The following is a 57671-nucleotide window of genomic DNA, read 5'->3' on the forward strand; positions in this document are numbered from 1 at the left end:
CACCCCAAAAAATGTCAAACACATATTGCAACGTTTTTATGAAAATCGTGCAAGTGGTTGAAATTTCAAGAAATAATGTGATCCAGACGGTTCTGCAAGTATGACCAAAAGGTTAACAAAACTGTCCAAGATTGCAAGCGCTTTCTTCCACAACCCGATGAAAGCTGATAGGTAGACGTCCAGAGCGCAGATTGTGCCAAATCACCCAGAGAAAACAATGTTTCGAAGCTTTACCCTTGCAGGGTTTGAATGTGGGCTTGTGCATGGCGGTTGCCATGATCTGTTGCGCAGCACTGGTCATACGCCCGAACGCCGCATGCGTGAGCACTACAGACATGCGCGCGACCACGGGCTTCTTTCGGGTCGCGATGGACTGGTGCCCGGCCACGATGTTGTCGGGCGGCTTCGCATTGCGCGAGAGGAAGGTGTCGAGATGGTATGGGATTTGTCTCACTACCATCGCATAGACGATCCATCCGCTTATGCGACCAGCGTGGCTCAAGCGGCGTACGCGGTCCATGGAGATGCTCCCCTCTGGCTGTGTCCAGTCAACGAGCCGTCGCTCTATCCGTTTATTGCGCGTATCCCGCGTCACGAGGCTATCGACACGGCCATTGCCATGGCGCGAGCCGCCTATGACAACCATCCATCGGTACGGATCCTAACCAATGATCCGATTGTTGGTATCGGTGAACGGCAGTTTGAAGCAACCGACCACATCGTGAACGCGGTGCATGTGGATGTGGTGGGGGTGAACTATTACCCACATACAGCACGAACCACCCTTTCAAAGGTGCTGCTTAAAACCTGGCGACGCTACGGGAAGCCGGTGATGGTTTCTGAAACGAGCTGGCATGATGGGCATAGGGTTCATCATGCGCGCTATCCGGGCTTCGATAAAGGACGCTGGATGCGCCATGTGCTTGATGAAGTGCGCATTGCGCAGGATAAGGGCGTGGTTGTGGCCGGTGTTTGTTGGTATCCAATCGTGGATTGTCCGCCCTGGCACGCGCCAAGGTCACGCAACCGTTGGAGCCACGGGTTGATCCGGGCCGATATGAGCGTCGACCCTGCCCTCTCGATGGAGTTGCGGGCGCAACTGCTGGATGACGCCGCTTGAGCGATCATTAGACGCCGCTTTCGGGCGGAACCATTCTAACGGTTCACGCATTCTGGGAGTTAATCAGGAGAGACGGATTTGGCACCGCGCGCGAACTGGAAAGGCTATCTTAAAGTTGGCGAACTGACCTGCGCGGTTGCGCTCTATACTGCTGCCTCAACATCCGATCGAATTGCCTTCCACACACTGAACCGGGAAACCGGCAACCGGGTGCGCCGCGAGTTCGTGGATAGCGAAACCTTCAAGCCCGTGGAACGCGACGATCAGGTTAAAGGGTATGAGGTTACCGATGGTGACTATATCATGCTCGAAGCCGATGAAGTCGCGGCGGCTGTACCGGAAAGCGACAAGACGCTGGATGTAGAGGCCTTCGTTGCGAATGCCGACATTGATGATGTTTACTTCGACAAGCCTTACTATCTTGCCCCAACTGACAAGGCGGCGCATGAGGTATTCTGCCTGATCCGCGAAGCACTCCGTGCAAAAAAATCCGCAGCAATAGCAAACACAGTGCTGTTTCGCCGGGTGCGGACAGTTCTAATCAGACCCCATGGCGATGGTTTGATCGCGTCGACGCTAAACTTTGATTATGAGGTCCGCTCCGCTGACGAGGCTTTCGAGGATATGCCCGAGCTCGAGCTGAAAGGCGAGATGCTGGATCTTGCGACGCATATAATTGGCACGAAGAAGGGTAAATTCGATCCATCAAAATTTGATGACCGCTATGAGGATGCCTTGGCGGAACTTGTGAAGGCCAAGCTCGAAGGGCGCAAGATCGAACGCAAGCCGGAGCCAGCGAAGGATAAGGTTGTCGACCTGATGGACGCGCTTAGGCAAAGTGCGGGAGCACTGGGCAAACCGCCTGCGAAAAGCAAGGCGAAGGCAAAGCCGACCAAGAAGCCAGCTGAAGCGAAAGCCAAGCCTGCTAGAGCCAAGAAGGCCAGTTAACACCATACGGTTCGTGCTACTTTGATGACTTGCCTTCAAGGCTCTTCTTCAACGCATCCATAATGCTGATGACGTTGGTGGCCTTGGGCTCTGAATCGTCCTTTGCCTTGGCTTTTGGCTTCTTTTTGGCCTTGCCCTTTTTCTTCTCGGCGATGATTTCGAGCAGCCTGTCTTGCACTGGATCATCGACGATCGAAGGATCCCAAGGCTTCGAGCGCTCGTCGATAAACGATTTCATCAGCGCGAGCTGTCTGGATTCCGGTTTGTCGCTCCCAATGGTCTTAAAATAGTCTTCGGCAGCGCGCACCTCGTCGCCATAGCGCAAGGTCCAAAGGATAATACCCTTTCCGCGCGGCTCAAGCATAACAGCACGTTCGCGCCGATACATCACCACCCGCGAGATGCCAACAACACCATTCTGGGCCATGGCTTCGCGTATGACGGCAAACGCTTCCTCACCAACCTTGTCATTTGTCGTTAGATAGTGCGGGGTATCGTACCAGATCCATTCAATGGATTCCTGCGGCACAAACATGTCGATATCGATGGTGCGGGTGCTTTCCAGCCCCACCGCGTCGATCTCGTCGTCCTCCAGCATGACGTAATCATTTTCACCGCGCTCGTACCCCTTAACCTCGTCATCCTCTTCCACAGGCTCGCCTGTTTCGGAATCAATGTAACGGCTCACGACACGATTGCCGGTCGCGCGGTTCAAGGTGTGAAAACGGACTTTTTGGGCATCGGTCGTGGCAGGCATCATCGATACCGGGCACGTCACCAGCGACAATTTCAGATAACCTTTCCAAAAGGACCGGGGTGCCATGGTGAACTCCTACTGCATCATGGTGCGAAACACCGCGCCAACCGGTTTTGTTCCTTTAGGACGCGCTCACGCATTGCTGGCCAGACGTTCGATGATCCGCCGCACATCCTGCGGTCCCGTCAGACGGCCCACCGCATGCGTCTCCGGCGATTGTGTGCCCACTCGCACCGAGTATCCGCCGTTGGTATTGGCTGCGAGAAACATCGACTCGTCTGTCAGGTCATCGCCCAGCGTCATGGGCAGGCGACCCTCGAATGGTGGCTCCAGCATAAAGCGCTGGATAGCCTCGCCCTTGCTCGCCTTCGAGGGACGAATTTCGTAGACCATTTTACCGAGTTGCAAGGTCCAATCGGGGCCTGCCCGCTCTGCATAGACCTGCATGCGCGTACTTAATATGTGCTCGAACTCAGGCGCCAGCCGATAGTGGGCAGCGACGGCAGCACCCTTGTCCTCAATCAACACGCCCGGCCACTGGCTGGCCTCTTCCGTCAGCGCCTGTTTTAAAGCTTCGAATGCCGGCGGGGCCTGCGCCAGCAAAGCAAGGCCGTTGGCCAAGCGCATTTCGGCGCCGTGCAAGCCGGCCACGGGAAAGCGAAACGGAGCAAAGAGACTATCTGCAAAGGGCAGCGCCCTCCCCGTAACCAACGCCAGCGCACCGCCGAGCTTCTGCGACACTGCGTTGAGCGCCGGCGGCAAATCCGGTGGCACGAAAATGCCCTCCGGGGTCAGCGCCAGATCGAGAAGCGTACCATCAATATCCAGAAACAAAGCCCAGCGATCCGGCTCTCCCCGCAAAACCCTCAGGATTGACTGGATGGTTTCTTCGTCCTGCATGGCATGTGCCTCAAGGTTTTACATGTTTTAATCTCGGTGATCTAAGCTAGGCCTCTGATTTTATTCGACAAGGTTTAGGATTTGGCGAGGGCTTTTGGAACCTCTGCCCGCGTTTTGCGTTTGTGGGCGTCAGCACTCAATACGCAGGGAAACGAATGGCCAAGGGGAAAGTGGACGCGCAGCAAAATCCGGCGATGCCTATCCATCATGGAGCCGTGGAACTGCCATCGGTGACGGTGGATAGCTACAATCTGGAGCTTCGTGACAAGGATGGCTTTATCGGCGATAAGGCGAACAAATCCGCTTTCATTGATTTTCTGGACGACTGGCGCAAGCTGGTCGGTAAGTCGGGCCATGACCCCTTCGGCGAAACCAAAACCACCGATCTGTCCAAAAAAGATATCGACAAGGCTCTGACAGGGCCAGACCGTGACGCGGCTGCGCTTATCCTCAGTGCTATAGATGACTTCGCACGCCAGTTGGCAAAGATTTTGAAGGCCTATATGCGCCAGAAGGCGTGGAAGGATACGCAACGTGTGATGGTTGGCGGCGGCTTTAAAGAGAGTGCCGCCGGGGAACTTGCCATTGCGCGGGCCTCCCTGCTGCTGCAGGCCGATGGTCTGGATGTGACGCTGCAGCCAATCCATCACCATCCCGACGACGCCGGGCTGATTGGCGCCGCACACCTCATGCCATCATGGATGTTGAAGGGTCACCAGGCCATGATTGCGGTCGATATCGGCGGCACCAATGTGCGCGCAGGCATTGTGAAACTCAACAGCAATCTCAGCAAGGACCTGTCCAAGGCGGAAGTCTGGAAATCGGAAATCTGGCGTCATGCGGACGACGATCCTTCGCGCAGCGGAATGATTGAACAGTTGGTCGATATGATCCGCAACCTGATTGCGGCCGCCGATAAAGAAAAATTCGAGCCAGCGCCGGTGATTGGCGTTGCCTGCCCGGGAATTATAGAAGCCGATGGCTCCATCAAACGCGGTGGACAAAACCTGCCAGGGGGAAACTGGGAAAGCGAAACATTCAATTTGGCCGTCGCGCTGAAGGACGCTATACCCGAAATTGACGATCACGAGACCTTTGTTATCATTCACAATGATGCCGTGGTGCAGGGATTGTCACAAATCCCGTTTATGCAGGATGTGGACGAGTGGGGCGTCGTGACAATTGGTACCGGTCTGGGCAATGCACGCTTCACCAACAAACGGTAAGAGCCCTCTATAACAATCACCATATTTGGATCAGCCGTAGTTTTAGGCAAAATCTGCCGTGCAATATACGACTTTTAAACACAAACGCTTCAGGATGCAGCTCCGGACCTTCATTCCGACTTCGAAATGAGCAAAACTGGCGCAGCGTCTCGCTGGCGTTCCATTGCACTTCGAAGTGTCCCTGCACCTTTGCCCGCTTGTTGACAGCAAGCATGATGCTGGCAAATCCCGAATCTCTACGGATAGTCAGTGATCATGACGATACGATTCAAGCTTTTCGCATGCTTGGGCGCACTTGCCCTTCTTCTCTTCAGCACGTCCATTCTAGCCTTCCTGTCCCTTCAATCGGCGTCCGAACGCACCCGCAGCATCGTTGAAGACCGGGTCCAGCCACTCGCATTGCTCAAGACCATCGGCGACAGTTACGCCGTCGACATTGTCGATACAGCACACAAACTGGACAGCGGCACGCTGTCCTGGGAGCAAGGGCAGGAAAACCTGACCAAATCCGCAACTGCCATCGAAACCGCGTGGACGGCTTATGACGCGACCCACATGACGGATGAAGAACGCGTCATCGTCGAAGAGTTTGAACGCATGCGCCAAGCCTCGCGCCAGCCTCTTGAGGAGTTGAGCGCCATCGTCGCTGCCAGAGATCAGCGGCGCTTGCATGGTTTCGTGGTGCAACGCCTTTTTCCCATCATCGACCCTCTTGCAAAACCGGTTGCCGATCTTGTGGCACTGCAGTTGCGCGTCGCCAAGCAGGAATATGCACGGGCTGAGGTATCACGGTCACGCAGCAATATGCTGATTTTCGGTTTGGCTGCCATTTCTGCGCTCATTGTGGCCGCCTGTCTCTGGATCGTGTCGCGAGGAGTGACCACGCCCCTGACGAACATCAACCATACCATGCGCAAGCTGGCAAACGGTGATCTGAGCGTCCAGATCGAAGGAGCTGACCGCCGCGACGAAATCGGGCAGATGGTTGCATCCGTTGAAGTGTTTCGCCAGGCGGCGATTCATAACAGGCAGTTGGAGCTTGAAGCGGAGGAGGCCCGCCGTGCGCAGGAAGCGGAGCGCATTCGTGTAACCGCAGATGCAGAAGCCGCTGCACAGGCCCGTCTGGAACAGGCCACGGCAGGGCTGGCCGGTGGTCTGCGCCGTCTGGCAGCGGGCGAGCTGAACTTTGAACTGACGGAGCCTTTCTCGCCGGACTTTGAGGCCTTACGCCACGACCTGAATGCAGCGGTCAATCAGCTTGGCAAAACGCTTCTCGCCGTATCGCAGTCCACCCTGCATCTGGATGATGGCACACGGGAAATCAGCCAAAGCGCGGATGACCTGTCACGCAGGACGGAGCAGCAGGCCGCATCGCTGGAAGAAACGGCCGCAGCATTGGATCAGATTACCGTCAATGTCAGCACATCGTCCAAGCGCGTGGATGAGGCGCGGGAAATCGCCGAGCAGGCCAATGCCAGTGCCGAGCAGTCGGGCATCGTTGTAGCGGACGCAGTCAACGCCATGGGCCGGATTGAGCAATCCTCAAACCAGATTTCCAGCATCATCGGTGTTATAGACGAGATTGCATTCCAAACGAACCTCTTGGCTTTGAACGCAGGCGTTGAAGCAGCCCGGGCGGGAGATGCCGGCCGAGGTTTTGCGGTTGTTGCACAGGAAGTGCGGGAACTGGCACAACGTTCAGCCAGTGCTGCCAAGGAAATCAAGGAGCTTATCCGCCACTCCGGCTCGCAGGTGCAGATGGGCGTGAAACTGGTCAGCGAAACCGGGGCTTCGCTCAAAACCATCGAGGGTTTCATCATTTCCATCAACGGCCATATGTCTGCCATAGCCACCGCTGCACGGGAGCAGTCAGTCGGCCTCTCGGAAGTCAACACAGCCGTCAACCAGATGGATCAGGTCACCCAGCAAAACGCGGCCATGGTGGAAGAAACAAACGCCGCCAGCGTAACCCTGGCCACCGAGGCCAAACGTCTGCGTGAACTGGTTGGACAGTTTCAACTGGCCGAAACCGGTGCGCCGACACATACGCTCGCGGCACGCACCGCACCCCTGCCCCGCTTCAGGACAAGCGGCAATGCGGCTTTGAAACCGGAATGGAGCGAGTTTTAACGGCTAACCTATCAAAAACGGTTCCTGTTTTACCGGGGACCGTTCGAATAAATCTTGTCGACAAATAAAATACAGAGGTTAATATGGCTACAAACGGATGGCTGCTTGAGCGCTTTGCGAAGGCTCCATCGTGAAACCGACCAAAGGATGTGCCATGACAGCCAATATTTTCTCCGGCGTTATACCCGCCTTGATGACGCCCTGCACTGCGGACCGCATGCCCGATTATGACGCACTCGTGCGCAAGGCGCAGGAGTTGATTGCACATGGCATGTCGTCCGTGGTCTATTGCGGCTCGATGGGCGATTGGCCGCTCTTGACCGACGCACAGCGCATGGAAGGCGTTGAGCGTTTGGTGAAAGCTGGCGTGCGGGTGATCGTTGGGACCGGGGCTGTCAACACCGCCTTGGCCGTGGCCCATGCGGCCCACGCCCAGAAAGTTGGTGCACACGGCCTCATGGTTATCCCTCGGGTGTTGTCGCGGGGCCCGTCTCTGGCCGCTCAGAAGGATCATTTCAAGGCTGTTTTGAGCGCAGCACCCGATCTGCCAGCGGTGATCTACAATAGCCCGTACTACGGTTTTGCAACCCGCGCAGACCTGTTCTTCGCGCTCCGGGCCGAGCACGACAACCTCGTTGGCTTCAAGGAGTTCGGCGGCCCTGCCGACATGCGCTATGCCGCTGAGAACATCACCAGCCGCGATGATAACGTCTCGCTGATGGTGGGTGTCGACACGGCAGTGGTGCACGGTTTTGTCAATTGCGGCGCATCCGGCGCCATCACCGGTATCGGCAATGTCCTGCCAAAGGAAGTCATTCACCTCTGCAATCTGGCGCAAGCCGCTGCCAAGGGCGATGCGGATGCGCGCCAGCGCGCCCTTGAACTGGAACAGGCCATCGCGGTACTCTCATCGTTCGATGAAGGCCCGGATCTCGTTCTCTATTTCAAGCACATGATGGTGCTGAACGGCGACAGCGAGTACACATTGCACTTCAATGAGAGCGATGCGCTTTCGGAAAGCCAGCGCGGTTACGTGGAAGCGCAACTGACGCTGTTCAAAACATGGTACGCACAATGGAGCCAGCACCCCGGAGCTGTACAGACCTGCAAGCCCTGACCAAAAAAAGGCCCTCTCACCAGAGGGCCTTCTGCTATCAGCCGATGGCGTCAAGCCCCTCTGCCAGCAGGCGGTCCAAATAGACAATTTCCGCCTCGCTCAACACGATTCCCTGTACATCCGATTTTGCTCGTGCCGCAAAGCGACGCTGGGAAGGCAGCCGTGCACCCTGCCCCACAATCGCGTCAAACAGAACCTCCGCCCGTGCAAACGGATCACCCGCGCGCCCCGCTGCGAATGCCTCCGGCGAGAACGCGATAATCAGTTCGCCATGCTTGGGTGACAGTGCGGTGGACCCCAAAAAATCCAGCACTTCCGGGCTGGTAAGGTCCCCGATCATGATGCCGGCCAGAAGCTCGATCATGGTGCCGATCGCAGAACCCTTATGACCGCCAAAAGGCAGCATGGCCCCGCCAAGGGCTGCTTCCGGCTCCGTGGTTGCATTGCCGCCAGCGTCCAGCGCCCAGCCCTCCGGCAGGGGTTTGCCTGCGCGGCGATGCAGCTCGATTTCGCCTCGGGCCGCAACCGATGTCGCAAAGTCAAACACATAGGGCGGCTGGTCCTGACGCGGCCAACCGAAGGCAAAGGGGTTGGTGCCCAGCAGCGGCTTATTGCCACCGGTGGGCGCAACCGTTGCGTAGCTTGGGCACATGACCATGGCTGCAAGCCCATGGGCGGTAACGGCCTCCACCTCCGGCCAGAGCGCAGAAAAGTGCGTACAGTCATTGATGACCAACGCCGCCAGTCCATGGGTGCGCGCGCGCTCAGCCAACACCGGCAAGCCCAACGCAAAGGCAGCATTGGCAAACCCGCCTTTGGCATTAACCCGAACAATGGCCGACGCCTCCTGCTGAACCAGTTCCGGCACCGCCTGCGGCTGAACTTTGCCCGCCTTTACCGTGCGCAATGCGCCTTCGATACGGAAAATGCCATGCGATTTACAAGCATCGCGTTCGCCGGCCACAATGACCTCCGTTACCGCCTCCGCCTGTTGTGGATTGAGGCTCGCCTTTTGAAAAACTGCGGTGACGCGGTCCGTTAGTTGCGCAACTGTCAGGGTCGTTTCTGTCATGATATGCCTTTCATCGACTGCGGCGAATGCTGCCCGGTTGTGCCTAGCTTAAGCAAAAATCTGCGCAAGCCAATGCACCTTCCCAATCTTGTATATTTTTTGTATTTTCAGTTGATTTCAAGGAGACGAAGCAGGATAGATAGCGACCATATTTACAATGGAAAATCAGTCATGACGTCAATGCAATGTGCCTCCATGCGTTCGGCAAACAATGTCTAAGCAAGATGTAATCGTCATCGGTGCCGGTGTCGTTGGACTGTCCGTCGCGATTGCGGCGCAAAGACGGGGCCTGACCGTGACTGTCATTGACAAAGAAGGTCCCGCAGCCGGCGCGTCGGCTGGCAACGCCGGTGCCTTTGCGTTCACCGATATCTTGCCGCTCGCCTCTCCCGGCATTTTGAAAAAAGCGCCAAAGTGGTTGCTGGACCCGCTGGGCCCTCTGTCCTTACCTCCGGCCTACGCGCTTCGCATAGCGCCATGGATGGTGCGGTTCTGGCGTGCCTGCTCACCCGCGCGTGTCGAGCAGGCAATTGCGGCCCAAACCGCTATGATGGACCTGTCCAAGGCGGAACTTGAGCCGTTTTTGCAGCAAACCGGCACGGCAGACATGCTGCGCAAGGATGGCAATCTTCAGGTGTACGAGAGCGAGGCAGAATTTCAGGACTCACTGCCCGGCTGGCAGGCGCGCGCGGCCCATGGTATCGCGTTCGAGCATTTGAACGCCAACGAGATGACACACATACAGCCGGGCCTGAGCCCCCGTTTCGTGCGCGGCACGTTTACACCCGGCTGGTTTTCCATTGCCGATCCCAAGCTTTATACTCTGGCGCTTGCCGAGCATTTTGTCGCCACTGGTGGCCGGTTGGAAACAGCGCAGGCGCAGACGCTGAAACCTGACGCCGATGGCGTGACGATCACCACGACCGGTCCAGACTATCGGTGCGCAAAGGTAGTGGTGTGCGCAGGCGCATTTTCGCACCGGCTGGCCCGCACCATTGGTGAGCGCATTCCATTGGAAACGGAACGCGGGTACAATACCACCCTGCCGGACAATGCTTTCGATCTGCGCACACAGATTACGTTCGGCGGGCATGGTTTCGTGGTGACAAAGCTGACATCCGGTCTGCGTGTCGGCGGCGCGGTGGAACTGGGTGGGCTGGAGCTGCCGCCCAACTATCGACGGTCTGAGGCCATGCTGAAAAAGGCGCAAGAGTTTCTGCCCGGGCTGGATGCGTCCGGTGGCAAACAGTGGATGGGCTTTCGCCCGTCGCTGCCCGATAGCCTCCCCGCCATCGGCGCGGCTAAGGCCAGCGCAAACGTGCTATACGCCTTCGGGCACGGGCATCTCGGCTTGACACAATCAGCAGGTACGGCCCGGCTGGTGGCGGATCTTTTGACCGGCAAGCCCAGCGCACTGGATCTGACACCCTTCTCGCCGCAACGTTTTTGATCAAGGATTAGACCATGGCAAACCACACTTTTTCGTGCATCGACGGCCACACCTGCGGCAATCCGGTGCGTCTGGTGTCCGGCGGTGGCCCGCGCCTTGAAGGTGCCACCATGCTGGAAAAGCGCGCTCATTTTCTGCGCGAGTTTGACTGGATTCGCACAGGCCTGATGTATGAGCCCCGCGGCCATGACATGATGTCGGGCTCCATTCTGTATCCGCCGACACGGCCCGATTGCGATGTGGCCGTGCTGTTCATCGAAACATCCGGTTGCCTGCCCATGTGCGGCCACGGCACCATCGGCACCATCACCATGGCCATTGAAAACGGGCTGATTACCCCGCGTCAGCCAGGCAAACTGTCCATCGATGCGCCAGCGGGCAAGGTGGATATCACCTACCGGCAGGAAGGCCGCTTTGTGGAAGAAGTGCGCCTGACCAACGTTCCCGGCTTCCTGCATGCTGAAGGGCTGACGGCGGAGGTGGAGGGTCTCGGCGAAATCATCGTCGATGTTGCCTATGGCGGTAATTTCTACGCCATCGTCGAGCCGCAGAAGAACTTCCGCGACATTGCCGACCATACGGCCGGCGAACTCATCGGCTGGAGCCCGAAACTGCGGGCGGCGCTGAATGCGAAGTACGAATTTATCCATCCTGAACACCCGGAAATTCAGGGGTTGAGCCATATCCAGTGGACCGGCCAGCCGACTCAACCACAAGCCCATGCCCGCAATGCGGTGTTTTACGGCGAAAAGGCCATCGACCGCTCCCCCTGCGGCACAGGCACGTCCGCCCGCATGGCGCAGCTTGCAGCCAAGGGCAAGCTGAAGGTCGGGGACGAGTTTGTGCATGAATCCATCATAGGCTCGCTCTTTAAAGGACGGGTGGAAGCGGCTACGACCGTTGCCGGTCGCGATGCCATCATCCCCTCCGTGGCCGGTTGGGCCCGGATGACCGGCTACAACACCATTTTCATCGACGATCGCGACCCCTTCGCGCATGGCTTCGTGGTCAAATGAGCGACACCGTCCCGGCCCGCATCATTCTGGCCGGCACAGCGCATGGGCCGGTAATCGCCTCGCGTGAACCCTTGAGCTTTTGGGGCGGGGTTGATCCGGCGACCGGTACGGTCATCGACATCCACCACCCGCTGCATGATCACTGTCTGACTGGCAAAATTCTTGCTCTGCCCTCCAGCCGTGGGTCGTGCTCCGGCTCCGGTGTGCTGCTTGATATGGCACTATCGGGCCGAGCCCCGGCTGCGCTGATCTTCAGCGAGGCAGAGGATGTGCTAACCCTGGGGGCGCTGATCGCCGCCGAAATGTTCGGCCACTCCCTTCCGGTGGTACGGGTATCGCCTGATGTGATGGACAAGATCGAGCGGGCAGACACGACCACCATCATAGACACATCGCTGCAATTCGATGGCGTCACCATTGCGCTCACTCCGCCTGCGACCTCCGCGTTACGCCTGAGCGATGCCGACCGCGCCATGCTGGACGGCGGTCAGGGACTTGCCGTTCGACAGGCCATGCGTATCATCTGCGCGATGGCGGCCCAGCAGGATGCGCACTGTCTGACCGATGTGACCCAAGGCCATATCGATGGCTGCATTTATGCCAGCCCCGCCAATCTCACATTTGCGCAAACCATGGCCGATATGGGTGCGCAAGTGTGTATTCCAACCACCATGAATGCCATATCCGTCGATCACGCGAACTGGGCCGAACAAGGCGTGCTGCCAAGCTTCGGCGCACCGGCAGCACGGCTGGCAGATGCCTATGTGCGCATGGGCTGCCGCCCGACCTTCACCTGTTCCCCCTACCTGCTGGACGGTGCGCCTGTTGCGGGAGAATCCATTGCATGGGCGGAATCCAATGCGGTCATCTACGCCAACACCGTGCTTGGCGCGCGCACGGCCAAGCATCCGGATTTTCTAGATTTGTGCATCGCGCTTACAGGCCGCGCACCGCTTTCCGGCGTCTACCTCACAGCCAACCGTAAAGCGACCCGCATCATAGACGTGCACCTTCCTGCGCACATTGATGATGCCTTCTGGGACGACGCCTTCTGGCCGCTGATCGGTTACATTGCAGGAAGCAAGGCGCCTGATTGTATTGCGCTGCTGCGCGGGCTGGCCTCCGCAGCCCCTTCGCGTGATCATTTGAAAGCGCTATGCGCTGCCTTCGGCACCACATCCGCCGCCCCCATGCTGCATATCGAAGGTGTTACGCCGGAAGCGGCGGAAGCAATCGCTGGCCCGGTCGATCATCGAACCATTACGCAAGCCGACCTGCAGCACGCATGGGCGGCGCTCAATTGCGGGCCGGAAACGGTGGAACTGGTCGCCATCGGCAGTCCACACGCGTCGCTTAGCGAATGTCAGGCGCTGGCGGATGCCTTCGCAGGTCGGCGGACGCGAGATGGGGTGGCGGTGATTGTAACCGCCGGGCATCAAGTTATCGCCCAGGCGCTTGGGGACGGAACGCTGGCGAGGCTGGAAGAAAGTGGTGTGCAGGTTCTGCCTGACCTGTGCTGGTGCTCCATCTCCGAGCCTGTCTTTCCCGTCGGCACCCGTGCTGTGATGACCAATTCCGGCAAATACGCCCATTACGGGCCGGGCTTGAGTGGTCGCGCGGTGCGCTTCGGCAGTCTGGCTGCCTGTGTCACGGCCGCACTGACGGGGCGCGTACCACCTGACCTGCCGGTCTGGCTTTCATAAGGGGACAACCATGCGCAGCACGAAAACCATTCACGTCATCTCCGCCCATGCCGAGGGTGAGGTGGGCGATGTGATTGTGGGCGGCGTCACGCCGCCTCCGGGAGACACGGTCTGGGAGCAGAGCCGCTGGATTGCCAAAGACCAGACGCTGCGCAATTTTGTGCTGAACGAGCCGCGCGGTGGCGTGTTTCGCCACGTCAATCTGCTGGTGCCGCCCAAAAACCCGTTGGCAGACGCGACTTTCATCATCATGGAGCCGGAGGACACGCCGCCCATGTCAGGCTCAAACTCCATCTGCGTCGCCACCGTCCTGCTGGATAGCGGCATTATTCCCATGCAAGAGCCTGTTACCCATTTGACGCTGGAAGCGCCCGGCGGGCTGGTCAAGGTGCGGGCTGAGTGCCGAAACGGCAAGGCCGAGCGTATTTTCGTCCAGAACCTGCCCAGCTTTGCCGAAACGCTGGATACAGCACTGGAAGTAGAAGGACTAGGAACACTGACGGTCGATACCGCCTATGGTGGCGACAGTTTCGTGATTGTCGATGCCGCCACTATCGGCTTCGCGCTGGTGCCGGATGAGGCGCATGATATTGCCCGTCTCGGCGTGCGCATCACCAATGCTGCCAATGCGGCGTTGGCCTTCCATCATCCTGACAATCCCGACTGGCGGCATTTTTCTTTCTGCCTGTTTGCCGGTCCCGTCACGCGCACGGAACACGGTCTGCGTGCCGGCGCTGCCGTTGCCATACAGCCCGGCAAGGTGGATCGCTCACCCACCGGCACGGCCTTGTCGGCCCGCATGGCCGTCCTGCATCAGCGCGGGCTGATGCGTGAAGGCGAAACATTGGAAGCGGTATCGCTGATTGGCTCAACGTTCACCGGCAGGATTTTGGGAACGACCATGGTCGGCCACCTCCCTGCCGTTCTGCCGGAGATTTCCGGACGGGGTTGGATTACCGGAACACACCAGCACATGCTGGACCCCTCGGACCCCTGGCCGGAGGGATATCGCCTGTCCGATACCTGGGGCGCTCGGTAAACCCTCCGGACAACTAACTGCTTTCACGCACAACTAGCTCAAATCCGAGATCGACGCGCTCCGTATCCAGTGTTTCTCCATCGAGCAATTTCAGCAGGTTGATGGCAGCCTGCCGTCCTATGCTGGCGCGTGGCGTCTGCACCGTCGTCAAGCGAGGCACCATCTGGCTTGCGCCGGGCAAATCGTTGAATCCCACGACTGACAGGCGCTGCGGTATGCTGATACCTTTACGCAGCGCCTCGAAACACGCACCGAACGCCAGATCATCATTGCAGAAAAACACGCCGTCCGTCTGGGGACATTCCGCCAGCAGACGCTTGAACAACGTTACGCCAAGGTCCACAGAGGATGGTTCCGGCGTCAGGATATCGACCGCCTGTGAGAAACCAGCGTCCGCAATTGCCTGCTGAAAACCGGCTCTGCGCTGCATGACGCGATCATCCAGTTGCGCCCCGACAAATGCCAGTTTCCGACGGCCGCGCGACAGCAAATGGTCCGCCACCGCACGCCCGGCTGAACCTTGCGAGAACCCGACACACACGGACGCCGTGTCGCCACCAAGATCCATCATCTGCACGCGTGGCACGCCGGACGTTGCCAAAAGGTCTGCCGCAACCGCACTTCGCTTGAAGCCGGTGAGCAGAATACCGCAGGGTTGGTGTGAGAGGTAATTGCGGATCAACTCCTCCTCCTCGTAACTGTCGTAATGATAATTACCAATCAGCATCTCGAACCCGCGTGGACGAAAAACCGCCTGTATGGCCTCCAACGTCTCAATAAACAGGTGGTTGGACAAGGCTGGCACCAACACCAGTATCGACTGGCTTCGCGCCGAAGCCAGCGTGCGTGCCGCCGGATTGGGCACATAGGACAATGCCTTTGCCGCCGCCCGCACCCGCTCCACCAGTTCCGGAGCAACAGTCGGTACGGAACGCAGCGCCCGCGACGTGGTAATCTGTGAAACGCCCGCCAAAGCTGCCACATGGGCAAGCGTTGGCCGCCCGGTTGCACGAGATCGTGTGTCTTTCATTCAGCCATCCTCCTCTTGCAAAGTTTTAGCGTGAGATTTAGGATAGCGCTATCTCAAAGTCGTTTCGGGCGTCTTTGCGGGAGGAAACTCGGCACACACGGCATTGGCAGCGTTCCCCCGGAGGTTATTGGTAGATAGCCAGACAGCGCTATCTTGGAGGAGGTTATTATGGAAACTTTACCCGCCCTCGTGGTGATGGGCGTCGCTGGCTGTGGCAAAAGCAGCGTCGGCGAGGCCATTTCCCGTGCCATTCAAGGTACGATGATTGAAGGCGATTCCTATCATCCGCCGGAAAACATCAAGAAAATGACCGAGGGTCATCCGTTGAACGACGACGACCGCGCCGGCTGGCTTGCGCGGCTTGCAACCGTGCTCGCCGACGCGGTGGCAAGTGGGCAACTGCCGGTTCTCGCCTGCTCGGCGCTGAAGAAAAGCTACCGCGAGGTTTTGCGCAGCGAGACGCCCAATCTTGGTTTTGTTTTTCTCAAGCTATCGCGCGAGGTTGCCGGTGATCGGGTCAGCCACAGGCCCGGCCATTTCATGCCCGCCACCCTGATCGACAGTCAGTTCGCTACGCTGGAATCCCCGGAGGGTGAAACAAACGTGTTCACCATCGATGCGACATTACCCATTGCGGAAATCGCCAGGCAGGCAGTTGCATGGTGGCGCGAGACCTCGGCAACAGGCGGTACCCTGCCCTTATCGGCAGCCAAGGCATAACATTAAACTTCCAAAGAAGACGCCAATGCGCGGCCAAATTCTCCATGGAGACTTCAATGTTCGGATTGAGCCGGGAGACGTATCTCCTGTTGGACGCGGGCGTGACCATTATCGGTCTCGTGCTGCTGATTACGCGTTTCAAGATACACCCGTTTATCGCGCTGACGATTGCCGCGGGTTTCTTGGGTCTGACATCCGGCATGCCGACGGAACTGGTGATGAAGTCATTTCAGGATGGCTTCGGCGGTGTTCTCGGCTTTGTGGGTATCGTGCTGGGCCTCGGCACCATGCTCGGAAAGCTGATGGCGGAGTCCGGTGGGGCCGACCAGATCGCGCAAACGCTGATCCGCTCCTTTGGCCGGGAGCGTGTCCACTGGGCTATGATGCTGGCTGCGTTTCTCGTCGGGCTACCGCTGTTCTTCGAGATCGGCTTCGTGTTGCTGGTGCCTCTGGTCTACATCGTGGCGCGTCGATCCGGCGTGTCGATTGTCAAGATCGGCATACCGCTTCTGGCCGGTCTTTCGGTCGTCCACGGTCTGGTGCCACCGCATCCGGGCCCACTTCTGGCCATCAGCGTGTTCGGTGCCGATATCGGCAAAACCATTTTCTACGGCCTGATCGTCGGCCTTCCCACAGCGGCCATCGCCGGACCCATTTACGGCGCCTATATCGCAAAGAAAATTCCCGGCCGTGCTTCGCCGGAACTTGTCGAGCAGTTCGTTCGCGATGATGTGGATGCAAGCCGCCTGCCGAGCTTTAAGGTCACGCTGGTCACAATCCTGATGCCGGTTTTCCTGATGCTGCTCAAGGCACTGGCCGATATTGCCCTGCCGGAGCAGAACGTTGTGCGCATCTGGATGGACCTCATCGGCCATCCCATCACCTCGCTGCTGGTTGCCCTGCTTCTCGCTTTCTACACCTTCGGCACGGCGGTCGGCTTTTCACGCGAAAAAATCGTAACGCTCGTCAATGATAGTCTGGCTCCCGTCGCGGCCATCGTGTTGATTGTGGGCGCCGGTGGCGGCTTCAAGCAGATGCTGGTGGCAAGCGGCGTGGGCAACGTCATTGGCAACATGGCCGTTCAGGCATCGGTTTCGCCGATCCTGCTGGCGTGGCTGGTGGCTGCGGTTATCCGTATCGCAACAGGGTCCGCAACTGTCGCTACCATCACCGGTGCAGGCATTGTCGTGCCGGTAATCGCGCTGGTGCCGGGTGTCAACCGGGAATTGCTGGTGCTCGCCACCGGTGCCGGGTCCGTTATCCTGTCCCACGTTAACGATGCCGGTTTCTGGCTGGTCAAACAGTATTTCAACATGACAGTCGCTGAAACCTTCAAGACCTGGAGCATGATGGAAACCATCATCTCGGTCGTTGGTCTTGGCTTCATCATGCTGCTGTCACTGTTTGTCTAAAGCATTTCCAGTGAAATCGGAATCGCTTTGACATCCAGATAATGTGTCCATAGGTAATGCCACCTTCTCCGTGTATCGACACGCACTGACCCTTTCCTGATGCGCCGGAAGCCCGTATATATTAAGTGCTTCCGTGAGAAGTCAGGCATCGCATGCACGGTTAAGGACAGCTTCATGACACGCCACGTTAATGACCTCAATCAACTGGTACAGGATTTGACCGCTGCCGAAGAGGCGCATCTGATTGGCATTCGCCGCGATCTTCATGCGCATCCTGAAACGGGGTTTGATGTGCAGCGCACAGCAGGAGTCGTGGCGGGGGAACTGGCGCGTCTCGGCATCGATCACCAAACGGGCGTGGGCCGCACCGGCGTCGTTGGCTTCATTCCCGGTGGCGCACCGGGGCCTACCCTTGTCATTCGCGCCGATATGGATGCGCTGCCGATTGAGGAACAGACCGGTCTGCCCTTTGCCAGTCAGGTGCCGGGCAAGATGCATGCCTGCGGCCATGATCTGCACACCGCAACGCTGATCGGCGTCGGCGCCGTGTTGAAAGAGATTGCGCCGCGACTGCGCGGAAACATCAAGCTGATGTTCCAGCCTGCCGAGGAAACGCTCGATAGCGGTGCGGCGGCCATGATCGCCGACGGTGTGCTCGAAAATGTCGATTATGCGCTCGGCTTCCACAACCAGCCGGATGAGCCGACAGGAACGTTCAGCGTAATTGAAGGTATCTCCGGCGGTTCGTCGGATGATTTCGACATTACCATCCGCGCAGCCTCTGGCCACGCTGCCCGGCCTCATATGGCGGTTGATCCCATTGTTGCAACGGCACATCTGATCACGCAGCTACAGACGGTGATCTCGCGTGAAGTCGATCCCATGCGACCGGCGGTGCTGACCATCGGCTCCATCCACGGGGGTAATACGCACAATATCATACCGGATACTGTGACAATCATGGGAACCGTACGCTGTCAGGACCGGGAATCCCGCGACAATATCGAGGCGGCTGTACGCCGCATCTGCTCCGGTGTCGAGGCAACGATGCGGGTCGCGTGCGAGGTCAACTATGTGCGCGGCGTTCCGTCGATGGTTTCGGACCCGCATATTTTGGACGCAACGATGGACGCCATCCGTGACCATTTCGGCGATGTGGTCGTCAAGCGCAAGACAACATTGGGTGCAGAGGATTTTGCTCTGGTTGGCGAAAAGGTGCCCGCGTTTCAGCTTGGCATCGGCGCGTCGCAGGAAGGCCGTAACGACCAGTTGCACAATTCTGATTATCAGCCGGACGAACGCTCCATTGCACACGGGGTCGTGGCCCTGTCGCTCGCAGCGGCGCGTTTGCTCTCCTAGCGGATTTTCTTCACCGCGCCTCCCGGAATTTAGTAGAATTTTCCGCGCTCGAGCGAAGCGAAAACTCTAAACAGGGTGCACCATCACCCCCGCTACACCAAAGACGGACCCATCAGTCATGCCGGATCATCATTCCTACCATCCCACCCGCCGCACATTCCTGCAGACAGCGGGCCTGCTGTCCGCAACGCTCGCCACGGGTGGCCTGCTCCTGCCCGGCAGTGCGAGGGCGCAGACGCCGGCACCCACCAAGGGCGGTCATCTTGTCCTTGGTCTGGATACGGCCTCCAGTTCGGATCGTCTGGACCCAGCCTTCTACACCGAGTCCTATATGTACACGGTCGGCTTTCAGCTGTTCAACACGGTGCTGGAACTCGGTCCCGATGGTAAACTGACTGGTTCGCTTGCTGAAAGCTGGGATGCCGCAACACCCGACGCCAGCAAATGGGTGTTCAAGCTTAGAAAGGGTGTCCAGTTTCACAACGGCAAGGAATTGACGGCACAGGACGTTGTCTACTCGTTGAACCATCACCGGGGTGAAAACAGCAGCTCCGGCGGAAAGGGGCAATTGCTGGCGGTGACGGATATTACGGCATCCGATACGCATGAAGTCACGATCACACTGAATGCGGGCAATGCCGATTTTCCGGCGGCCTTGGTGGATTACCACATGGGCATTGGCCCCGATGGCGGCGATTTTGACAAGGGCGTCGGCACCGGCGCATTCATTCTGGAAGATTTTCAGCCCGGCGTACGGGCTTTGACGAAACGCAACCCGAACTACTGGGCCTCAGACCGTGGTCATGTCGATTCGGTTGAAACCATTGCCATGAGCGATGCGACCGCGCGCATGGCTGCTCTTTTGAGCGGGCAGGTCCACATCATCAACCGTGTAGAGCCTCGGGCTGTCAGCCGCTTGACGTCGCGTCCGGGTGTGCAACTCCTGCGCGCGCAAGAAAACACCATGTTCTGCTTCCCCATGCGGGTGGATACCGCACCATACGACAATGTCGATCTTCGGCTGGCACTGAAATACGCCATCGACCGCGAGGAACTTCAAAAGAGCCTGCTGGTGGGCACCGGTTCCATCGGCAACGACAACCCGATTGCGTCGTGGAACCCGTACTTCGCCAGCGATATTCCCCAGCGTCCCTATGACCCTGAAAAGGCCGGCTATCACTTCAAGAAGGCAGGTTCACCCGGCGGCATTCAGTTGAGTGTGTCCGATAACGGCTTTCCGGGATCGGTGGACGCGGCACAACTGTTTCAGGCATCGGCTGCCAAAGCTGGGATCACGTTGGATGTGGAGCGTGTGCCCTCCGATGGCTACTGGGATGAAGTCTGGCTGAAAAAGCCGTTCGTTGCTTCCAACTGGTCGGTCCGCCCAACGGCGGATGCGATGCTATCGCTGATTTTCCAGTCGGATGCGCCGTGGAACGAAACAGCGTGGAAAGACGAAGCATTTGACAAGTTGCTGGCCGCAGCCCGTGTGGAACTGGACGAAAGCAAGCGCAAGCAGATCTACCACGACCTGCAGGTGAAGCTGGTGGACGAAGGCGGCGAAATCATCCCGCTGTTCGTCGATAATCTGGCGGCCGCAAGCGAGAAAGTGGGCGGCTACGTGTCTATACCCGGCGGCGGTGACCTGAGTGGCTATCGCATTGCCGAGCGTGTCTGGCTTAACGCTTGATCTTTCCAACGCTCCCGGTTCACGCTAGAGCGCTATTCGATCTGATTGAATCAGATCGGCGCTCTAAGTCATTTATTTGTGAGCATAATCTTTTCGATCCTCGCTTCGCTCCGGTCGGATTATGCTCTAAAGCAGTTCGACTCATGAAAGTACTGACTGTTGGCTGAAGGATTTGACACGCAGAGTGGCGCGCTGACGCCCCTGCCACCGCGCGTGGGCAAGGGACGCACGGTGCTGTCTCTGCTGTTCAAACGCCTCTTTGCCGGTCTGCTGTTGCTATGGGCGGTCTCGGTGCTGATCTTTGCCGGAACCCAGATTTTGCCCGGCGACGTCGCTACCGCCATGCTCGGCCAGCAGGCCACACCGCAGGCGGTAGCGAAGATTCGCGCTGATCTCGGCTTGGAAAAGCCCGCCCCCGTCCGCTATGCGCAATGGTTGGGAAATGCCGTACAGGGTGATTTTGGCCGCAGCTACAGCAACCGGCAGGATATTGCCAAAAGCATTGCACCACGTCTTAAGAATACGCTGTTTCTGGCAGCTATGGCAGCGGTCATCGCGGTGCCGCTTGCTTTGGGGTTGGGTATCCTATCGGTTCTTTATGCGGGGACATGGGTGGACCGGACCGTTGGTTTGGTCACGTTGAGCGCCATATCCCTGCCGGAGTTTTTCGCCGGCTATCTGCTGATTGCCTATTTCTCGATCAGCCACTTCTGGCTTCCGAGCAGTGCAACGGTGTCCGATTCCATGCCTCTTGCTCAACGGCTGATAGTCATGGCGCTGCCTTGCATGACGCTTGTGCTGGCAGTCGTTGGCCATATGATGCGCATGACGCGCGCCGCGCTTTTGAACGTCATGGCCTCGCCGTATATCGAAACCGCAATCCTAAAGGGCTTGCCAGCACGGCGGGTGGTGTGGAAACACGCGCTGCCAAATGCGCTGTCGCCCATTATCAGTGTCGTTTCGCTGAACCTTGCTTACCTGATTGTCGGCGTTGTGGTGGTGGAGGTTATCTTCGTTTACCCCGGCATGGGCCAGTATCTGGTCGACCACGTCTCGAAACGCGATGTGCCGGTGGTGCAGGCCGCAGGGTTGATTTTCGCTGCCGTCTATATCGGCCTGAATATTGTTGCCGATCTGCTGGCGATCCTCGCCAATCCCCGGCTGAGGCATCCACGATGAACCGTTTACCCCGTATGACGCCATTGGCGGCGCTGGGTCTGGGCGGCCTTGCAGTGTTCCTCATCGTCGCGCTGTTTGCCCCTTGGCTGGCGCCCCATCCGGTGTCTGCTGTGGTCGGTGGCGTGTGGGAGCCGCCGTCAGCAACAGCCCTGCTTGGAACCGATAATATTGGGCGCGACCTGTTTTCCCGTCTCGTCTGGGGCGCGCGCGTTACATTCATCATCGCAGCACTCGCCACGCTGCTTGCCTTTTTGATTGGAGTCACGCTCGGCTTTTATGCGGCTTTCCGGCAAGGGTGGGTCGATCAGGTCCTGTCGCGTCTGAACGACCTGATGATGGCCATTCCAACGCTGATTTTCGCGCTGGTTGTCCTGGCAGTTCTTCCCAAAACAATGGTCGTTCTGATTCTGGTTATGGCAGTGCTGGAGGCGACACGCGTTTTTCGAATAGCGCGTGCCCTTGCGGCTGACATTGTGGTTCTGGACTATGTGGAAGTTGCCCGTTTGCGTGGTGAAGGCTGGCGCTGGGTCGTATTCCGTGAGATCCTGCCCAATGCTCTATCGCCGCTTTTGGCCGAACTCGGGTTGCGGTTCGCCTTCGCAATCCTGTTTCTGTCCACCCTGTCGTTTCTGGGCCTTGGCGTCCAACCGCCCATTGCCGACTGGGGCAGCCTCGTGAAGGACAACAAGGACGGTCTGGTGTTCGGGGTGTTTGCAGCTTTGATTCCGGGCGCAGCCATTGCCATTCTCGTGGTCAGCGTCAATCTGGTCGTGGACTGGATGCTGCACAAGACCAGCAGCCTGAAAGGCGCGCATCGCAATGGCTGATACGCTACTGACAGTGACCGATCTTGAAATCAAAGCTGGCGATACAACAATCGTCGATCGGGTATCGTTTGAACTCGAAAGAGGCCGGGTGCTAGGCCTCATCGGCGAGTCCGGCGCTGGAAAGTCTACCATCGGGCTCGCCGCGCTCGGTTACAGCCGCGATGGCCTGCGCCTGACGGGCGGACGCGTTACATTGAACGGGCGCGACATCCTTAATTTATCGGCAAACGCGATACGCGATGTGCGCGCCGCGACCATAACCTACGTGGCACAGTCGGCGGCAGCCGCTTTCAATCCGGCGCATCGTCTGATGGATCAGGTGATCGAAGCAACGCTCTGGCACAAGCTGATGGGCCGCCGCGCGGCGATTGCACGCGCCAAAGAGCTTTTCGCCCTGCTCGGCCTGCCCGATCCGGAAAGGTTTGGAGAGCGCTATCCTCATCAGGTATCGGGCGGCCAACTCCAGCGCGCCATGACGGCCATGGCGCTTTGCTCTCACCCGGATCTCATCGTGTTTGATGAGCCAACCACCGCTCTGGACGTCACGACCCAGATTGAGGTTCTGGCGGCAATCAAGCAGGCCATTGCGAGCACGGGCACTGCCGCCCTGTATATTTCGCACGATTTGGCGGTGGTGTCACAGATTGCCGATGAGATAGTGGTTCTGCGCCATGGACGAATGGTGGAGCGCGGAACGGTGGACCAGATTTTTCATGCTCCAAGAGAAAGCTACACGCGCGACCTCGTTTCCATCCGGCAGCACGAAAAGCCCGAACAGGTCAACGCAGCACCGCCTTTGCTGGCGATCGACGGTATCAAAGCGGGGTACAGCAAAGGCGTGCCTGTCCTGCACGGCATCAATCTGGTGCTCGGCGCAGGCCAGACACTGGCCGTTGTCGGCGAATCCGGCTCGGGAAAGTCGACGCTGGCGCGTGTCGTCACCGGTCTGCTACCAGCGTCCAACGGTAGCTTGATATTTGACGGGCAAACACTGCAGCCGGATTTTGCCGATCGCACATCCGCCACGTTGCGGGATATTCAGATCATCAACCAGATACCTGATCTCGCGTTGAATCCACGCCAGACGATTGCAGCAATTCTGGGTCGTCCCCTCACCCATTATTTCGGCTTACGCGGTGCGGCGCTGAAACGGCGCGTGACCGAACTGCTTGATCAAATCGAACTGCCGCATACCCTGCTGCATCGCTATCCGGCGGAGCTATCCGGTGGGCAAAAGCAGCGCATTTGTATTGCCCGCGCCCTTGCGGCGCAGCCAAAGCTGATTATCTGCGATGAACCCACATCCGCGCTCGACCCACTGGTTGCCGAAGGCATTCTTGATCTGCTGATGCGGCTGCAAAAAGAGTTCGGCACCTCCTATCTGTTCATCACGCATGATCTGGCCATTGTTCGCAACATTGCCGATACGGTTGCCGTGATGCTGGAGGGGCGTGTGGTGCGGCACGGCCCAAAAGCACAGGTGCTTTACCCACCTTTCGACCCCTATACGGAAAAACTCATAGCCTCGGTTCCGCAAATGCGGCCCAACTGGCTGGATGATGCCATTGCGGAGCGGGATGCGCTGCGGGGCAAGACTGTTAAACAAGGACAAACACCATGACACGGCGCGGACTTATTCTGGATGGTGGCACTGGCCGCGAACTTGAACGCATTGGCGCACCTTTCCGTCAGCCGGAATGGTCGGCACTGGCGCTGATGGAAGCACCGGAGTTCGTGCGCACCGTCCATGACAACTATATCAAGGCCGGTGCGGATGTGATCACAACCAACAGCTACGCCGTCGTGCCTTTTCACATCGGCGAAGAGCGCTTTGAACGCGACGGCGAAATACTGGCCGCGCGCGCCGGACAAATCGCACGGGACGCCGCAGACGCCTCGACTGAGCGCCCCATTCTGGTCGCCGGATCGCTGCCACCTGTTTTCGGCTCCTACCAGCCGCAGCTTTTTGACGCGGACCGCGCCCAGCACTATCTTGGTGTTCTCGTTAAAGGCATGAATTCCACTGTCGACATCTGGCTTGCCGAAACGCAGAGCAGCCTGAGCGAAGCCCGTGCGGTGTTTGAAGCGATCAAAGACACCGGTAAGCCGCTCTGGATTTCCTTCACGCTGCGGGATGACGTGGCGCCCGATGCGTTGCCAGAACCGCAACTGCGCTCGCATGAAACGGTGAAGGCTGCAGCCGAACTTGTGGTAGCCCTTGGCGCCGAGGCCATGCTGTTCAATTGCAGTATGCCTGAGGTCATGGAAGCCGCTATCGAGACTGCCAATGCTACATTCCAGTCACTCGGAGCCGATGTTCAGGTGGGCGTCTATGCCAACGCCTTCCCCTCGCAACAGGACGACGAGGAGGCGAACGCGACGTTGACCGAGGTGCGCAACGATCTCGGTCCCGATGCCTATGGTGCATGGGCTCAACGGTGGGCCGCATCCGGGGCCAGCATTATTGGCGGCTGCTGCGGTATCGGCACAGACCATATTCATGCGCTGGCTGGTGAGTACCGCTGCGTTTAGCCTACGTTCACAGGGCTACGGAACCAACTGTTCACCTGTCGATTTGCCCGTTGAGACCACACTCATGTCTCCGGGGGTAAGATCATGAAAAACGAAGGCAGCCGCAGACAGACACGGTTTCCCCGGGCCGGGGGCATTTTGCTGGGGCTTGGTCTTGGTGGGTTCTTCGACGGCATTGTCCTGCACCAGATTTTACAGTGGCACCACATTGCCACCAGCGCCGGCTATCCGGCTGATACGCTGGAAAATCTCAAACTCAATACGCTGCTTGATGGCCTATTCCACGCCAGTTGCTATATCCTGACTGCCGCCGGGCTATTTGTCCTGTGGCGTTCCGCCCGCAAGCAGCATTTCGAATGGTCGTTTTATGAACTGATTGCAACCCTGCTGATCGGCTTCGGCGTGTTCAATCTGGTCGAGGGCATCATCGACCATCACGTCTTCGGTCTGCACCATGTCAACGAAACCGTCCCGCGTGACCAATGGATATACTGGGACATTGGCTTTCTGCTCTGGGGCGCAGCTATGCTGGTAGCAGGTATCATGATGATGCGAAACCGTAACACGACCGAACTGGTTCGCTAATCGCTCAGCAAGCTCCACAGAGACGTCTCGATGAGCGCCGAAGCTTTCGGCGCTCATCGATGGACACTATAGAGAATGGGCACCTGTCTTGGTTTTGAAGTGCGAAAGCCGCTGCTCGAGGTTGACGCATTCCTGTGCCAGACCGGCGCCCGCCGCATTCAACTCCTCGACCATGGCTGCGTTCTGCTGGGTGGCCTGATCCATATGGTTCACGGCGGTATTCACCTCATTCAGCCCAACAGATTGCTCCTGTGCAGCGGTGGCTATCGCTTCCATATGCGCGTTTACGGAAACAACCAGTCGCTCTATCTCGGTCAGCCCTTCGCCGGTATCGCGAACAAGCTTCACACCTTCGCCGACCGCCAAGGCGGAACTTCCGATCAACTGCTTGATTTCTTTCGCAGCAAGGGCAGAGCGCTGTGCGAGTTCGCGAACTTCCTGGGCAACCACGGCAAAGCCTCGTCCCGCTTCGCCGGCGCGTGCCGCCTCAACACCCGCGTTGAGCGCCAGGAGGTTGGTCTGAAACGCGATTTCATCAATCACGCCGATAATCTGGCCGATCTGGCGCGAGGAGTCCTCAATGCGTTCCATGGCGGTTACCGCATCACGAACAATCACGCCGGAATGATCGGCCTTGGCTCGGGTCAAACGTACGGTTTCCCGTGCATCACCGGCGCGCTTGAATGTTGCGTTTACATTGGCCGTTATCTGCTCCAACGCTGCTGCAGTTTCTTCCAGCGATGACGCCTGTTGCTCTGTGCGTTTTGACAGATCATCGGCAGCCGCGGACACTTCCTGAGATCCTCCAATAACCACCGAAACCGATTGTCCGACCGTCGCAAGCGCATCCCGCAATTGGCGAACCGATGTGTTGAAGTCGTGACGGAGGGATTCAAACTGCTGTCCGAATGATACACGGATTTCACACAGCATATCCCCATTGGACAACCGTTTGAGACCGTTCGCCAAGGCTTCAGTGGCGTGGTTCAGCCGTTCCTCGGCCTCCGCCTCTGTTCGGCGACGCAGTTCCAGGCTCTCCCGCTCGGCCTGTTGGCGATTGGCAACCGCCTGTTCTTCAAGCTCACGGTTGCGAAGGCCCGCATTGCGGAACACTTCAACGGATTTCGCCATAGCCCCCAATTCGTCGGCGCGCTGCGTTCCCGTCACCTGCACCGAAAGGTCTCCCGCGGAAAGCGCAGTCATACACCGCGTCAGCGCACCGATTGGCCGCACGATGCGAAGAAGAATAATGGCAATCCCACCCCCACAGAGCACGAGGGTCAAGACGAAGACAGCCATGTAGGCGGCGGCGGCGTACGCGGCCTCCCGTCCCATCCTTTCCGCCGTCATGCGCAGTGTGCTCATGGTTTCGGATGCCAGATTGGCAACTTCGACCAGAGATGGTGTAACCATGGAGCGCCAGCTTTCCAGCGTCATATTGACGACGCGCCCGGCAGCAAGCTCATTGATGATGTCAGCACGTTGAACCGAGAAAGGACCGGTGAAATATGCCTCGTCCGATTTGCGAAACTGTTGTCGCAAGCGCTCCGGTACGAGCGGCTGCTTTATGAGATCGGCAACCGTGGCCCAGGCATAAGCTGCATTGTCTTCGTACTTCAACAATTGTCGATATTCTGTCTGCGTCAACGGCCGTTTTGACCCGATGGCACCATTCAGCACAATCGCCGCGCCGCCCCCGAGCGAACGCGCGGACCATGCGAGCGCGCGAATCTGACTGAGTTCGATCAGAGCGGAATCCAGTTGCCGAACCTGCCTGTTAATGGCGACCGCGCTCGTTTCCAACGCGGTCAAAAGTTCGCTTCCGCTGGTGAGGATGGTTTCATCAAGGCCTTTCTCGCGTTCAGCGAGCGGCAATGACGTGTTGCGGTCAATTTTATCCCGGAGTTTCAAAGCGTCGGCGTATCGTTGTTGCACGGTCTCGACGGCGGTAAGAATGGCCGCACGTTTCACGGATACCGTGAGCGCCTTCACTTTTCCCATGCTTGCATCTACTTTTAAACGGGCAGCTTGCACCGATGCAATCACGGGACCGTTTTCCGGGTTGGGAAGCCGGATGGCAGATGCGCCATCCCCGCGCTCCAATCGGAAGCTGAGCAGGACTTCATAGAGCGCCTGATCCAGCGACACCAAATGTGCCACCTCGGACAAGTCGGTCGCGCGTTTGGCCGATGAGAGTGTCAGATTTCCAACCAGATAGGCCAGTGCAATGCTGAACACCAGAAATATGCCGATCAGTGTATTGCGAATGCTAAAAATCATACCTGAAATGCCCCCCTAAAAACTAAAGGCAGCCTAATTTAGAGGACACTAAATATTCGTTAAGTGATTCTTTCAAAAGCTCTTGGACGTTGCAGATTGTCAACCATCGCAACGCAGCGTGCGGCAAACAAATCGCTTACACTTGATCCTGCTCAACTCTTCAATCGGGTCTTGCGGTAATCTGGGCTAAACATCAAACGTAGTTGGCCAAAAGGGAAGCCTCCATGCAGACGCTGATTGAGAAATATGGCGAGGCGCGCCTGCCGCGGTATACAAGCTATCCCACTGCACCCACATTCTCCCCAGTGGTCGGCGCAAGCACTTATGCCGACTGGCTGGCACACATCCCCAAGAATGCCCCTGTTTCGCTGTACATTCATATCCCGTTCTGCCGGGCAATGTGCTGGTACTGCGGGTGTCACACGACGATTACCAGCCGTGACAAACCTATTCTCGATTACATCGACACCGTGAGTGCTGAAATTCGCATGGTGCGTGAACAACTGGGTGCCGAGGTTTCATGCGGACATATTCATTTCGGTGGTGGCACGCCAACGGTCATGCCGCCAGAGGCCTTCCGGCGGCTGAGTGCCATTCTCGCCCAGAACTTCATCTTTACACCGACCACCGAAATCGCGGTTGAGATCGACCCCCGGACGTTGACACTGCCCATGGTTGAGGCGTTGCAAGATGGCGGCGTTACCCGCGCCAGTCTGGGTGTGCAAAGCTTTGATCCACGCGTGCAGAGAGCCATAAACCGGTTGCAGAGCGAACAACAGACACAGGAAGCGGTGACGCACCTGCGTCATGTCGGCATTGAGAACATCAGCTTTGACCTGATCTACGGACTGCCTTTGCAAACGGTCGAGTCCTGCGTTGCGACGGCACAGGCGGCTGTGACCATGCGGCCGGATCGTTTCTCCGTGTTTGGTTACGCCCATGTTCCGTCTTTCAAGCAGCACCAGACGCTGATTGATGAAATGACACTTCCGGGCGCGATAGAGCGCAGTGAACAGGCAGAAGCGATTGCTGCAACGCTGGAAGCGGCGGGCTATGTTCGCATCGGCCTCGATCACTACGCGCTTCCCGACGATGAGATGGTTCTGGCCCAGAAGGCGGGACGCTTGCACCGGAATTTTCAGGGTTACACGACCGATGTCTGCCAAACGTTAATCGGCTTTGGCGCGTCTGCCATTGGCCGCACGCCGTCCGGGTTCGTCCAGAATGAAGTCCCGCCGGGGGTCTACAGGCGTCAGATCGGCAGCGGACAACTTGCGACAACGAAAGGGTATCAACTGACGCCTGAGGACACGATGCGGGCGGAGCTGATCGAACGCCTGATGTGCGACTTCAAGGCTGATGTGGATAGAATTGCCAGCGCGCACGGCTTTGATTCCGCCATGCTGCTGAATGGAAACCACCGTCTTGCCATGCTGGAAGACGATGGAGTAATCAGCCTGAGCAATGGTGTTCTGGCCGTGCGGCCGGATCACCGTTTCATCATTCGCGCCGTTGCCGCTTGCTTTGATGCCCATCTCCAGCCATCCGGTCGCGCCCACAGCAAAGCAGCGTGAAGGCTAGAATTTGAACAGCACCTCACCGGCTTGAACATAGGCGCCTTCTTCCACGCATACAGAAACGGTCCCCGCTTTTGGCGCAAGGATCTGTGTTTCCATCTTCATGGCTTCCATCACGCCCAGAAGATCGCCCTCCGACACGCTGGCTCCATCCTTAACGTTCAAAGATTGGACGGTGCCGGACACAGGCGCGGATACGGCGTTGTCATCAACCTTAGCGGCAACACCCCCCTGTGCCGATGCGGCATGGTTAACCGACCCAAGACCAGACAGCAGCGAAGCCGGAAGGCCGACGCTCACGCGCTTACCGTCAATTTCCAGATAGGTGCGAACCAGCGACGCATCCTCGCTCGGCTGCGGTCGCTCCATAGCGTCCAGTGTGGTGGCAAAGTCGGTTTCGATCCAGCGCGTGTGGACTTTGAAACCATTGGTGCCGACGAAATCGTCCGACTCCACGGCGGCCCGGTGGAATGGCAGCACTGTCGCCACACCCTCGATGCGGAATTCTTTCAGGGCGCGCCGGGCACGGCGGAGTGCCTGCTCGCGATCCGCACCGGTCACAATCAGCTTGGCCACCAGCGAGTCAAAGACGCCAGGTATCGTGGAGCCGCTGACAACGCCGCTGTCCAGCCGCACCCCCGGACCGGATGGCGGATCAAACACAATAATGGTACCAGGCGTGGGCAGGAAACCTCGTCCGGGGTCTTCGGCATTGATACGAAATTCAATGGAATGGCCACGAAGCGCGGGCGTCTCCAGCACGCGAAGCGGCAGGCCTTCGGCGATGCGAAACTGCTCGATGACCAGATCGATTCCTGTGGTCTCTTCTGTCACCGGGTGCTCCACCTGGAGCCGCGTGTTCACCTCCAGAAACGAAATGGTTCCATCAACACCCAGCAGGAACTCGACCGTTCCCGCGCCGGTATACCCGGCAGCCGCACAGATTGCCTTTGCCGAAGCATGAATTTTCTGGCGCTGCTCGTCGCTCAGGAACGGCGCAGGCGCTTCCTCGATCAGCTTCTGATTGCGCCGTTGCGCGGAGCAATCTCGGGTTCCGAGCACCAGCACGTTTCCGTGCTGATCGGCCAGCACCTGCGCCTCTATATGGCGCGGGCGGTCCAGAAAACGCTCCAGAAAACACTCGCCCCGACCGAAGGCAGCGGTCGCCTCCCGCACGGCGGACTCGTAGAGGTCGGCAACCTCCTCCATTTTCCACGCGACTTTCAATCCTCGTCCACCACCGCCATGGGCTGCCTTGATGGCAACCGGCAGGCCGTGTTCCCGCGCAAAGGCCGTAACCTCTGCGGCAGACGAGACCGGGCCTTCCGTTCCCGCAACCAGCGGTGCCCCGACGCTCAGCGCAATGCGGCGGGCTTCGACCTTGTCGCCCAACGCACTGATGACCTTGGGATCGGGGCCAATCCACGTTAATCCCGCATCGATCACGGCCTCGGCAAATTCTGCCCGTTCCGACAGAAAGCCATAGCCGGGATGAACGGCATCGGCGCCCGAACGCTTCGCGATATCAATCAATTTTTGAATATCAAGGTATGTCTCGGCGGGGCGAACACCATCCAGCCCATAGGCTTCATCCGCCAGCCGGACGAACAGCGCATCCTGATCCGGGTCGGCATAGACGGCCACCGACTGAAGACCATAATCGCTGCATGCGCGGATGATACGAACTGCGATTTCTCCGCGATTGGCAATGAGCACTTTTTGCATGGGGGTATCCTCGAACCTTGAGCATTTCCAGTAAAAGCGGCGTCGCTTGCGCGTCTGGACAATGCGATAAAACAAGACATTAGAGCATCTTGGACTTTTGGGCGGCAACGATATCGGCGAAGGGGCCGATGGGGCGGAAACGGATCTGGGCGTTCACGGGAATCTGTCCCGCCAGATCGAGGTGGTATTCGGCAACCGCGCCTATAACCGGATAACCGCCAGTCAGGGGATGATCGGCCAGAAACAGCACCGGTTGGCCGCTATGGGGAATCTGGATCGCGCCCGTCGCCGTGCCCTCGCTCGGCAGTTCTGCTTTGTCCTTGCGTTCAATCGCAACATCACCGCTTAAGCGAATGCCAACGCGGTTGGACTGGGGTGTAACCCGCCAAAGCTGACGGGTCAGGGTATCCAGTCCTTTTTGTGTGAACCAGTCCGTGCGGGGGCCCAGTACGACATCCAGCGTGACGATGTCATCGGCTGCGGGCAGTTCAAAAGCCCGGCTTTCATGGAGGGACACGCTCGACAAGCCCTCCGTTTCGCCGCGCAGCTCAAGGCTGCGGCCAGCCGTTACGGCCTCCGGGCCAACCGCTGCCAGCGTGTCCGTAGCAGCACTGCCAAGCACAGGTGCGACCTTGAAACCGCCGCGGACGGAAAGATACATCCGCATGCCCTTTTCCGGCTGGCCGAAGCTGACAATATCTCCCGGTTCCAGCGAAATGGGAGTGTAGGGCAAGGCTTGCAGGCTATGGCAATCGGTCTTGATGGTAACGGCACAGGCTGCACCGGTTACGGCAATGACCGTGCGGGCGTGACATTCGAACGAAAAGCCGCCAAGCGTCAGTTCCAGACAGGGCGTGTCGAGCGGGTTGCCAACAATTCGGTTGGCAGAATTGAACGCTGACTGGTCCAGCGCACCGGAGGCCGAAACGCCCTGGCCCGTTTGCCCGAACCGCCCCAGATCCTGAAACAGTGCCGGCATGGGCGCGCTGAGCACTTTGAAATGAGGGGCGTCGTCAGCCACGACAGCAGCGACAGCCTTTGGGGAAGGTGCTGGAATATGAAACTGCGCTCCGGGCTTGTCCATATCAATGAAGCGAACACGATAACCGGGCTGAAACAACGCGCCCGGATCACGGTCGATATCCCACATCTTGACGGGCGTGGTGCCGATAATCTGCCAGCCGCCGGGGCTGTTTTGCGGGTACACGCCGCTGAACGCACCGGCCAAAGCAACCGATCCGGCGGGAATGCGTGTGCGCGGGCTTTGACGGCGTGGCACATGCAAGGCGGTATCCCCACCCACCAGATAGCCGAAACCGGGGGCAAACCCGCAGAACGCCACCGTAAACTCGCTGTCCGTATGACGACGGATGACGTCCTCAACCGTCAGCCCCGTCAACTCCGCCACGTCGCGCAAGTCTTCGCCATCATAGCGCACGGGGATTTCCACAAGTTGAGAGGCTGATTCAACGCGGCCGGAAATATCCCGGTCTGCAAGCGTAGCGGCGAGTTGCTCCGCTGGCAAAATTTCCGGGCGAAACCGGATCATTAGCGTGCGCGCTGCCGGCACCGTTTCTTCGACCCCGTCAATCGGCTCCGCCTGAAGCGATGCAAACAGCGCCAATGTTTCATCGAGATCGGCGAGTTCGACGAGAATGGAGGTCAGGCTGACGGTAAGAAAACGCATCTTCACCTCACGCGTGGTAGGCGGAATCGGGAATGTCCGTAATGAACATATGACCGGGGGCATGGGTTATGGCAAACGGAACGCCCGAAGCCATGACGGCAGCCTGTGGCGTGACGCCACACGCCCAGAACACGGGAACTTCGCCCGGCTCAATGCGGACCGCGTCGCCGAAATCCGGTTTTGCGAGGTCTAAGATGCCAATTTGATGCGGCTCGCCGACGTGCACCGGCGCACCATGAACTGCCGGAAATCGCCCGGAAATCGTGGCGGCATCGGCGACGCGCGACGCAGGGATAGGCCGCATGGAAACGACCATATTGCCGTGAAGCCGTCCCGCTGGTCGGCAGGGCTGGTTGGTCAGATACATCGGCACGTTGGTCTTATCCGCCATATGGCGGATTTCAATACCTGCCTCCACCATCGGCGTTTCAAATGTAAAACTGCAACCAATCAGGAAGGCAACCAGATCGTCACGCTCGGCCCAGGCTTGTGTCGCATCGGCTGTTTCTTCTGCCAGCGTTCCATCGCGCCAGATACGGTACAGAGGAAGGTCCGTCCGCAAATCCGCGCCGGGTGCCAGAACTGTGGTGGGTGACCCCGGGTCAGACACATCCAGCACCGGGCAGGGCTTGGGATTGCGCTGCGCATAAAGCAGAAAATCAAAAGCCCAGTCGCGTGGCAAAACAATCATATTTGCCTGCGTCAGGCCCGGCGCGACGCCGGATGTGGGTGCAACCAAACCCTTGCGATAGGTCGCCCGTGCAGCGCGGGCCGCCTCAACATATGCGTTTGTCATGGCAGACCTCAGCTGTGGGAATGGAACGAACGGATGGCGATGCCATCGGCCTCGAAGCGACGACGAATTTCCTGCGCGATGGCAACCGCGCCCGGACTGTCCCCATGCACGCAGATGGACTGCGCTTCGATCTGGATCACACTGCCATCGATCGCTTCCAGCGTGCCGGTGCGTGCAAGCTGCACCATGCGCTCCGCAATCTGGCCTGCATCATGCAGCACGGCACCGGCCTCGCGACGAGACACAAGCTGCCCCTGCGACGTGTAGGCCCGGTCTGCAAAGGCCTCGGCAACGACCGCAAGCCCCGCTTTGCGCGCCAGATCAAGGATCGGCGCATTCGCCAGTCCCATGAGCACCAGCGAGGGATCAATTGCCTTGATCCCGTCAATGACCGCCTGCCCTTGTTTCGCATCGTTGGCGATCCGATTGTACAGTGCGCCATGCGGCTTGACGTAGCGCACGGATGTGCCCGCTGCGGCCGCTATGCCTTTCAGCGCGCCGATCTGATAGATAACATCGGCAATCAGGTCTTCGCTCGTCACATCCAGATCGCGGCGGCCAAAGCCGACGCGGTCCGGGTAGGACACATGGGCACCGACGACCACACCTTTATCGGCAGCCGCCTTGACCGTGCGGTAGATACCAGCGGGGTCTCCCGCATGAAATCCACAGGCAATGTTGGCGCTGGACACGATGGCAAGCATAGCCGCATCGTCCCCCATGCCCCACGCGCCATAACTTTCGCCGAGATCACTGTTGAGATCGATCACTGTCATGTCTCGTTCCTTCTACCAGGCATTTTCGTTTTGACACATTGTCCAAACGTAAAAGCGATGCCGCATTTAACCAAGCAGGCTGAAAATCGCGCCGACGGACTTGTAGGCCATGTACCAGGTCAGAACGCAGGTCAGCACACCCAGGATCAACAGCCAGCGCGGATAGTGATAACCATGCATGAGGTCGGCACGCTTCCAGGCGGCATACATAAAGATCGACAGGCCGATGGGTAATACAAGGCCGTTCAATCCGCCTACGAACACCAGCATGGCTGCGGGCGGCGTGGTGATCAGCAGATAGCACACCAGCGAAAACGCGATGAAACCAACCGTAGACAGGTTGCGCTGACGATCGCTCATGTTCGGCTTGAACGCAGTCAGGAACGACACGGAGGTGTAGGCAGCGCCGATGATGCTGGTAAGTGCCGACGCTAGGAAAACCGCACCGAAAATGCGGAAACCGATATCGCCGGACGCCGCACGGAACGCCTGGCCCGCAGGGTTTGCGCCCTGGCTGGAGAGATCAATGACGACCCCGCTTGCAACGACCCCAAGAATGGCCAGAAACAGAATATATCGCAGGACGCCGGTGATCGCGATGCCGCTGAACGCAGCGCGATTGACTGCACCAATGTTTTCCACGCCGACCATGCCCTTATCCAGCAGCCGATGGGCTCCGGCATAGGTGATGTATCCACCGACCGTACCGCCGACGATGGTGGTTATGGTCAGAAAATCCATCGTATCGGGCAGGAAGGTTTGGCGGAAAGCCTCCGCGACAGGCGGGCCGGAGACAATCGCCGCGTAGAGGATCAGCGCCAGCTTGACGAACGCGGCGACAAACACAACGCGGTCCATGGCTATTCCGGCGCGCCGTGACACGAAGATACCAATTGCCGCCAGCGCGCCGATTGCGCCGCCAATTTTTGGATCGAGGTCGATCATGGCATTAAAGCCAAGTCCCGCCCCGCCGATATTACCGATGTTGAAAAACAGCCCGCCGATGATGACCAGAACAGCCAAAAGGTAACCAGACCCCGGTATGGCGGCGTTAGCAATCGCTGGCGCGCGCATGCGGGTGATGGTGACGATACGCCAGATATTGGCCTGAACGACAAAATCGATCAAAATGGAAATGAGAATCGCAAAGGCGAAGGCCGCACCCAGCTTGACGGTGAAGTTGGCCGTCTGGGTTATAAAGCCCGGACCGACCGCCGACATGGACATCAGGAACATGGCCGATAGCAACGCGGTCCGCTGATTCTTTTTTCGCTTTGCGGCATCAGTCTGCGCGCTGTCAGCGAGTGTCTGTTTTTCCATGGATTGGCTCCAATTGTACGCGACCCGCCCCTCGCGGATGCTTTATGGCACAATCATGTCGAGTTTCCGGACAATGTCAATATTGTTCAACAATACTTCCATATCGTTCTTTCAAAGTGATGATTCATCAGGCAGTGTGCATATAATTTAACCAGTAATATTGTGCTATGCTGATATCCTTTGCTGTGGCATATCGACCGCGCGGTATGCGGTGTACTGAATGTGTTGCAGAGCGGGGGCGTGATGACAAATACTATGGAAACGCTGCCACTTGCGGATCGGTTGGCTAGGCAGCTTCGCGATTTGCTGATTTCCGGCGACCTCATTCCCGGGCAGCGGCTTTCCGAGGCGGCCTTCAGCGAGCGATTTGACGTGTCGCGCAATTCGCTACGCGAAGCCTTCCGGCTGCTCACGAAGGACGGACTGCTGCGACACGAAGCCAATCGCGGTGTCTTCGTGTCTGTGCCGACCATGGCGACCATCATCGATATCTATCGCGTGCGGCGGATGCTGGAATGTGGCGCCCTGCGTCAGGCGTGGCATCAGCACCCCGCAGTGCGCACCATGCGTGAAGCGGTCGAGAGTGCGAAAGCCAAGCGGGAGCAAGCCGATTGGCTGGGTGTGGGAAGTGCGAACATGATGTTTCATGCCGCTGTCGTCGCACTGTCCGACAGCAGCAGATTAAGCGAGTTCTATGCCCATGTTGCAGCAGAACTGCGCCTGGGTTTCCTCTTGCTGGATGACCCGGAGGGCTTGCACGCGCCGTTCGTGGATTTGAACGACACTATTCTCGGCCTGACCGAAAAAGGGAACGCGCATGAGGCTGCCCATCAAATGGAGGCCTATCTCAACCTGTCTGAACGCGCGATCCTGAAAGCCTTTGAGCGCTCTGCAGACCTGTAGGTTTTGATCGGCTGATCAGGCGTTCGAAAAGAACAGACGACCCGTAATACCCCTGTAATTCAGTGGATTATTCCTTCTATCCTTTCGAAAAGCATGGCTGAATGGAGCTTTACGCAGGAGATCGGCATGGGAAGGGTTCTTCATGTTTCGCCTCATATCAAGGCCGTAGCACCGTATATAGCGACTGAGGATGACGCCATCGACGTTGCCCGCAGTTTCGCATCGGTCATTGCAAACACGTCGGGACACTGTGCCATCCCCCACTCTGTGCTGCTCGGATTGCTGGCACAGTCGGGCCTCATGGGTCTATCCGTTCCGTCTGAATATGGCGGCGCGGATATCTCTAACGTTTCTCTCGCAGACGTGTTGTCGATTATCGCTGAGGCGGATCGATCGATTGCGCAAGCTGTTAGGGTACATTTCCAGATTCTCGAAACGCTGCGCGTCGGGGGCACCGCCTTGCAGAAAACCTTCTTCTTTACCCGTGCTCTGGCGGGGGACCAGTTTACCAGCAGCACCGATTTACCGCTCAAGTCCGCTTTGACCTCGCCAGAGCTTCTGTTTTCATCCGATGGACCCGGGTTCACGCTGAAGAACATACAGACAGGCATCGACGATTCCTGGTCTCACTGGACCGCAATTTTCGGCACGGATGCGCAGGGTGAACTCGCGATAGCTCTGATGCCGCAGGTACCCGACCAGCAAAACCGCCTGTCACTGACAGCGGATGGCGTGGTGCCATACCACGTCAATTTTCAATCAACCTCGCCCTTTACTGCACTCACACATCTTCTGACGGCGGCGATTGATCTCGGAAGCGCCCGCGCCTCCGTTCGGGTGATTATGGACAAAATCAGCGAAGACCCCTCATCGCCGGAAGCGGCGGCTTCATTGTGTGCGCGCACCAGCGAAATCACGATGAGGATCGAAGCGGCCAGCGCTGTCTTGGAAAGGGCAGGCAGACGGGTCGATATGGCGCAAATCGATCCATCAAAACAGAATGCCGGGGATGCAGAACTGTCAGCACGGGCTGCTCAAATTCTTGCGCGGGAAGCTACTGATATAGTGACAAACGGTGTGGATCGGAACAACGAAACAAACCAGTTGACCATTGGAAGTGTGGGCGTGAAAAAAGCTCGCTCCATCGCTGTGCGCCAGCCCGAGCGGTGCTAACCGCCACTCATCAATAATGTAAATAATTTACATACCGCTTTGAACGAAAGCGACGTTTGCGTTACACGGTAAGCCATAATCCAAACCTATGGCATTTCCTGGAGGCAGACATGAACAATCCCAAACTCATTCGCTACGACGTGGCAGACAATCAGGCGGGCGGGCAGCGCCGTCCATTTGCAAAAGCGGTACGGGCCGGAGATTTCGTCTACGTGTCGGGCCAAGTGCCGACAGTTGACGGTGAGGTCGTAACAGGCGGGATCGTTGCGCAGACCGAGCAGGTCGTGGCCAACATTCGCGATGTTCTGGCGCTGGCAGACTGCACCTTTGCTGATATCGTCAAGGTGAATGTCTGGCTCGACGATGCCCGTGATTTTTCCAGCTTCAATGCGGTGTTTCAGAAATATTTCATCGATCATCCACCGGCCCGTTCCACCGTCCAATCCCCGCTGATGGTGGATGCGAAAGTGGAGATGGACGTGATCGCCTACAAGCCGCTGGCTTGAAGGCTCTTGCTGACAGCTAATCGCCCAGCACCTGCCGGTCGTCGCCATCGCGGTATCGCACCAGTTCTTCCTTGATGCTGCGCAGCACTTTCACAGCGCGGTTGCGGTCGGCATAGGCGACGAGATTGGCAAGAATATCAATGGTGGCCAGATAAGCATATCGGGTAGCTGTCGGGCGGAAAATATTGTTGCCTTCCGGCAGGTCGATGGTGATGACAACATCGGCGGCTTCGGCCACCGGCGAACCACTTTGCGTCAGTGCAATGGTTGGAATAGAGCGCTTACGCAGCAGGTTGAAGCACTGCACGAGATCGAGGTCGCGGCCGGTGATCGAAGAGCCAACCACGACTGTTCCCGGCCGTGCGGCGGCCGACAGCATGATATTCATGCTGTGGTCATTGGACGCGTGAATCCGACAATCCAGCCGAAACAATCGGTTATGCAGTTCGTTGACAATCATGGCGGAATTGCCGGTTGCGCCGAAAGCCTGAATGAACTCGGCTCCGCGCAACAGATGTGCCGCCTTGTCCAGCGCTGCTACATCGATCTGCTTGTGAAACTGAAACAACGCATTTTGCGCCTTGGTCACAATATCCTCGGCTACCTCCTGTGGGGTGGTACTGGGTGTCTCCGGCTTCAGGTAACGCAGGCCGACATAGGTAATCTTGGCCAGTTGTACCTTGAAGTCCTGATAGCCCTGACAGCCAAGCCGGCGGCAGAAGCGTGTCACGGTGGGCGGGGAGACCCCGGCGCGCTCGGCCAGATCGCTGATTGAGGACTTCACGACAAAATCGACATCATCCAGAACCAGCGTCGCCAGTCGCTTTTCCAGCCCGGAAAGCCTTCCCTCTTCATCCGACAGCGCACTGAAAATATCCACCGTCATACCCCGTTGCAGTCGTGCGTGAAAATAAATTTCTTAAGTTTGTGCCTCAACACCTTGAACGGCTATTGATCTTGGTAAAAGCTACAACGCAAGACTTAATTTCACGGAAGCTGCACCCATGACCTATCCCTGGCCCGATCTGGGAACCCCCATCAATGAGATTGTAACGCCGATGCCCGTCATAGACGAGGATCGGCTGGCGGCCAATATAGCGCGCGCTCAGGCGTATCTGGATGCCCATGGAAAACGGTTTCGTCCACATATCAAAACGCACAAGAGCCCGGCCGTGGCACAGCAGCAACTGGACGCAGGAGCGATCGGCATCAACTGCCAGAAAATCAGCGAGGCCGAGGTCTTTGCCAATGCCGGCTTCGACGATATTCTGATCACGTACAACATTGTGGGTGCTGCAAAGCTTGCGCGTCTGAAAGCCTTGAACGCCCGCGTGCCCCGGCTGAGTGTCGTGGCGGATAGCGCTACAGTCGTTGAGGGTCTCGCCGCCACGTTCACTGCGGACGCGCCGCTGCGTGTGCTTGTTGAATGCGATACTGGTGGAAAGCGTTGCGGTGTACAGACACCGCAACAGGCTGCGGACGTAGCACAGTTGATTTCAGATGCGCCGGGGCTAGCGTTCGAGGGTATTCTCACCTATCCCGCACCCGGTGGCGCAGCCATCGTCGAAGACTTCATTGCGCAGACACTGGCGCTTTTGGAAGCCCGATCCATCCCCTGCCCGGTGCGCTCCAATGGTGGTTCGCCTGATCTGTTTCTGGCCCACCTCGTGCCATCGGCGACCGAGCACCGCTCGGGCACCTATGTCTATAATGATCGCAGCATGGTGCGCGCCGGACATTGCACACCGGATGATCTTGCCATGCATATTCTGGCAACTGTGGTTTCACGGCCGACCCCCGACCGGGCCGTGCTGGATGCCGGTTCCAAGACCCTAACCTCGGACCTTCTCGGTTTCAGCGATTATGGCGCAATCGACAGGTTGGATGGGGCTCGCATTGTGTCGTTATCGGAAGAACATGCGGTGGTGGACCTGACAGACTGCGGCGCATCGCGCCCGGCCGTAGGGGATGTGGTGCGAATCGTGCCCAACCACACCTGTGTCGTAACCAACCTGTTCGATCATATGGTGTTTCATCGAGATGGAAAAGTGACACGCGTTGAGCCTGTCAGCGCGCGGGGTACCGTGTGGTAAGAGACGATGATGTAAATAATTTACATTTTTTATCTGTCTAGTCAAAATAGTGTTGACGGACACCGTGCCGCATCCCATCATGTAGAAAATAAATTACACCCCAAAAAGGGGCGATGGGAACGAAGTTCGGGGAACAGTTGCGGCGCAGGCGGCGACCAACTCACGAGCATCACATGCGAGTTGGTACCACATGCGCATTTTCACGGCTTCTCTGGCAACGGAAACCAACACATTTTCTCCCGTTCCAACGGATCTGTATGCCTTCAAAGCCGCCTTCTACGCCGGACCGGGGCAGCATCCCGATACGCCAACGCTGTGCTCATCACCCGTGCCAATTCTTCGCCGCCGTGGGCGGGCCGAGGGTTTCACCGTGATCGAGGGCACCTCCTGCTGGGCGGAGCCTGCGGGCCTGATCCAGCGTGAGACCTATGAGACGCTGCGCAACACGATTCTGGAAGAACTCAAAGATGCCATGCCGGTTGATGGCGTGGTGCTGGGGCTGCATGGTGCCATGGTGGCACAGGGCTATGATGACCCCGAAGGAGACTTTCTGTCCCGTATCCGGGCGCTTGTGGGCCCCAAAGTGGTTATCGCGGCTGAATTCGATCCGCACAGCCACCTGACACCGCTTCGTGTTGCCAATCTCGATATCATGGCCAGCTTTCTGGAGTTCCCGCATACGGATTTCGAGCAGCGCGGAGAGCATCTGGTGGATCTGGCACTCAGGACAGTGCGTGGCGAAATTACGCCTGTCATCTCGACATTCGATTGCCGAATGATCACCATCTATCCCACGAGCCGGGAACCGATGCGCTCATTCGTTGATCGGTTCAAGGCGATAGAAGGAACGGACGGGGTTCTGTCCATATCTGTCATTCACGGCTTCATGGCAGGTGATGTGCCGGAGATGGGAACACGGATCGTCGTCGTAACCGACAACGACGCGGACAAAGGCAAGGCACTCGCGCGCACGCTCGGCCATGAGTTGTACGGCTTGCGCAAGCACACGGCCATGCCCATGGCCGATACCGAAACCGGGCTGGATCAAGCCGTGGCCCTGCGCCGGTTAAACCCATCAAAGCCAGCCGTCATCGCCGATGTGTGGGACAATCCCGGCGGCGGCGTGGCGGGGGATGCGACCTATATTCTGCGGCGTATGCTGGAGCGCGGGATGGACAATTTTGCCGTCGCAACGCTGTGGGATCCAATTGCCGTCACATTCTGCCATGCTGCGGGTGAAGGCGCTGAACTGGATCTCAGGATCGGCGGTAAATCCGGCCCGCAGGGCGGCGAGCCGCTTGATCTGCGCGTAACCGTCCTGCGGACCACTCATGCGGGATGGCAGAGCTTTCGCAACAGCCGCGTGACGCTCGGCCGCACTGCGGTCGTCCGGCCCGTGGGCACGCAGATCGATATCATTCTGATTACCAGCCGAACACAAACCTATGAGCCGGATATTTTTGGCAATCTCGGCATTGATTACGCCCGCAAGGACTTTCTGCTGGTGAAATCAACCAATCATTTCCATGCGGGCTTTAGGCCGATTGCCTCCGACATTGTCTATATCGCCGCGCCCACATCCTACCCCACGGACCCGGCCACGACCCCGTACCGCAAAGCAAGCCTGAAACTCTGGCCCCGCATTGCCGATCCACTTGGACTTGAAACCTGACTATCGCAAAACGCTCCACAGAAGAGCGACCGCACAACCAAAGGGAACCATGATGAAAAAGACCGCCCTTATCTCCGCACTTGCCGCCGCGCTTTCATGCACCACCGGCGTTGCCCTCGCACAGGCTGCGACCGATGGCATTTTGACCATCGCCACCATTGGCGAGCCGCCAACGCTTGATGCCATGCAGACGCCGACCGATATCGTGCTGACCATCGACCAGCACATTTTCGAGACGCTTTACACCTATGATGCGCAGTGGAAATCTGTTCCGTTGCTGGCGGCTGGGATGCCGGATGTCTCCGAGGATGGATTGACCTATCGCATCGCCTTGCGCGAAGGGGTTACATTCCACGATGGCAGCGCGTTTGATTCCGCTGATGTCGTCGCCTCGGTCAAGCGCTGGATGTCCATCAATTCCAAGGGTAAGCAGGTTGCAGACATCGTCGAAAGCCTTGAAGCCGACGGCAGTAACGCGGTCGTTTTCAAGCTGAAGTCGCGCTATGCGCCACTGCTTGCCACGCTGTCACAAGCTTCCATCATCATACCATCGGAAAAAATTGCCGATACGCTGACGGAGTTCGTCGGCACCGGCCCCTATGCGCTGAAAGAGCGCAAGCCCGACCAGTACACACAACTCGTGCGTTTTGATGCCTATCAGTCCCCGGAGGGCGAAACGAGCAATTACGCAGGCAAGCGTCAGGCGATTGCCAAGGAAATCCGATTTGTGCCTGTGCCGGACGCCAATACGCGCGTCGAGGGCCTGATCTCCGGCCAGTTCGACTACGCCGATGCCCTTCCCGTCAGCGCGTTTGAACGGGTGGAAAGCAGCGAAACGGCAAAGCCTGTTTTGTTTGAAAATGCGGGTTGGGCCTCCCTTAACATGAATATGAAGGAGGGCGCGCTCACCAACAAGGCGCTGCGCCAAGCGGTGCAGGTGGCGCTTAACCCATCCGATATGATGCTGGCTGCGTTTTCGGATGAACGCTTCTTCAGCGTGGATGGTGCGTTGTTTCCCGAAGGCTTCTTCTGGCACACGGAAGCGGGGGTAACGCGCACCGGTGAAGGAGACCCGGAAGCGGCTGCAAAACTGCTTGAAGAGGGCTCTTACGACGGCACGCCAATTCGACTTCTGACCAGCCGTCAATACGAGTTCCACTACAAGATCGGCGAGGTTGCCAAAGCCTATCTGGAAGCGGCGGGTTTCAAGGTTGACCTGCAGGTGGTGGACTGGGCGACGTTGACCACACGGCGCGCTGACGCCAAGCAGTGGGATATCTTCATCACCCACTCGAACTTTCCCGGCGATCCGACGACGATCAACACCATTACCGATACCTATCCCGGCTGGTACGTGTCCGACCAGAAAAAAACTGCTGTCGCCAGTTATATGGCCGCAACCGACGATGCGGCCAAGCTGAAAGCGTGGGAAGGCATTCAGACCGTGATCTATGACGATGCGCCACTGGTGAAGGTAGGCAATTTCAACGCGCTTGGTGGCATATCCAAGAGCATTGCCGACTACACGCCGACCTACTGGCCTCATTTCTGGAACGTCACTCCAAAGCAATAGGCGGTAGACCATGACTGGGCTCGCGCACGCACTTTTTAAACGGCTGATTGGCATGGTCATCGTGCTGGCGCTGGTGGTAACGGTCGTCTTCATCATCGTCCGGGTCACCCCGGGCGATCCAGCGGCGGTCATGCTCGGCTCGGACGCTACGCCGCAGGATATCGCTGAATTGCGCACCAGAATGGGGCTGGATGCGCCCCTTCTAGTGCAGTACGGGCAGTTTGTGCTGGGCATTCTGCAAGGTGATTTGGGCCAGTCAATCTTTCTGGGCCAGCCCGTGACACAGGCGCTGGCAGCGCGTGCCGAGCCCACCTTCTTTCTTACGCTGTTTTCCATCATCATTGCCGTGGCAATTGCTTTGCCTGTCGGTATTCTATCCGCCGTGCGGCGTGGAACCCTGTTTGACCAGATCGTGGTCACCATCACCATGGTCGCTGCCAGTATTCCAAGCTTCTGGCTGGGTTTGATGCTGATCCAGATTTTTGCCGTTGGGCAGGGCTGGTTCCCGGCATCGGGCTATGGCGGGCCGGATACCGGATTCTGGGAGCGCCTGCACCATCTTGTTTTGCCCGCCGTCGCCCTCGGCATTGTCAATTCGGCCTTGATCACCCGGTTTACACGGGCAGCCATGCTGGATGTGCTGAGCGACGACTATGTGCGCACGGCCCGCGCCAAAGGAGCCAGCGAACGCCGTGTCATCCTGAAACATGCACTGAAAAATGCTCTGATACCGATCATCACTGTGATCGGGCTGTCTATCGCGATGCTGGTGGCCGGCGCGGTCGTCACCGAAACCGTATTCGGCCTTCCCGGCATTGGTAATCTGGTCGTGTCCGCCGTGCTGCGGCGCGATTACCCTGTCATCCAAGGCGCGCTGCTGGTGGTCGCTGCCATCTATGTTCTTATCAATTTTGTCGTGGACATGCTCTACATCGCTGTCGATCCGAGGGTGCGCCTGTGACTGCTATTCCCCTTCCGCAATCCTCCTCCATCCCGTGGCGCCGCCTGTTGCGCAACCGAGCCATGGTGGCGGGTGCCATTATTCTCGCATTGGTTCTGCTGGCCGCGCTGCTTGCGCCTTGGCTGGCACCCTACGCACCCAACAAACTTTCCATCGTCAACAAGCTCAAAGCGCCATCACTGGCCCATCTTTTCGGAACAGATGAGTTTGGCCGCGATATTCTTTCGCGCGCCATGTATGCCGGGCGCATTTCGCTGCTGGTGAGCCTGGGTGTGGTTGCTATCTCCACGGTTCTGGGCGTTGTTCTGGGCGTGACCGCCGGGTATTTTCGAAAGGTCGATGCACCGATCTCGCGCCTGCTCGACGCCATGATGTCTTTCCCGGATATTCTGCTAGCCATTGCACTTGTTGCAGCCCTTGGGCCATCGCTTACCACCGTCATGCTGGCACTTGGCATCACCTATGCGCCACGTCTTGCCCGCATCGTGCGCGGCTCGACGCTGGTGTTGCGCGAACTGCCCTATATCGAAGCTGCCATCGCGCTTGGCTTGCCGACATGGCAAATTCTGTTGCGGCATATCCTGCTCAATCTCGCATCCCCCATTCTGGTGCAGGCCACCTTTATTTTTGCGTCTGCCATGCTGGCCGAAGCAAGCCTGTCTTTTCTGGGCGTCGGCGTGTCCACGGATATGCCGACATGGGGCACGATGCTGGCATCGGGCCGCGAGTTCATCAACAACGCGCCGTGGCTGATGGTGTTTCCGGGTCTTGCCATCATCTTATCCGTCCTGTCGCTGCAACTGGTGGGCGACGGCTTGCGCGATCTGGTCGATCCGCGCCTTGCGAAGGAAAGCTGATAATGACTGTTGTACCACCTGTCCTGTCCGTCGAAAGCCTCAAAGTCTCCTTCAAAACCGAAAGCGGCTGGAAAGACGTTATCCGGGATATCAGCTTTCAGGTTCATGCGGGCGAAACGGTCGCCATTGTCGGCGAGTCCGGCTCCGGCAAAAGTGTGACTGCCTTGTCCACCATGCGGTTGCTGCCACGCGATACCGCCAGATGCGAAGGACGCATTCTGCTGGACGGCAAGGATTTACTGACTGCGACGGAGACCGACATGCGCACAGTGCGCGGCGGCAGCATCGGCATGATTTTTCAGGAGCCGATGACGTCCCTCAATCCGGTCTTCACCATCGGCAATCAATTGGCCGAGGCACTGGTTCTGCACCAGAACAAGTCCTGGGCTGAGGCGGAAGCCGAGGCGCTGCGGCTGATGGAACGGGTGCGCATACCCTCTGCCAAAACGCGTCTGCACGAATATCCGCACAAGTTTTCCGGCGGCATGCGTCAACGCGTCATGATTGCCATGGCGCTTGCCTGCAAACCAAAACTGCTGATTGCCGACGAGCCTACGACCGCACTGGACGTGACCATTCAAGCGGAAATCCTCCATATTATTCGTGAATTGCAGCGCGAGGAAAATATGGCCGTGCTGTTCATCACCCACGATATGGGCGTGGTGGCGGAAGTGGCCGACCGCACCGTGGTCATGCTGCGCGGAGATATGGTGGAGACGGCGGCAACGGCCGAGATTTTTGCCGCACCAAAGCAGCCATACACTCGCGCACTTCTGGCGGCCGTGCCCCGTCTGGGCACCATGGGCGACAGCGTGGCACCGCGCCGTTTTCCGGATATTGATCCGAGCACGGGATTAGCAACCGAAGGCCGGGACATGAACATGGTTCCCCCCGGCAGCAAGCCGATCCTGACCGTATCCAATCTCGCGGTTCGGTTCGATTTGCCGAAGGGCCGCGTGCACGCGGTCGAAGACGTCTCGTTTGATCTACGCGCGGGGGAAACTCTGGCACTGGTGGGCGAATCCGGCTGTGGCAAGTCCACGACGGGCCGCTCCATCATGCGTCTGGTACAGCCGACCGCCGGGTCCATTCATGTCGAGGGGCTTGATGTCGGCAATGCCGGTCGGCGCCAGATGCGCGACATGCGCCGCACGTCCCAGATGATTTTTCAGGACCCGTTTGCGTCCCTCAACCCTCGGATCCGCATCGGAGCAGCCATTGCAGAACCGATCCTGTCTCATGGCTTGATGAAGAAAGGCGCGGCACGGGAACGGGTTGCCGAACTGCTGACGCAGGTGGGACTGTCTGCGACCATGGCCGATCGCTTTCCCCACGAGTTTTCCGGCGGTCAGCGCCAGCGTATCTCCATTGCGCGCGCTTTGGCGCTCGATCCCAAATTCATCGTTGCCGACGAGGCGGTATCCGCGCTTGATGTTTCGGTCAAAGCGCAGGTTGCCAATCTGCTGCTGGATTTGCAGGAAAAACGTGGACTGGCTTTCCTCTTCATCTCGCACGACATGGCCGTGGTGGAGCGCATCAGTCACCGGGTAGCAGTCATGTATCTGGGTGAAATCGTCGAGATTGGGCCCCGCGCCGCCATCTTTGGCAACCCGCAGCATCCCTATACGAAACGGCTGATCGCCGCCGTACCGGTTCCCGATCCCGCCCGTCGTGGTACGCTGCCACCAGCGCTGAACGAGGAAATAAAAAGCCCCTTCCGCCCTTACGATTACGTAGCCCCCAAACGCAGCTACCGCGAGGTTTCACCCGGTCATCTGGTGCAGCTTGCTACGGCGCAGAGTTAATCCTGAATGGCTGATGGTAGACCGTTACCCGCCAGCACGACCCGGCCGCGCTGGTGCCGCTTGGCCTCATAAAGTGCGTCATCGGCGGACTTGATCAGCCGCTCCGGATCGCTGCGTTCGTCCGTTGCAAAAACGAGACCGACACTAACGCCGATAACGATGTCTTGATGATCATAACTGTACGGACGTGAGATTTCGGCAATCATTCGCTCAGCAAAGGCCACGGCTGTTGCCTGATCGGATGGGTCAGCCTGAAGCAGAAGAAACTCGTCTCCGCCAATCCGGCACAAAATATCGTGTGGCCCTACCAGTTGCTGCACACGGGAGGCGACACACCCAAGAATGAAATCTCCTGCCGGATGACCGTGAACATCATTGGCCTCCTTGAAGTGATCAAGATCGAGATAATGGACCGCAACTGTTCGCCCGCCGGAGTTCAGTTTTCGAAACGCGTCCACCAATCCCCGGCGGTTCCGCAGGCCGGTCAGGGGGTCGATCCGTGAACGTTCTTCCGATTGATAACGGCTTAGTAGCATCTCGACCAGAATCCTGCGGCGGTACAGAATTGTATCGAGCGACGTGAAGGTCATGGCGATCAGAAAAAGGCCGAGGAACTTAGACGCAGGCTCTTCGCTCATGATCAGAACCAGGATGACCGGCTGGCCTGCCGCGACAAGACACAGGACGGTATAATTGAGCGCGGCGCCGCCACGCGCGATAATTCCAACCGTGTAGACCATCATGGTTGCCAGAAAAATACTGTCGACATTATCGGGACTGATGACGATGCCGTAAGCGCAGAGAATACCGACCGAGCTTGCGTAGGTTATGGCGGAGCTTGCAAACAGCCGTATCCAGTTCTGCCATGAAAGAAGCCGGGGCTTGCGCCGCCACAGCTGGATAACGCTCATGATGTAACCACAGCACACCGTGTTGAAAACAGCCAACCACAGAAGAACCGCACTGTTCTGAATATACGCGCCGAGGAAACCGACGATAATAATGGATACGGTGAGAATGGCCAGCGCCGTTACCGGGCTGAACATATCGGCAAGCAAATCTTCCGCAATTTCCGTCGGCCAAGCGCTCCCGTTTTTCCAAAATTGCAGAAACTTCATGACCCGCCCAGAACCATACTTGAACGACCGCTACTAGCCGACCAAGGGCGAAGCATGTGGCCCCTTCTGTCGACAACGACCGTAACCCCCGGAAACCCTACCACAACACATTAGCTTTATAATATATAATTTAGCATTTATTTGTTTAATTGCAGGAGAGCACATATTTTTGTTGCGAAACACAATGATAGGCTCATAAACATGCGAATAACGCGAGCCTGTTGCGCGGCTGTGCCAGGCTCAACCACGCAAATCCGGGAGACTATCAGAATGGCCGTTCAACCGCTCACTCTACGCGATACAGTCATAGGACAGGGGCGTCCGAAGACAATCGTGCCGACGACAGCGCAGAACGCAACCGGAGCGCTGGAGCAGGTCAAGGCCATAGCAGCCAACGCGTCTGCGGATATTATCGAATGGCGGATCGATTATCTCGATATTGCGACGAACGCCCCGGCACTGATCACCCTGGCTGAAACGATAGGACAGGCTGCAAACAACAAACCCGTTATTGCCACCTTCCGCACCAAGGCCGAAGGCGGACCGATTGCAATTGACGACCATGACTATGGCCGTGTGTTAAGCGCCCTGATCGATGCGCGAGCCGCTGACCTTTTCGACATCGAAATGTTTCGCGATGAAGCAGTCGTGACGTCACTGATTGCCAAGGCGCATGCGTCCGGCCTCCATGTCATCCTTTCAAGTCATGATTTTTCTGAAACACCGCCGGTTGACGAGATTGTAGCGCGCTTGCGGCGGCAGGACGCGCTGGGCGCCGATGTGCTGAAAATCGCAGTCATGCCCAAGCAGCCACGCGATGTGCTGACGTTGCTGGATGCCACGTTGCAAGTCCGTGATGAGACGAGCAAACCACTCCTGACGATGTCGATGGGTGCCCTTGGCGTTATCTCTCGGTTGGCTGGGGAAACATTTGGCTCATCTCTGACCTTCGGCATGATGGGGAAGGCATCGGCCCCCGGTCAGATCGATGTTGGCCAGCTTCAAGACACTCTTGAGGTTTTGCATTCGGCAGGACAATAATCCACAGTTTGCATATGCGTCGTTCAACATATATTGCAATGTTATATAGTATCGTTTAGAAGGGCCGTATTCGCAGTCTGGATACCGCACCGATGTCGTTGTTGCCCACCGCCTTGTCCGTAGAAAACCTGTCTGTTTTTGTGGGTAGCAGACAGATCGTCACCGATCTCTCGTTTGAAATAGCTGCGGGCGAGCGTGTATGTCTCCTCGGCGCGTCTGGATCCGGAAAATCGCTGACCGCAAGTGCCATACTGGGTCTGCTGCCCGCCAATGGTCACGTGGAAGGGTCGATCAAGGTTCAGGGGTACGAGGTTGCCAACGTGGCTGCTGCCCTGCGTCCGAAACAGGCACAGGCGGCAATGGTCTTTCAGGATTCGCACTCGGCCTTGAATCCTTTGGTCTCTATCGGTGCGCAACTGCGTGAGCCACTGCGGCGGCGACAGGGATTATCTAACGAAGCGGCGGAACGTAAGGCGGTCGAATCGCTGGATGCAATGGGCCTGCCGGATCCCATGAATCTTTTGAAACGATGCCCCGCAGAAATTTCCGGCGGTCAACGCCAGCGTGTGTGCATCGCCCTTGCGCTTGCCTGCAAAACATCCCTGCTCGTTGCGGACGAACCGACAACCGCGCTCGACGTCATCACACAGGCGCAGGTACTACGCGTCCTCAAGCAAAACACTGGGACGAAGGATGCGCCAGCAACGTTGTTTATAACGCATGATCTGGGAGCTGCGGTGCAACTTTGCGACAGGGCAATTATCCTTGAACGGGGAACCATAATCGAGTCTGGTCCGCTTGCCAGCATACTGACCTCACCTCGCCACCCCTTCACGCGATCCTTGATTGCCACCGCGCAGGCAGGGGTTATCGAAACTGTTCCACAGACCATCCCCTATCAGGAGGCCGTGTGATGCTGTCTTTGAATCAGGATGGTTCATTTTTGTCCGCCGATTGCATCAACCACAGTTACACGCTGCCGCGCCAGTCGTTCTGGAAGGCAGCGGAGCGCCGCCAGGTCGTGCGGGATGTGAGTTTCCGGCTGGCACCGGGCGAGCGGGTCGGACTTGTTGGAATGTCCGGTTCGGGAAAATCAACCTTGCTGCGCTCTCTTCTCGCGATCGAGCAGCCGGACTCCGGCAACATCACCTGCCAATGCAAAGCGGTTGAGCCAGCCTCCGTTCCGGCTCTGCGGTGGTATCGCCGCATGGTACAGTACATTCCTCAGGACCCCGCTTCTTCCCTTGATCCCCGGATGACGGTTGCTGCGCTCGTTGCCGAGCCGCTGATCCGCCTCCATGTCGATTGCGATCATGTACAGCGCGCGCAGGAAGCCATAGAGCAGGTCGGACTTGACCAACAGTTTCTCAACCGCCGTCCCGGCGAACTATCGGGCGGACAGGCTCAGCGTGTCGCCATCGCTCGTGCCATTGCCACGCGGCCTGCTTTTCTGCTGGCCGATGAGCCGGTAAGCGGCCTGGACCTGCCGATCCGGGCGCAGGTTGTGGCGGTGCTGAAAAGCCTTTCGGAAAACAACGGTACCGGTCTGCTGATCGTGTCTCACGATTTATCCGTTGTCGCCAATCTTTGCCAACGCACGATGGTGATGGATGACGGCAGAATTGTCGAGGACCGCGCGACACAGGACTTGCTCTGCGACCCCCGTCATGCACGGACGGTGGAGCTGATCAACGCGGTTCCTCCTCTGCCCAAACCAAACCGGCCACGATTGAGCTGATCCTACAGCTTTACTGCCCTGCCCCGTTCTTGATTCAAGGAGTGACGTTATGACACGACGCCTGCTGCTGGCTTCAGCATTGATGATAAGTTTGCCTCTGGTCCTTGCCGGATGTTTCGAAGACAAACAGACGGACACCAGCACGGTAGAGGGCAGCGACCACCGCGTCCGCGTCGCAATGCTGCAACCGCCGCGTTCCGGTTTGACCCCATTATCGGACGATGCCTTCAAACTGTCTCGCTGGGGGGCAACCGAAACCCTTATTCGCCTTGACCCAATCGGAGATCCGCAGCCCTTTCTGGCGACCGAGTGGAAACAGCTCGATCCCAAAACCTGGCGCTTCGTCATACGCAAGGGCGTTACATTTCATGATGGCACGGAGCTGACACCGCAGCACGTGGTGAACTCGCTGATGGCTGCTACACGGGCTGCACCCAAACCGCGCATTCTGGACGGCGTGACGCTGGCAGCGGAAGTTGATGGTGCCGATGCCGTCATCATCCAGACCGGGAAGGACGATCCGCTTGTGCCCAACCGGCTGTCCAGCCCACAACTGGCCATTCTGGCCACCAAAGCCTATGGTGCCGATGGTCGCGTGAACCCGATTGAAGCCGGGACCGGCCCGTTCTCGCTGAAGGTCATCAATGGCACGACCAGCGCAAAGCTGGACAGGTTTGACGGCTACTGGGGCGAAAAGGCAAAACTTGCCGGTATCGACGCGGACTATGTGCCGGATGGCACAGCGCGGGCAGCGTCATTGCGCACAGGCAACGCCGATGTCGTGGAGGCAATCCCGGTGTCGCAAGTCGCACTTCTCGATCCGTCCGTCGTTCACGAAGTGCCGATGCCACGCACCAACACGCTGTACCTCAACACCCGGAACGGTCCGTTGACGGACCCTGCCCTGCGCGCCGCCATCCGCGATGCCGTGGATCGCATAAGCATCGTCAACGCGGTTTACGAAGGCCGGGCTGATATTGCGGCGGGCCTGCTTGGCCCAGCGCTGCCTTGGGCTGCCAAGGTGCGCAAACCCGTTGCCAACCCGGTTGCAGCGGGCGCGCCCAACGGCGCCGAAATAACGCTGGCCACCTTTACAGACCGTGCCGAACTGCCGGAAGTCGCAGTCTTGCTGGAACAGCAACTGACAAAGGCAGGCTTTAAAGTGAAGCAGGAAGTCCGGCAATACGCGCATATTGAAGCCGACGCCTTGGCAGGCAAGTTCGATGCGTTCATTCTCTCGCGCGCAACCGTGCTCGATTCCGGCGACCCCGTGGCCTACATGTTCAGCGATTTCGCATGCGAAGGCTCCTTTAACATCGCGCAGCTATGCGACCCGGCGGTCGACGCCGCTCTGGCGAAGGCGGCCGCCACGCCCTCCGGTGATGCCCGCAGGCAGGCCATTATCGACGCGGAAGCGGCCGTCCTCGCCACAAACGCGGCGATCCCCATGCTGCACGAACGCGTTATTCAGGGTGAGGCCGCTACGGTTTCCGCAGCGGAGCGCGATCCGCGTGAGCGTGTACTGATCAGCGAGCGCACAGCCATCGCAGATACGAAACCCTAAGACCAATATCAAAGCGTCGCCCAGCACGTCTCGCGAATTCTCAGTCATGAGCGTGCTGCCACGACCCGCTTGGGACTGCCATGACAGATTTCTTTGCCTCACCGCCAGGACGCCGTTTTCGCATCCGGCTTGATCCGTTCGTTCCGGCGCTTTCACGAGCGGTCACTCTTTTGATTGTGCTGGTGCTCGTCGGGCTCCTGCCATGGCTGTCCGGGCGTGATCCGGCGCTGAGTATTTTGCGGGCGAAGTCCGGAGATCAGGAGGCCACGCCGGAGGCATTGAATGCAATTCGCATGGAATTAGGGCTGGATCTCAACCCCTTACACAGACTGGGCGGCTGGTTTGTAGGTCTCGCGCAAGGGGATGCAGGAACGTCATGGATTTCCGGCGCGCCGGTATTGCCCGGAATGTTGCAGGCGGCACAGGTAAGCCTGACGCTGATGGGTTTCGCTGCCGTGGTCGCAGCAATCACGGCGGTCCTCCTGTGTGTGCTTGTTGTTCGTAGAGCGCTCCGTGGAAGCACAGTGCGCTCTTCCGGCGTGATCGCGGCAGCGCTGACAGCGTTGCCGGAATTCCTGCTGTCCTCGGTCCTCCTCGTGGTTTTTGCTGTTTGGCTGCGTTGGTTTCCACCCTATGGCTGGCGCGGTGTGGAGTACGCCGTCCTGCCAGCGCTTGCCCTTGGCCTGCCTGCGGGAGGACTGCTGGGAAGGCTGTTTTCCGATGGCCTGACGGCGACGTTCAGCGAACGCTGGGTCGCCACATGGACGGTTGCCGGTTTTTCTCGTGCAAAAATTGTTGCGTCCGTGGTGCGTCGCACATTGCCAAGCCTGATGCCGCAGGTCGGCATGGTGATGGTTGCGCTGACGGGCGGGGCGGTTGCTGTAGAGCAAGTCTTTTCCATTCCGGGCCTCGGGCGGGCAACGCTGGGGGCCGCATCCGCGCAGGACTTACCAGCGTTGCAAACCGGTATTCTCATCCTGCTATTAATTGCGATTTTCCTTGGCAGCACAGCCAATATCGTGCGCGGTCTGTTGCTGGGTCGTGCGTTACAGGCGGGCGCCCTGCCAGTGCCAACAGTCTCGCGCCAAACTGCGCGTTATAGCTGGGTTGTGCCATTGGCTGTTGCTGCGCTTCTGCTGTTGCTGATCATACTCGGCCTGCCGCGTGATCCCTTCACATCGGCATTTCAGCGCTTACAGCCGCCGGACTGGTCGCTTCCTCTCGGCGCAGATGGTACAGGGCGGGATATTCTGGCCCGGGTTGCCCATGGCGCCCTGTCGACCATCGGCATGGCCGTCTTTGTTGTGCTATTGTCTTTTGCGCTGGGTCTGATTGTCGGCCTCGCCCCACGGCTGGCTGCTGGCCCAATAGAAATGACCAAGGCAACACCCCCGGTCATCGCCGGTCTGGTGGTTTCGGCAATTCTGGGCCCGAGTGCGGGCGGAGCTATTCTCGCGGTCACGGCTGTCGCTTGGGCACCGCTCGCCGCCCACGCGGCGGCGCTGGTAACAGAGGTCAAGGCGCAACCTCATGTTCGAATGACACCCATTCTCGGTGTCGGGCAGCTCAGACTGATGAGCCGCTACGTGCTGCCAGCAGTTATTGGCCCTGTATTTCGCCATGCCATGCTGCGACTGCCCGGTGTAGCACTCGCATTGGCAGCGCTGGGCTTTCTCGGTCTCGGCCCTCGCCCGCCCGCCCCGGAGTGGGGCCTGGTGCTGGCGGAGGGCATTCCCTATATCGAGCGCGCCCCTTGGGCGGTGTTGATACCGGCCAGTGCACTGGTGTTGCTTTCCGTTTTTGCCGTCTCGCTGTCAAACCTCTCCCCAGACGTCCGGCGTCGAGGATGAGTCGGCAAAAGCCGGGTGCTGTGTGCTCATTGCGACGCAGACCCGCTCCAGTTCTGGACCGAGCGGCCGGTCATCCTCATAGGATTTTGTAATGCCGCGGACTTGCGTGTAGAGGGCATTTGTCCCGACTGCCCTGTCCTCGTCAGCCAGAAAATCCTGCGCCTGAGCCGCCCCGCATAGCTCGATCGCGAAGATTTGCCGGGCATTGTCGATCAGGGACAGCAACTTGTTGGCACTTGCGGTCGGGTGCGCCAGAAAGTCCTCCTGTAGGCCTGAGGTTAATCCACCATCCAGACTGGCGGGCGCAGCCAGCCGTCGATTTTCTGCGCTCAGTGCCGCCGCCGTGTACTGTGCAATCATAAAGCCGGAATTGGCGCCGGGGTCGGTGGCCAGAAAAGGCGGCAGCCCGCTGACCAGCGGATTAACCAGCCGGTCGATCCGCCGCTCACTCATGGCCGCGATCTGCGCCATCGCAATTGCGAGACTATCCATCGCCATGGCCAGAGCCGGAGCTACGGCATGGGCCTGTGACGAAACGACCGGCGCGTCGGGCGTTCCCGAAACGGCAGGATTGTCGGTAACGGACGCGAGTTCTTGATTCACAACACGGCATGTCTCGGCAAACACGTCGCGGGCGGCCCCATGCGCGTGGGGTATAGCCCGTAGACTCAGCGCATCCTGCGTGCGGATTCCGGATGCCTTCGCAATCAACCCGCTTCCATAGAGCACGGCACGCAGCCGTCCGCCGACAAATGCAATACCCGCAGACGGACGCAAAGCCAGTACCTCGTCCTGGATGGCCGTTATCTGGCACCGGAGCGCCTCCAGCGTCAAGGCGGCGCTGGCATCGGCCCAGTCAAGCAGGTGTTCCGCCTGTTTGAGTGCCACGCAGGCGAGCCCCGTTGCACAGGCCGTACCGTTGACAAGACTCAGGCCCTCCTTGGCTTGCAAGACAAGAGGCGAAAGTCCGGCGGCAGCAAGTGCCTGTGCACCCGTAACCTCCTGCCCTCCAACCTGCGCCCTGCCCTCCCCAATCAGCACCAAGGCCGTGTGCGCATTGTGGGTCAGATACCCCGCCGACCCCTTGGACGGCATCATCGGCAGGCAGTCCATCGCCAGCAATGTCGCCAGATGATCAACGATATCGATGCGGACCCCGGAATAGCCATGGGCAAAATTGTTGGTCTGCGCCGCCATGATAGCGCGCACGCTTGGCGCGGCAAGCGCTGGCCCAACGCCGCAAGCGTGGCTGCGTATGATATTGCGGGAGAGGCGGCTTTGCGATGCGCGATCAACCACCGTATCTGATAGTGCACCAACCCCGGTGTTGACGCCGTAGGCGCGAACGCCGCGTTCGACGATTGCAGACACAATCTGGCTCGCCCGCTCGACCCTTTTTCGCGCAGCCGGGGAGAGTTCAAGAGTTGCACCATCAGCAACGCGGGCGATATCACGCCAGTCCAAAGTTCCGTCAAGGATCACGGTGCGCACATCAGGCTCCGAAATTGCCGATGAACTGCCGGAATGCCGGCGAGGCATTGCTACCGAACATGTCCTGCGGCGCGCCATCGCTATCGATGACCCCCTGGCGCATAAAGATCACCCGGTTCGACACATCGCGCGCAAAGCTCATTTCATGCGTCACCACCAGCATTGTCATGCCTTCTTCGGCCAGCGCCCGCATGACACGCAAGACTTCGCCAACCAGTTCTGGGTCCAGCGCCGAGGTGGGTTCATCAAACAGCATGACTTTCGGCTTCATAGCCAGTGAGCGTGCAATGGCCGCGCGCTGCTGCTGCCCACCGGACAAATGCGCCGGATAGGCATGGCGCTTGTCGGCAATGCCCACTTTCTCCAGAAGGGCTTCGGCTTCGGCAATACAGTCGGCCTTTGGCCGTTTCAGCACGTGAACCGGTCCCTCGATGATGTTCTCCAAAATCGTCATATGGGACCAGAGGTTGAAGGACTGGAACACCATGCCCAGTTCCGAGCGAATGCGGTCCACCTGCTTCTGGCTTTGCGGGCGGTTCTGGCCGTGGTGCCGGGTCATCTGGATTTGCTCGCCGTCTACCCAGATTTCGCCCTCATTGGCGATTTCCAACAGATTGATACACCGCAAAAATGTGGATTTGCCCGATCCGCTGGCCCCCAGAATCGAGATGACATCGCCATCGCGCGCTTCCAGAGAAATGCCTTTCAACACCTCATGTGTGCCGAAACTCTTGCGGATATTGCGAACAAGTAGACGGTTGGCGCTGGCCATGGGTGTTTTCCCTTACGCGATCTGTGGTTTGGCGTTTGGCAGAGGTCTTGGTGCGGTATCGCGGTGGCGGGACAGGCGTCGCTCTAGAGCTGCGAAAGCCTGCAGAATGATGAAGTTCAAAACCAGATAAATCAGGGCCGCGCAGAGAAACACTTCCATCGTGCGGTAGGTCTGCGAAATCAGCCGTTGCGCAACCCCGGTCACTTCCCAGACGGTGACGAGGCTGGCGAGGGCCGTGGATTTCACCATCATCACCACCTCGGTTGAGTAGGCAGGCAAAGCGTGGCGAAACGCAATCGGAGCCAGAATACGCCGAACCAGCAGCCCGCCGGACATGCCGATAGCACGCGCCGCTTCAATCTCCCGTGGGGAGACCGCCCGCAATCCGCCGCGAAAAATCTCGGCTGTATAACCCGCCGTGCACAAAGCCAGCGCCAGAACCGCGCAGACGAACGGCTCGCGCAACGCAGGCCACAGAAAACTGTAGCGAATGAACCCGAACTGGCCGAGCCCGTAGAAAATCAGAAACATCTGTATCAACAAGGGAGAACCACGGAAGACGAAGATGTAGCCCTTGGCAA

General features: G+C 58.4%; 48 protein-coding genes (1 of these 48 running past the window's edge). 33 read left to right on the plus strand and 15 right to left on the minus strand.

Annotation, left to right across the window (positions count from 1 at the left end):
• Nucleotides 1-217 precede the first annotated feature (217 nt).
• Together IFT84_RS15525 and ku (IFT84_RS15530) are read left to right on the plus strand one after the other, a co-directional pair.
• The gene (locus IFT84_RS15525; protein WP_192120981.1) at nucleotides 218-1120 is read left to right on the plus strand and encodes a glycosyl hydrolase 53 family protein; all 903 of its coding nucleotides are present in this window, start codon (nucleotides 218-220) and stop codon (nucleotides 1118-1120) included.
• Nucleotides 1121-1198: 78 nt separating this feature from the next.
• On the plus strand, nucleotides 1199-2068 hold the full coding sequence (ku, locus tag IFT84_RS15530; protein ID WP_192120984.1) for a non-homologous end joining protein Ku: 870 nt from the start codon (nucleotides 1199-1201) through the stop codon (nucleotides 2066-2068).
• Between the two features lie 16 nt (nucleotides 2069-2084).
• Here ku (IFT84_RS15530) and ku (IFT84_RS15535) read toward each other — a convergent pair whose 3' ends face one another.
• Complete coding sequence (ku, locus tag IFT84_RS15535; RefSeq protein WP_192120986.1) at nucleotides 2085-2891, minus strand: non-homologous end joining protein Ku; 807 nt, start codon at nucleotides 2889-2891, stop codon at nucleotides 2085-2087.
• Nucleotides 2892-2957: 66 nt separating this feature from the next.
• A complete protein-coding gene (otsB, locus tag IFT84_RS15540; RefSeq protein WP_192120987.1) occupies nucleotides 2958-3725 on the minus strand; it encodes a trehalose-phosphatase in 768 nt (255 codons plus the stop codon).
• Between the two features lie 155 nt (nucleotides 3726-3880).
• Between otsB and IFT84_RS15545 the strand changes: the two genes are divergently transcribed.
• The 3 genes from IFT84_RS15545 (at nucleotide 3881) to IFT84_RS15555 (ending at nucleotide 8198) form a co-directional block, all read left to right on the plus strand.
• Complete coding sequence (locus IFT84_RS15545; RefSeq protein ID WP_192120989.1) at nucleotides 3881-4951, plus strand: ROK family protein; 1071 nt, start codon at nucleotides 3881-3883, stop codon at nucleotides 4949-4951.
• A 255-nt stretch (nucleotides 4952-5206) separates the two neighbouring features.
• Nucleotides 5207-7081, plus strand: coding sequence for a methyl-accepting chemotaxis protein (locus IFT84_RS15550; protein WP_192120991.1), 1875 nt, complete (start codon nucleotides 5207-5209; stop codon nucleotides 7079-7081).
• Nucleotides 7082-7235: 154 nt separating this feature from the next.
• Nucleotides 7236-8198 (plus strand): dihydrodipicolinate synthase family protein, encoded by a 963-nt coding sequence (locus tag IFT84_RS15555; protein WP_192120992.1) that lies wholly within the window; start codon nucleotides 7236-7238, stop codon nucleotides 8196-8198.
• A 37-nt stretch (nucleotides 8199-8235) separates the two neighbouring features.
• On the opposite strand, the gene IFT84_RS15560 is transcribed toward IFT84_RS15555, so the two are convergent.
• On the minus strand, nucleotides 8236-9270 hold the full coding sequence (locus IFT84_RS15560; RefSeq protein ID WP_192120995.1) for an Ldh family oxidoreductase: 1035 nt from the start codon (nucleotides 9268-9270) through the stop codon (nucleotides 8236-8238).
• A 211-nt stretch (nucleotides 9271-9481) separates the two neighbouring features.
• On the opposite strand from IFT84_RS15560, the gene IFT84_RS15565 reads away from it, so the two are divergent.
• Genes IFT84_RS15565 through IFT84_RS15580 form a run of 4 tightly spaced genes read left to right on the plus strand, consistent with a single transcriptional unit; the run spans nucleotide 9482 to nucleotide 14478 of the window.
• Complete coding sequence (locus IFT84_RS15565; protein ID WP_192120997.1) at nucleotides 9482-10720, plus strand: NAD(P)/FAD-dependent oxidoreductase; 1239 nt, start codon at nucleotides 9482-9484, stop codon at nucleotides 10718-10720.
• A 14-nt stretch (nucleotides 10721-10734) separates the two neighbouring features.
• Complete coding sequence (locus IFT84_RS15570) at nucleotides 10735-11736, plus strand: 4-hydroxyproline epimerase (protein WP_192120999.1); 1002 nt, start codon at nucleotides 10735-10737, stop codon at nucleotides 11734-11736.
• Entirely contained in the window at nucleotides 11733-13439 is a 1707-nt protein-coding gene (gene lhpI / locus IFT84_RS15575) for a cis-3-hydroxy-L-proline dehydratase (protein WP_192121001.1), read from the plus strand. Before IFT84_RS15570 ends, lhpI begins: the two co-directional genes overlap by 4 nt.
• 10 nt (nucleotides 13440-13449) lie before the next feature.
• Nucleotides 13450-14478 (plus strand): trans-3-hydroxy-L-proline dehydratase, encoded by a 1029-nt coding sequence (locus IFT84_RS15580; RefSeq protein WP_192121003.1) that lies wholly within the window; start codon nucleotides 13450-13452, stop codon nucleotides 14476-14478.
• Between the two features lie 13 nt (nucleotides 14479-14491).
• Here IFT84_RS15580 and IFT84_RS15585 read toward each other — a convergent pair whose 3' ends face one another.
• The gene (locus IFT84_RS15585) at nucleotides 14492-15508 is read right to left on the minus strand and encodes a LacI family DNA-binding transcriptional regulator (protein WP_192121005.1); all 1017 of its coding nucleotides are present in this window, start codon (nucleotides 15506-15508) and stop codon (nucleotides 14492-14494) included.
• Nucleotides 15509-15676: 168 nt separating this feature from the next.
• On the opposite strand from IFT84_RS15585, the gene IFT84_RS15590 reads away from it, so the two are divergent.
• The 9 genes from IFT84_RS15590 to IFT84_RS15630 all read left to right on the plus strand — a co-directional run bounded on the left by IFT84_RS15590 (nucleotide 15677) and on the right by IFT84_RS15630 (nucleotide 25812).
• A complete protein-coding gene (locus tag IFT84_RS15590) occupies nucleotides 15677-16228 on the plus strand; it encodes a gluconokinase (protein ID WP_197975573.1) in 552 nt (183 codons plus the stop codon).
• A 56-nt stretch (nucleotides 16229-16284) separates the two neighbouring features.
• The gene (locus tag IFT84_RS15595; protein WP_192121007.1) at nucleotides 16285-17640 is read left to right on the plus strand and encodes a GntP family permease; all 1356 of its coding nucleotides are present in this window, start codon (nucleotides 16285-16287) and stop codon (nucleotides 17638-17640) included.
• Nucleotides 17641-17814: 174 nt separating this feature from the next.
• Nucleotides 17815-18999: a M20 metallopeptidase family protein gene (locus IFT84_RS15600; RefSeq protein WP_192121008.1), complete on the plus strand. Its 1185-nt coding sequence runs from the start codon at nucleotides 17815-17817 to the stop codon at nucleotides 18997-18999.
• Nucleotides 19000-19117: 118 nt separating this feature from the next.
• Nucleotides 19118-20689, plus strand: a complete 1572-nt coding sequence (locus tag IFT84_RS15605) for an ABC transporter substrate-binding protein (RefSeq protein ID WP_192121010.1) — start codon at nucleotides 19118-19120, stop codon at nucleotides 20687-20689.
• Nucleotides 20690-20890: 201 nt separating this feature from the next.
• Entirely contained in the window at nucleotides 20891-21868 is a 978-nt protein-coding gene (locus tag IFT84_RS15610; RefSeq protein WP_197975587.1) for an ABC transporter permease, read from the plus strand.
• Nucleotides 21865-22695: an ABC transporter permease gene (locus tag IFT84_RS15615; RefSeq protein WP_192121011.1), complete on the plus strand. Its 831-nt coding sequence runs from the start codon at nucleotides 21865-21867 to the stop codon at nucleotides 22693-22695. The genes IFT84_RS15610 and IFT84_RS15615 overlap by 4 nt, the downstream gene beginning before the upstream one ends.
• Nucleotides 22688-24316: an ABC transporter ATP-binding protein gene (locus IFT84_RS15620; RefSeq protein WP_192121012.1), complete on the plus strand. Its 1629-nt coding sequence runs from the start codon at nucleotides 22688-22690 to the stop codon at nucleotides 24314-24316. The genes IFT84_RS15615 and IFT84_RS15620 overlap by 8 nt, the downstream gene beginning before the upstream one ends.
• Nucleotides 24313-25227 (plus strand): homocysteine S-methyltransferase family protein, encoded by a 915-nt coding sequence (locus IFT84_RS15625; protein WP_192121013.1) that lies wholly within the window; start codon nucleotides 24313-24315, stop codon nucleotides 25225-25227. The genes IFT84_RS15620 and IFT84_RS15625 overlap by 4 nt, the downstream gene beginning before the upstream one ends.
• Nucleotides 25228-25311: 84 nt before the next feature.
• A complete protein-coding gene (locus IFT84_RS15630; RefSeq protein ID WP_192121014.1) occupies nucleotides 25312-25812 on the plus strand; it encodes a DUF2243 domain-containing protein in 501 nt (166 codons plus the stop codon).
• A 66-nt stretch (nucleotides 25813-25878) separates the two neighbouring features.
• Here IFT84_RS15630 and IFT84_RS15635 read toward each other — a convergent pair whose 3' ends face one another.
• Nucleotides 25879-28092, minus strand: a complete 2214-nt coding sequence (locus tag IFT84_RS15635) for a methyl-accepting chemotaxis protein (protein ID WP_192121015.1) — start codon at nucleotides 28090-28092, stop codon at nucleotides 25879-25881.
• A 224-nt stretch (nucleotides 28093-28316) separates the two neighbouring features.
• Between IFT84_RS15635 and hemN the strand changes: the two genes are divergently transcribed.
• Nucleotides 28317-29666, plus strand: coding sequence for an oxygen-independent coproporphyrinogen III oxidase (hemN, locus tag IFT84_RS15640; RefSeq protein ID WP_192121017.1), 1350 nt, complete (start codon nucleotides 28317-28319; stop codon nucleotides 29664-29666).
• Between the two features lie 3 nt (nucleotides 29667-29669).
• Here hemN and IFT84_RS15645 read toward each other — a convergent pair whose 3' ends face one another.
• From IFT84_RS15645 to IFT84_RS15665, 5 genes are all read right to left on the minus strand, one after another.
• Nucleotides 29670-31394, minus strand: coding sequence for an acetyl/propionyl/methylcrotonyl-CoA carboxylase subunit alpha (locus IFT84_RS15645; RefSeq protein ID WP_192121019.1), 1725 nt, complete (start codon nucleotides 31392-31394; stop codon nucleotides 29670-29672).
• 79 nt (nucleotides 31395-31473) lie between these two features.
• Nucleotides 31474-33081 (minus strand): 5-oxoprolinase subunit B/C family protein, encoded by a 1608-nt coding sequence (locus IFT84_RS15650; RefSeq protein ID WP_192121021.1) that lies wholly within the window; start codon nucleotides 33079-33081, stop codon nucleotides 31474-31476.
• 7 nt (nucleotides 33082-33088) lie between these two features.
• Entirely contained in the window at nucleotides 33089-33877 is a 789-nt protein-coding gene (locus IFT84_RS15655) for a putative hydro-lyase (protein WP_192121023.1), read from the minus strand.
• 8 nt (nucleotides 33878-33885) lie between these two features.
• A complete protein-coding gene (locus IFT84_RS15660; RefSeq protein WP_192121025.1) occupies nucleotides 33886-34653 on the minus strand; it encodes a LamB/YcsF family protein in 768 nt (255 codons plus the stop codon).
• A gap of 66 nt (nucleotides 34654-34719) precedes the next feature.
• Nucleotides 34720-35973 (minus strand): NRAMP family divalent metal transporter, encoded by a 1254-nt coding sequence (locus IFT84_RS15665; protein WP_192121027.1) that lies wholly within the window; start codon nucleotides 35971-35973, stop codon nucleotides 34720-34722.
• Nucleotides 35974-36216: 243 nt separating this feature from the next.
• Between IFT84_RS15665 and IFT84_RS15670 the strand changes: the two genes are divergently transcribed.
• The 3 genes from IFT84_RS15670 (at nucleotide 36217) to IFT84_RS15680 (ending at nucleotide 38555) form a co-directional block, all read left to right on the plus strand.
• Nucleotides 36217-36876 carry a GntR family transcriptional regulator gene (locus IFT84_RS15670; protein ID WP_192121030.1) on the plus strand — a complete coding sequence of 220 codons (660 nt, stop codon included), beginning with the start codon at nucleotides 36217-36219 and terminating at the stop codon, nucleotides 36874-36876.
• Nucleotides 36877-37002: 126 nt separating this feature from the next.
• Nucleotides 37003-38049, plus strand: a complete 1047-nt coding sequence (locus IFT84_RS15675) for an acyl-CoA dehydrogenase family protein (protein WP_192121032.1) — start codon at nucleotides 37003-37005, stop codon at nucleotides 38047-38049.
• Between the two features lie 110 nt (nucleotides 38050-38159).
• Entirely contained in the window at nucleotides 38160-38555 is a 396-nt protein-coding gene (locus tag IFT84_RS15680) for a RidA family protein (protein ID WP_192121034.1), read from the plus strand.
• A gap of 16 nt (nucleotides 38556-38571) precedes the next feature.
• Here IFT84_RS15680 and IFT84_RS15685 read toward each other — a convergent pair whose 3' ends face one another.
• A complete protein-coding gene (locus IFT84_RS15685) occupies nucleotides 38572-39435 on the minus strand; it encodes an SIS domain-containing protein (RefSeq protein ID WP_192121036.1) in 864 nt (287 codons plus the stop codon).
• Nucleotides 39436-39559: 124 nt separating this feature from the next.
• Between IFT84_RS15685 and IFT84_RS15690 the strand changes: the two genes are divergently transcribed.
• The 6 genes from IFT84_RS15690 to IFT84_RS15715 all read left to right on the plus strand — a co-directional run bounded on the left by IFT84_RS15690 (nucleotide 39560) and on the right by IFT84_RS15715 (nucleotide 47516).
• Nucleotides 39560-40648: a D-TA family PLP-dependent enzyme gene (locus IFT84_RS15690; protein ID WP_192121038.1), complete on the plus strand. Its 1089-nt coding sequence runs from the start codon at nucleotides 39560-39562 to the stop codon at nucleotides 40646-40648.
• A gap of 190 nt (nucleotides 40649-40838) precedes the next feature.
• Nucleotides 40839-42320, plus strand: coding sequence for a M81 family metallopeptidase (locus tag IFT84_RS15695; protein ID WP_192121040.1), 1482 nt, complete (start codon nucleotides 40839-40841; stop codon nucleotides 42318-42320).
• A 49-nt stretch (nucleotides 42321-42369) separates the two neighbouring features.
• On the plus strand, nucleotides 42370-43893 hold the full coding sequence (locus IFT84_RS15700; RefSeq protein WP_192121042.1) for an ABC transporter substrate-binding protein: 1524 nt from the start codon (nucleotides 42370-42372) through the stop codon (nucleotides 43891-43893).
• A 10-nt stretch (nucleotides 43894-43903) separates the two neighbouring features.
• Nucleotides 43904-44854 (plus strand): ABC transporter permease, encoded by a 951-nt coding sequence (locus IFT84_RS15705; protein ID WP_192121044.1) that lies wholly within the window; start codon nucleotides 43904-43906, stop codon nucleotides 44852-44854.
• Nucleotides 44851-45711, plus strand: coding sequence for an ABC transporter permease subunit (locus IFT84_RS15710; protein ID WP_192121046.1), 861 nt, complete (start codon nucleotides 44851-44853; stop codon nucleotides 45709-45711). The genes IFT84_RS15705 and IFT84_RS15710 overlap by 4 nt, the downstream gene beginning before the upstream one ends.
• Nucleotides 45712-45713: 2 nt before the next feature.
• Entirely contained in the window at nucleotides 45714-47516 is a 1803-nt protein-coding gene (locus IFT84_RS15715) for an ABC transporter ATP-binding protein (protein WP_192121048.1), read from the plus strand.
• On the opposite strand, the gene IFT84_RS15720 is transcribed toward IFT84_RS15715, so the two are convergent.
• Complete coding sequence (locus tag IFT84_RS15720; RefSeq protein WP_192121050.1) at nucleotides 47513-48634, minus strand: GGDEF domain-containing protein; 1122 nt, start codon at nucleotides 48632-48634, stop codon at nucleotides 47513-47515. The genes IFT84_RS15715 and IFT84_RS15720 overlap by 4 nt on opposite strands.
• A gap of 270 nt (nucleotides 48635-48904) precedes the next feature.
• Here IFT84_RS15720 and aroD point away from each other — a divergent pair, with 270 nt between their 5' ends.
• The 5 genes from aroD to IFT84_RS15745 all read left to right on the plus strand — a co-directional run bounded on the left by aroD (nucleotide 48905) and on the right by IFT84_RS15745 (nucleotide 54827).
• Nucleotides 48905-49675, plus strand: coding sequence for a type I 3-dehydroquinate dehydratase (gene aroD, locus IFT84_RS15725; protein ID WP_197975575.1), 771 nt, complete (start codon nucleotides 48905-48907; stop codon nucleotides 49673-49675).
• A 92-nt stretch (nucleotides 49676-49767) separates the two neighbouring features.
• On the plus strand, nucleotides 49768-50589 hold the full coding sequence (locus IFT84_RS15730; RefSeq protein ID WP_192121052.1) for an ABC transporter ATP-binding protein: 822 nt from the start codon (nucleotides 49768-49770) through the stop codon (nucleotides 50587-50589).
• The gene (locus IFT84_RS15735; RefSeq protein ID WP_192121054.1) at nucleotides 50589-51413 is read left to right on the plus strand and encodes an ABC transporter ATP-binding protein; all 825 of its coding nucleotides are present in this window, start codon (nucleotides 50589-50591) and stop codon (nucleotides 51411-51413) included. Before IFT84_RS15730 ends, IFT84_RS15735 begins: the two co-directional genes overlap by 1 nt.
• 49 nt (nucleotides 51414-51462) lie before the next feature.
• Nucleotides 51463-52977 (plus strand): ABC transporter substrate-binding protein, encoded by a 1515-nt coding sequence (locus tag IFT84_RS15740; protein ID WP_192121057.1) that lies wholly within the window; start codon nucleotides 51463-51465, stop codon nucleotides 52975-52977.
• An 80-nt stretch (nucleotides 52978-53057) separates the two neighbouring features.
• A complete protein-coding gene (locus tag IFT84_RS15745; protein ID WP_192121058.1) occupies nucleotides 53058-54827 on the plus strand; it encodes an ABC transporter permease subunit in 1770 nt (589 codons plus the stop codon).
• Here IFT84_RS15745 and IFT84_RS15750 read toward each other — a convergent pair.
• The 3 genes in view from IFT84_RS15750 to IFT84_RS15760 are tightly spaced (at most 12 nt apart) and all read right to left on the minus strand, a layout consistent with a single transcriptional unit that may run on beyond the window.
• On the minus strand, nucleotides 54792-56318 hold the full coding sequence (locus IFT84_RS15750; protein WP_342212884.1) for an HAL/PAL/TAL family ammonia-lyase: 1527 nt from the start codon (nucleotides 56316-56318) through the stop codon (nucleotides 54792-54794). The genes IFT84_RS15745 and IFT84_RS15750 overlap by 36 nt on opposite strands.
• Before the next feature lies 1 nt (nucleotide 56319).
• Nucleotides 56320-57090 carry an ABC transporter ATP-binding protein gene (locus tag IFT84_RS15755; protein ID WP_192121062.1) on the minus strand — a complete coding sequence of 257 codons (771 nt, stop codon included), beginning with the start codon at nucleotides 57088-57090 and terminating at the stop codon, nucleotides 56320-56322.
• 12 nt (nucleotides 57091-57102) lie between these two features.
• Nucleotides 57103-57671, minus strand: the 3' portion of a protein-coding gene (locus tag IFT84_RS15760) for an ABC transporter permease (RefSeq protein WP_192121064.1). Its footprint extends 154 nt past the window's final position; only the last 569 of its 723 coding nucleotides appear in the window; its start codon lies beyond the right edge, outside the window — the gene reads right to left on this strand; its stop codon occupies nucleotides 57103-57105.

The sequence above is a fragment of the Rhizobium sp. CFBP 8762 genome, from assembly GCF_014841565.1.
Taxonomy (GTDB): domain Bacteria; phylum Pseudomonadota; class Alphaproteobacteria; order Rhizobiales; family Rhizobiaceae; genus CFBP-8762.

Excerpts from the sequence above, each read along its gene's own strand:
- IFT84_RS15585 (WP_192121005.1), bottom strand. The coding sequence starts at position 15,508 with ATGAAAGACACACGATCTCGTGCAACCGGGCGGCCAACGCTTGCCCAT.
- otsB (WP_192120987.1), bottom strand. The coding sequence starts at position 3,725 with ATGCAGGACGAAGAAACCATCCAGTCAATCCTGAGGGTTTTGCGGGGA.
- IFT84_RS15690 (WP_192121038.1), top strand. The coding sequence starts at position 39,560 with ATGACCTATCCCTGGCCCGATCTGGGAACCCCCATCAATGAGATTGTA.
- IFT84_RS15660 (WP_192121025.1), bottom strand. The coding sequence starts at position 34,653 with ATGACAGTGATCGATCTCAACAGTGATCTCGGCGAAAGTTATGGCGCG.
- IFT84_RS15560 (WP_192120995.1), bottom strand. The coding sequence starts at position 9,270 with ATGACAGAAACGACCCTGACAGTTGCGCAACTAACGGACCGCGTCACC.
- IFT84_RS15550 (WP_192120991.1), top strand. The coding sequence starts at position 5,207 with ATGACGATACGATTCAAGCTTTTCGCATGCTTGGGCGCACTTGCCCTT.
- IFT84_RS15555 (WP_192120992.1), top strand. The coding sequence starts at position 7,236 with ATGACAGCCAATATTTTCTCCGGCGTTATACCCGCCTTGATGACGCCC.
- ku (WP_192120986.1), bottom strand. The coding sequence starts at position 2,891 with ATGGCACCCCGGTCCTTTTGGAAAGGTTATCTGAAATTGTCGCTGGTG.
- IFT84_RS15580 (WP_192121003.1), top strand. The coding sequence starts at position 13,450 with ATGCGCAGCACGAAAACCATTCACGTCATCTCCGCCCATGCCGAGGGT.
- IFT84_RS15705 (WP_192121044.1), top strand. The coding sequence starts at position 43,904 with ATGACTGGGCTCGCGCACGCACTTTTTAAACGGCTGATTGGCATGGTC.
- lhpI (WP_192121001.1), top strand. The coding sequence starts at position 11,733 with ATGAGCGACACCGTCCCGGCCCGCATCATTCTGGCCGGCACAGCGCAT.
- IFT84_RS15670 (WP_192121030.1), top strand. The coding sequence starts at position 36,217 with ATGACAAATACTATGGAAACGCTGCCACTTGCGGATCGGTTGGCTAGG.
- IFT84_RS15730 (WP_192121052.1), top strand. The coding sequence starts at position 49,768 with ATGTCGTTGTTGCCCACCGCCTTGTCCGTAGAAAACCTGTCTGTTTTT.
- IFT84_RS15570 (WP_192120999.1), top strand. The coding sequence starts at position 10,735 with ATGGCAAACCACACTTTTTCGTGCATCGACGGCCACACCTGCGGCAAT.
- IFT84_RS15695 (WP_192121040.1), top strand. The coding sequence starts at position 40,839 with ATGCGCATTTTCACGGCTTCTCTGGCAACGGAAACCAACACATTTTCT.
- IFT84_RS15715 (WP_192121048.1), top strand. The coding sequence starts at position 45,714 with ATGACTGTTGTACCACCTGTCCTGTCCGTCGAAAGCCTCAAAGTCTCC.
- IFT84_RS15625 (WP_192121013.1), top strand. The coding sequence starts at position 24,313 with ATGACACGGCGCGGACTTATTCTGGATGGTGGCACTGGCCGCGAACTT.
- IFT84_RS15655 (WP_192121023.1), bottom strand. The coding sequence starts at position 33,877 with ATGACAAACGCATATGTTGAGGCGGCCCGCGCTGCACGGGCGACCTAT.
- IFT84_RS15615 (WP_192121011.1), top strand. The coding sequence starts at position 21,865 with ATGAACCGTTTACCCCGTATGACGCCATTGGCGGCGCTGGGTCTGGGC.
- IFT84_RS15755 (WP_192121062.1), bottom strand. The coding sequence starts at position 57,090 with ATGGCCAGCGCCAACCGTCTACTTGTTCGCAATATCCGCAAGAGTTTC.
- IFT84_RS15735 (WP_192121054.1), top strand. The coding sequence starts at position 50,589 with ATGCTGTCTTTGAATCAGGATGGTTCATTTTTGTCCGCCGATTGCATC.
- IFT84_RS15745 (WP_192121058.1), top strand. The coding sequence starts at position 53,058 with ATGACAGATTTCTTTGCCTCACCGCCAGGACGCCGTTTTCGCATCCGG.
- IFT84_RS15680 (WP_192121034.1), top strand. The coding sequence starts at position 38,160 with ATGAACAATCCCAAACTCATTCGCTACGACGTGGCAGACAATCAGGCG.
- IFT84_RS15665 (WP_192121027.1), bottom strand. The coding sequence starts at position 35,973 with ATGGAAAAACAGACACTCGCTGACAGCGCGCAGACTGATGCCGCAAAG.
- IFT84_RS15740 (WP_192121057.1), top strand. The coding sequence starts at position 51,463 with ATGACACGACGCCTGCTGCTGGCTTCAGCATTGATGATAAGTTTGCCT.
- IFT84_RS15545 (WP_192120989.1), top strand. The coding sequence starts at position 3,881 with ATGGCCAAGGGGAAAGTGGACGCGCAGCAAAATCCGGCGATGCCTATC.
- IFT84_RS15635 (WP_192121015.1), bottom strand. The coding sequence starts at position 28,092 with ATGATTTTTAGCATTCGCAATACACTGATCGGCATATTTCTGGTGTTC.
- IFT84_RS15700 (WP_192121042.1), top strand. The coding sequence starts at position 42,370 with ATGATGAAAAAGACCGCCCTTATCTCCGCACTTGCCGCCGCGCTTTCA.
- IFT84_RS15650 (WP_192121021.1), bottom strand. The coding sequence starts at position 33,081 with ATGCGTTTTCTTACCGTCAGCCTGACCTCCATTCTCGTCGAACTCGCC.
- IFT84_RS15600 (WP_192121008.1), top strand. The coding sequence starts at position 17,815 with ATGACACGCCACGTTAATGACCTCAATCAACTGGTACAGGATTTGACC.
- IFT84_RS15645 (WP_192121019.1), bottom strand. The coding sequence starts at position 31,394 with ATGCAAAAAGTGCTCATTGCCAATCGCGGAGAAATCGCAGTTCGTATC.
- IFT84_RS15565 (WP_192120997.1), top strand. The coding sequence starts at position 9,482 with ATGTCTAAGCAAGATGTAATCGTCATCGGTGCCGGTGTCGTTGGACTG.
- IFT84_RS15720 (WP_192121050.1), bottom strand. The coding sequence starts at position 48,634 with ATGAAGTTTCTGCAATTTTGGAAAAACGGGAGCGCTTGGCCGACGGAA.
- hemN (WP_192121017.1), top strand. The coding sequence starts at position 28,317 with ATGCAGACGCTGATTGAGAAATATGGCGAGGCGCGCCTGCCGCGGTAT.
- IFT84_RS15630 (WP_192121014.1), top strand. The coding sequence starts at position 25,312 with ATGAAAAACGAAGGCAGCCGCAGACAGACACGGTTTCCCCGGGCCGGG.
- IFT84_RS15675 (WP_192121032.1), top strand. The coding sequence starts at position 37,003 with ATGGGAAGGGTTCTTCATGTTTCGCCTCATATCAAGGCCGTAGCACCG.
- aroD (WP_197975575.1), top strand. The coding sequence starts at position 48,905 with ATGGCCGTTCAACCGCTCACTCTACGCGATACAGTCATAGGACAGGGG.
- IFT84_RS15605 (WP_192121010.1), top strand. The coding sequence starts at position 19,118 with ATGCCGGATCATCATTCCTACCATCCCACCCGCCGCACATTCCTGCAG.
- IFT84_RS15620 (WP_192121012.1), top strand. The coding sequence starts at position 22,688 with ATGGCTGATACGCTACTGACAGTGACCGATCTTGAAATCAAAGCTGGC.
- IFT84_RS15525 (WP_192120981.1), top strand. The coding sequence starts at position 218 with ATGTTTCGAAGCTTTACCCTTGCAGGGTTTGAATGTGGGCTTGTGCAT.
- IFT84_RS15595 (WP_192121007.1), top strand. The coding sequence starts at position 16,285 with ATGTTCGGATTGAGCCGGGAGACGTATCTCCTGTTGGACGCGGGCGTG.
- IFT84_RS15590 (WP_197975573.1), top strand. The coding sequence starts at position 15,677 with ATGGAAACTTTACCCGCCCTCGTGGTGATGGGCGTCGCTGGCTGTGGC.